Origin of the sequence: Enterobacter sp. JBIWA008 (genome assembly GCF_019968765.1) — a bacterium.
In the GTDB taxonomy this organism is placed as follows: Bacteria; Pseudomonadota; Gammaproteobacteria; order Enterobacterales; family Enterobacteriaceae; genus Enterobacter.
Window position 1 is genome coordinate 1 of sequence record NZ_CP074151.1, and the last position, 54,510, is coordinate 54,510.

Annotated in this window: 68 protein-coding genes and 2 tRNA genes (1 of these 70 only partly in view); 25 read left to right on the plus strand and 45 right to left on the minus strand. The window is 49.0% G+C overall.

From position 1 onward, the window contains the following. From KGP24_RS23855 to KGP24_RS23865, 3 genes are all read left to right on the plus strand, one after another. On the plus strand, window positions 1-861 hold the full coding sequence (locus KGP24_RS23855) for a RepB family plasmid replication initiator protein (RefSeq protein WP_223563646.1): 861 nt from the start codon (window positions 1-3) through the stop codon (window positions 859-861). Window positions 862-1,354: 493 nt separating this feature from the next. Continuing rightward, window positions 1,355-2,560 carry an AAA family ATPase gene (locus tag KGP24_RS23860; protein ID WP_223563647.1) on the plus strand — a complete coding sequence of 402 codons (1,206 nt, stop codon included), beginning with the start codon at window positions 1,355-1,357 and terminating at the stop codon, window positions 2,558-2,560. Continuing rightward, entirely contained in the window at window positions 2,557-3,531 is a 975-nt protein-coding gene (locus KGP24_RS23865) for a ParB family protein (RefSeq protein WP_223563648.1), read from the plus strand. The genes KGP24_RS23860 and KGP24_RS23865 overlap by 4 nt, the downstream gene beginning before the upstream one ends. A gap of 131 nt (window positions 3,532-3,662) precedes the next feature. On the opposite strand, the gene KGP24_RS23870 is transcribed toward KGP24_RS23865, so the two are convergent. The 8 genes from KGP24_RS23870 to KGP24_RS23905 all read right to left on the minus strand — a co-directional run bounded on the left by KGP24_RS23870 (window position 3,663) and on the right by KGP24_RS23905 (window position 10,712). After that, window positions 3,663-4,370 carry a phage tail protein gene (locus KGP24_RS23870; protein WP_223563649.1) on the minus strand — a complete coding sequence of 236 codons (708 nt, stop codon included), beginning with the start codon at window positions 4,368-4,370 and terminating at the stop codon, window positions 3,663-3,665. Between the two features lie 13 nt (window positions 4,371-4,383). Next, window positions 4,384-4,941, minus strand: a complete 558-nt coding sequence (locus tag KGP24_RS23875; RefSeq protein ID WP_223563650.1) for a hypothetical protein — start codon at window positions 4,939-4,941, stop codon at window positions 4,384-4,386. Between the two features lie 65 nt (window positions 4,942-5,006). Beyond that, window positions 5,007-5,498: a baseplate protein gene (locus KGP24_RS23880; protein ID WP_223563651.1), complete on the minus strand. Its 492-nt coding sequence runs from the start codon at window positions 5,496-5,498 to the stop codon at window positions 5,007-5,009. Between the two features lie 9 nt (window positions 5,499-5,507). Next, window positions 5,508-6,083, minus strand: coding sequence for a hypothetical protein (locus KGP24_RS23885; RefSeq protein WP_223563652.1), 576 nt, complete (start codon window positions 6,081-6,083; stop codon window positions 5,508-5,510). 64 nt (window positions 6,084-6,147) lie between these two features. After that, window positions 6,148-6,858 (minus strand): hypothetical protein, encoded by a 711-nt coding sequence (locus KGP24_RS23890; protein ID WP_223563653.1) that lies wholly within the window; start codon window positions 6,856-6,858, stop codon window positions 6,148-6,150. A 40-nt stretch (window positions 6,859-6,898) separates the two neighbouring features. After that, window positions 6,899-8,509: a phage tail protein gene (locus KGP24_RS23895; protein WP_223563654.1), complete on the minus strand. Its 1,611-nt coding sequence runs from the start codon at window positions 8,507-8,509 to the stop codon at window positions 6,899-6,901. 64 nt (window positions 8,510-8,573) lie between these two features. After that, on the minus strand, window positions 8,574-8,852 hold the full coding sequence (locus KGP24_RS23900) for an Ig-like domain-containing protein (protein ID WP_223563655.1): 279 nt from the start codon (window positions 8,850-8,852) through the stop codon (window positions 8,574-8,576). Window positions 8,853-8,969: 117 nt separating this feature from the next. Further along, the gene (locus tag KGP24_RS23905) at window positions 8,970-10,712 is read right to left on the minus strand and encodes a capsid protein (protein WP_223563656.1); all 1,743 of its coding nucleotides are present in this window, start codon (window positions 10,710-10,712) and stop codon (window positions 8,970-8,972) included. Window positions 10,713-10,938: 226 nt separating this feature from the next. Between KGP24_RS23905 and KGP24_RS23910 the strand changes: the two genes are divergently transcribed. Then, window positions 10,939-11,283: a hypothetical protein gene (locus tag KGP24_RS23910; RefSeq protein ID WP_223563657.1), complete on the plus strand. Its 345-nt coding sequence runs from the start codon at window positions 10,939-10,941 to the stop codon at window positions 11,281-11,283. 617 nt (window positions 11,284-11,900) lie between these two features. Here KGP24_RS23910 and KGP24_RS23915 read toward each other — a convergent pair. From KGP24_RS23915 to KGP24_RS23955, 8 genes are all read right to left on the minus strand, one after another. Further along, the gene (locus KGP24_RS23915) at window positions 11,901-12,377 is read right to left on the minus strand and encodes a hypothetical protein (RefSeq protein WP_223563658.1); all 477 of its coding nucleotides are present in this window, start codon (window positions 12,375-12,377) and stop codon (window positions 11,901-11,903) included. Between the two features lies 1 nt (window position 12,378). Further along, window positions 12,379-13,161 (minus strand): hypothetical protein, encoded by a 783-nt coding sequence (locus tag KGP24_RS23920; RefSeq protein ID WP_223563659.1) that lies wholly within the window; start codon window positions 13,159-13,161, stop codon window positions 12,379-12,381. A gap of 738 nt (window positions 13,162-13,899) precedes the next feature. Next, window positions 13,900-15,948: a Dam family site-specific DNA-(adenine-N6)-methyltransferase gene (locus tag KGP24_RS23930; RefSeq protein ID WP_223563660.1), complete on the minus strand. Its 2,049-nt coding sequence runs from the start codon at window positions 15,946-15,948 to the stop codon at window positions 13,900-13,902. Continuing rightward, entirely contained in the window at window positions 15,929-16,834 is a 906-nt protein-coding gene (gene rdgC, locus KGP24_RS23935; protein WP_223563661.1) for a recombination-associated protein RdgC, read from the minus strand. The genes KGP24_RS23930 and rdgC overlap by 20 nt, the downstream gene beginning before the upstream one ends. A 59-nt stretch (window positions 16,835-16,893) precedes the next feature. Then, window positions 16,894-17,526 (minus strand): baseplate protein, encoded by a 633-nt coding sequence (locus KGP24_RS23940; protein ID WP_223563662.1) that lies wholly within the window; start codon window positions 17,524-17,526, stop codon window positions 16,894-16,896. Continuing rightward, window positions 17,523-18,503: a tail length tape measure protein gene (locus KGP24_RS23945; RefSeq protein ID WP_126336306.1), complete on the minus strand. Its 981-nt coding sequence runs from the start codon at window positions 18,501-18,503 to the stop codon at window positions 17,523-17,525. The genes KGP24_RS23940 and KGP24_RS23945 overlap by 4 nt, the downstream gene beginning before the upstream one ends. A 3-nt stretch (window positions 18,504-18,506) precedes the next feature. Beyond that, entirely contained in the window at window positions 18,507-19,274 is a 768-nt protein-coding gene (locus tag KGP24_RS23950; protein ID WP_182403680.1) for a baseplate, read from the minus strand. Beyond that, complete coding sequence (locus KGP24_RS23955; RefSeq protein WP_223563663.1) at window positions 19,271-20,065, minus strand: phage tail protein; 795 nt, start codon at window positions 20,063-20,065, stop codon at window positions 19,271-19,273. Before KGP24_RS23955 ends, KGP24_RS23950 begins: the two co-directional genes overlap by 4 nt. Before the next feature lie 142 nt (window positions 20,066-20,207). Between KGP24_RS23955 and KGP24_RS23960 the strand changes: the two genes are divergently transcribed. The 3 genes from KGP24_RS23960 (at window position 20,208) to KGP24_RS23970 (ending at window position 21,743) form a co-directional block, all read left to right on the plus strand. After that, window positions 20,208-20,519 carry a type II toxin-antitoxin system HigB family toxin gene (locus KGP24_RS23960; RefSeq protein WP_079899846.1) on the plus strand — a complete coding sequence of 104 codons (312 nt, stop codon included), beginning with the start codon at window positions 20,208-20,210 and terminating at the stop codon, window positions 20,517-20,519. Beyond that, window positions 20,516-20,935 (plus strand): helix-turn-helix domain-containing protein, encoded by a 420-nt coding sequence (locus tag KGP24_RS23965; protein ID WP_079899847.1) that lies wholly within the window; start codon window positions 20,516-20,518, stop codon window positions 20,933-20,935. The genes KGP24_RS23960 and KGP24_RS23965 overlap by 4 nt, the downstream gene beginning before the upstream one ends. Window positions 20,936-21,005: 70 nt before the next feature. Next, on the plus strand, window positions 21,006-21,743 hold the full coding sequence (locus tag KGP24_RS23970) for a hypothetical protein (RefSeq protein WP_182403676.1): 738 nt from the start codon (window positions 21,006-21,008) through the stop codon (window positions 21,741-21,743). Window positions 21,744-21,757: 14 nt separating this feature from the next. Here KGP24_RS23970 and KGP24_RS23975 read toward each other — a convergent pair whose 3' ends face one another. The 3 genes from KGP24_RS23975 to KGP24_RS23985 are packed head-to-tail and all read right to left on the minus strand — an operon-like array spanning window position 21,758 to window position 23,992. Next, on the minus strand, window positions 21,758-22,957 hold the full coding sequence (locus KGP24_RS23975; RefSeq protein ID WP_182403674.1) for a phage tail protein: 1,200 nt from the start codon (window positions 22,955-22,957) through the stop codon (window positions 21,758-21,760). Beyond that, window positions 22,950-23,279 (minus strand): baseplate protein, encoded by a 330-nt coding sequence (locus KGP24_RS23980; RefSeq protein WP_126336314.1) that lies wholly within the window; start codon window positions 23,277-23,279, stop codon window positions 22,950-22,952. Before KGP24_RS23980 ends, KGP24_RS23975 begins: the two co-directional genes overlap by 8 nt. A 59-nt stretch (window positions 23,280-23,338) precedes the next feature. Beyond that, on the minus strand, window positions 23,339-23,992 hold the full coding sequence (locus KGP24_RS23985; protein ID WP_182403672.1) for a maturation control protein: 654 nt from the start codon (window positions 23,990-23,992) through the stop codon (window positions 23,339-23,341). A 318-nt stretch (window positions 23,993-24,310) separates the two neighbouring features. Here KGP24_RS23985 and KGP24_RS23990 point away from each other — a divergent pair, with 318 nt between their 5' ends. Continuing rightward, window positions 24,311-25,144 carry a hypothetical protein gene (locus KGP24_RS23990; protein ID WP_223563664.1) on the plus strand — a complete coding sequence of 278 codons (834 nt, stop codon included), beginning with the start codon at window positions 24,311-24,313 and terminating at the stop codon, window positions 25,142-25,144. Window positions 25,145-25,199: 55 nt separating this feature from the next. Here the strand turns inward: KGP24_RS23990 and KGP24_RS23995 are convergent, their stop codons facing one another. The 3 genes from KGP24_RS23995 to KGP24_RS24005 all read right to left on the minus strand — a co-directional run bounded on the left by KGP24_RS23995 (window position 25,200) and on the right by KGP24_RS24005 (window position 26,419). Continuing rightward, window positions 25,200-25,376, minus strand: a complete 177-nt coding sequence (locus KGP24_RS23995) for a hypothetical protein (protein WP_182403670.1) — start codon at window positions 25,374-25,376, stop codon at window positions 25,200-25,202. A gap of 45 nt (window positions 25,377-25,421) precedes the next feature. After that, the gene (locus KGP24_RS24795) at window positions 25,422-25,607 is read right to left on the minus strand and encodes a host cell division inhibitor Icd-like protein (protein ID WP_126336318.1); all 186 of its coding nucleotides are present in this window, start codon (window positions 25,605-25,607) and stop codon (window positions 25,422-25,424) included. 239 nt (window positions 25,608-25,846) lie between these two features. Next, window positions 25,847-26,419, minus strand: a complete 573-nt coding sequence (locus KGP24_RS24005) for a Ref family recombination enhancement nuclease (protein ID WP_223563680.1) — start codon at window positions 26,417-26,419, stop codon at window positions 25,847-25,849. Between the two features lie 325 nt (window positions 26,420-26,744). Here KGP24_RS24005 and KGP24_RS24010 point away from each other — a divergent pair, with 325 nt between their 5' ends. From KGP24_RS24010 to KGP24_RS24055, 10 genes are all read left to right on the plus strand, one after another. Further along, window positions 26,745-26,987, plus strand: a complete 243-nt coding sequence (locus tag KGP24_RS24010) for a hypothetical protein (protein WP_126336322.1) — start codon at window positions 26,745-26,747, stop codon at window positions 26,985-26,987. Between the two features lie 14 nt (window positions 26,988-27,001). Further along, window positions 27,002-27,178 (plus strand): hypothetical protein, encoded by a 177-nt coding sequence (locus KGP24_RS24015; protein WP_182403667.1) that lies wholly within the window; start codon window positions 27,002-27,004, stop codon window positions 27,176-27,178. Further along, complete coding sequence (locus KGP24_RS24020) at window positions 27,178-27,471, plus strand: ASCH domain-containing protein (protein ID WP_182403665.1); 294 nt, start codon at window positions 27,178-27,180, stop codon at window positions 27,469-27,471. Before KGP24_RS24015 ends, KGP24_RS24020 begins: the two co-directional genes overlap by 1 nt. A 139-nt stretch (window positions 27,472-27,610) precedes the next feature. Next, window positions 27,611-28,606 carry a DUF968 domain-containing protein gene (locus KGP24_RS24025; RefSeq protein WP_182403663.1) on the plus strand — a complete coding sequence of 332 codons (996 nt, stop codon included), beginning with the start codon at window positions 27,611-27,613 and terminating at the stop codon, window positions 28,604-28,606. A gap of 9 nt (window positions 28,607-28,615) precedes the next feature. Next, window positions 28,616-29,251, plus strand: a complete 636-nt coding sequence (locus KGP24_RS24030; RefSeq protein ID WP_182403661.1) for a hypothetical protein — start codon at window positions 28,616-28,618, stop codon at window positions 29,249-29,251. After that, the gene (locus KGP24_RS24035; protein WP_182403659.1) at window positions 29,251-29,562 is read left to right on the plus strand and encodes a winged helix-turn-helix transcriptional regulator; all 312 of its coding nucleotides are present in this window, start codon (window positions 29,251-29,253) and stop codon (window positions 29,560-29,562) included. Before KGP24_RS24030 ends, KGP24_RS24035 begins: the two co-directional genes overlap by 1 nt. Next, window positions 29,559-29,975, plus strand: coding sequence for a hypothetical protein (locus KGP24_RS24040; RefSeq protein WP_182403657.1), 417 nt, complete (start codon window positions 29,559-29,561; stop codon window positions 29,973-29,975). Before KGP24_RS24035 ends, KGP24_RS24040 begins: the two co-directional genes overlap by 4 nt. Before the next feature lie 2 nt (window positions 29,976-29,977). Beyond that, window positions 29,978-30,241 carry a hypothetical protein gene (locus KGP24_RS24045; RefSeq protein ID WP_182403655.1) on the plus strand — a complete coding sequence of 88 codons (264 nt, stop codon included), beginning with the start codon at window positions 29,978-29,980 and terminating at the stop codon, window positions 30,239-30,241. Between the two features lie 10 nt (window positions 30,242-30,251). Further along, window positions 30,252-31,226: a hypothetical protein gene (locus KGP24_RS24050; protein ID WP_223563665.1), complete on the plus strand. Its 975-nt coding sequence runs from the start codon at window positions 30,252-30,254 to the stop codon at window positions 31,224-31,226. Then, window positions 31,216-31,407: a hypothetical protein gene (locus tag KGP24_RS24055; protein WP_182403651.1), complete on the plus strand. Its 192-nt coding sequence runs from the start codon at window positions 31,216-31,218 to the stop codon at window positions 31,405-31,407. Before KGP24_RS24050 ends, KGP24_RS24055 begins: the two co-directional genes overlap by 11 nt. A 127-nt stretch (window positions 31,408-31,534) precedes the next feature. Here the strand turns inward: KGP24_RS24055 and KGP24_RS24060 are convergent, their stop codons facing one another. Both KGP24_RS24060 and KGP24_RS24065 read right to left on the minus strand, forming a co-directional pair. Beyond that, complete coding sequence (locus tag KGP24_RS24060; RefSeq protein WP_182403649.1) at window positions 31,535-31,888, minus strand: hypothetical protein; 354 nt, start codon at window positions 31,886-31,888, stop codon at window positions 31,535-31,537. A gap of 351 nt (window positions 31,889-32,239) precedes the next feature. After that, window positions 32,240-32,377, minus strand: a complete 138-nt coding sequence (locus tag KGP24_RS24065; protein WP_182403647.1) for a hypothetical protein — start codon at window positions 32,375-32,377, stop codon at window positions 32,240-32,242. Window positions 32,378-32,785: 408 nt separating this feature from the next. Here KGP24_RS24065 and KGP24_RS24070 point away from each other — a divergent pair, with 408 nt between their 5' ends. Further along, entirely contained in the window at window positions 32,786-33,040 is a 255-nt protein-coding gene (locus tag KGP24_RS24070) for a lF-82 (RefSeq protein ID WP_182403645.1), read from the plus strand. Between the two features lie 702 nt (window positions 33,041-33,742). Further along, a complete protein-coding gene (locus KGP24_RS24080; RefSeq protein ID WP_223563667.1) occupies window positions 33,743-34,675 on the plus strand; it encodes a hypothetical protein in 933 nt (310 codons plus the stop codon). Between the two features lie 106 nt (window positions 34,676-34,781). Here KGP24_RS24080 and KGP24_RS24085 read toward each other — a convergent pair whose 3' ends face one another. After that, on the minus strand, window positions 34,782-35,204 hold the full coding sequence (locus KGP24_RS24085; RefSeq protein WP_223563668.1) for a hypothetical protein: 423 nt from the start codon (window positions 35,202-35,204) through the stop codon (window positions 34,782-34,784). Between the two features lie 145 nt (window positions 35,205-35,349). Here KGP24_RS24085 and KGP24_RS24090 point away from each other — a divergent pair, with 145 nt between their 5' ends. The 3 genes from KGP24_RS24090 to KGP24_RS24100 are packed head-to-tail and all read left to right on the plus strand — an operon-like array spanning window position 35,350 to window position 36,856. Further along, complete coding sequence (locus KGP24_RS24090; RefSeq protein ID WP_223563669.1) at window positions 35,350-35,697, plus strand: hypothetical protein; 348 nt, start codon at window positions 35,350-35,352, stop codon at window positions 35,695-35,697. A gap of 41 nt (window positions 35,698-35,738) precedes the next feature. Further along, the gene (locus KGP24_RS24095; RefSeq protein ID WP_348984486.1) at window positions 35,739-36,392 is read left to right on the plus strand and encodes a DUF6884 domain-containing protein; all 654 of its coding nucleotides are present in this window, start codon (window positions 35,739-35,741) and stop codon (window positions 36,390-36,392) included. Then, window positions 36,392-36,856 carry a hypothetical protein gene (locus KGP24_RS24100; protein ID WP_223563671.1) on the plus strand — a complete coding sequence of 155 codons (465 nt, stop codon included), beginning with the start codon at window positions 36,392-36,394 and terminating at the stop codon, window positions 36,854-36,856. The genes KGP24_RS24095 and KGP24_RS24100 overlap by 1 nt, the downstream gene beginning before the upstream one ends. 29 nt (window positions 36,857-36,885) lie before the next feature. Here the strand turns inward: KGP24_RS24100 and KGP24_RS24105 are convergent, their stop codons facing one another. From KGP24_RS24105 to KGP24_RS24130, 6 genes are all read right to left on the minus strand, one after another. Continuing rightward, window positions 36,886-37,629, minus strand: a complete 744-nt coding sequence (locus KGP24_RS24105) for a hypothetical protein (protein WP_223563672.1) — start codon at window positions 37,627-37,629, stop codon at window positions 36,886-36,888. Between the two features lie 11 nt (window positions 37,630-37,640). Continuing rightward, a complete protein-coding gene (locus tag KGP24_RS24110) occupies window positions 37,641-38,306 on the minus strand; it encodes an adenylosuccinate synthase (protein ID WP_223563673.1) in 666 nt (221 codons plus the stop codon). Then, window positions 38,303-38,944, minus strand: coding sequence for a DUF2829 domain-containing protein (locus tag KGP24_RS24115; protein ID WP_223563674.1), 642 nt, complete (start codon window positions 38,942-38,944; stop codon window positions 38,303-38,305). The genes KGP24_RS24110 and KGP24_RS24115 overlap by 4 nt, the downstream gene beginning before the upstream one ends. Continuing rightward, on the minus strand, window positions 38,937-39,419 hold the full coding sequence (locus tag KGP24_RS24120; protein ID WP_182403633.1) for a hypothetical protein: 483 nt from the start codon (window positions 39,417-39,419) through the stop codon (window positions 38,937-38,939). Before KGP24_RS24120 ends, KGP24_RS24115 begins: the two co-directional genes overlap by 8 nt. Then, complete coding sequence (locus tag KGP24_RS24125; RefSeq protein WP_223563675.1) at window positions 39,416-39,760, minus strand: hypothetical protein; 345 nt, start codon at window positions 39,758-39,760, stop codon at window positions 39,416-39,418. The genes KGP24_RS24120 and KGP24_RS24125 overlap by 4 nt, the downstream gene beginning before the upstream one ends. Window positions 39,761-39,833: 73 nt before the next feature. Then, on the minus strand, window positions 39,834-40,862 hold the full coding sequence (locus KGP24_RS24130; protein WP_223563676.1) for a tyrosine-type recombinase/integrase: 1,029 nt from the start codon (window positions 40,860-40,862) through the stop codon (window positions 39,834-39,836). A gap of 405 nt (window positions 40,863-41,267) precedes the next feature. Between KGP24_RS24130 and KGP24_RS24135 the strand changes: the two genes are divergently transcribed. Together KGP24_RS24135 and KGP24_RS24140 are read left to right on the plus strand one after the other, a co-directional pair. Continuing rightward, window positions 41,268-42,332, plus strand: coding sequence for a phage repressor protein (locus KGP24_RS24135; RefSeq protein WP_126336358.1), 1,065 nt, complete (start codon window positions 41,268-41,270; stop codon window positions 42,330-42,332). Window positions 42,333-42,403: 71 nt separating this feature from the next. Further along, complete coding sequence (locus KGP24_RS24140; RefSeq protein WP_223563677.1) at window positions 42,404-42,811, plus strand: hypothetical protein; 408 nt, start codon at window positions 42,404-42,406, stop codon at window positions 42,809-42,811. Between the two features lie 23 nt (window positions 42,812-42,834). Here the strand turns inward: KGP24_RS24140 and KGP24_RS24145 are convergent, their stop codons facing one another. From KGP24_RS24145 to KGP24_RS24210, 14 genes are all read right to left on the minus strand, one after another. After that, window positions 42,835-44,343, minus strand: a complete 1,509-nt coding sequence (locus KGP24_RS24145) for a terminase (RefSeq protein ID WP_223563678.1) — start codon at window positions 44,341-44,343, stop codon at window positions 42,835-42,837. After that, window positions 44,343-45,719: a DNA pacase A subunit gene (locus KGP24_RS24150; RefSeq protein ID WP_182403628.1), complete on the minus strand. Its 1,377-nt coding sequence runs from the start codon at window positions 45,717-45,719 to the stop codon at window positions 44,343-44,345. The genes KGP24_RS24145 and KGP24_RS24150 overlap by 1 nt, the downstream gene beginning before the upstream one ends. Beyond that, window positions 45,716-46,108, minus strand: coding sequence for a late promoter activating protein (locus KGP24_RS24155; RefSeq protein ID WP_126336366.1), 393 nt, complete (start codon window positions 46,106-46,108; stop codon window positions 45,716-45,718). The genes KGP24_RS24150 and KGP24_RS24155 overlap by 4 nt, the downstream gene beginning before the upstream one ends. 160 nt (window positions 46,109-46,268) lie before the next feature. Further along, a complete protein-coding gene (locus KGP24_RS24160) occupies window positions 46,269-46,844 on the minus strand; it encodes an MW1434 family type I TA system toxin (protein WP_223563617.1) in 576 nt (191 codons plus the stop codon). Window positions 46,845-47,234: 390 nt separating this feature from the next. Beyond that, window positions 47,235-47,310: transfer RNA gene (locus tag KGP24_RS24165), tRNA-Ile, on the minus strand. Window positions 47,311-47,443: 133 nt separating this feature from the next. Then, window positions 47,444-47,638 (minus strand): hypothetical protein, encoded by a 195-nt coding sequence (locus KGP24_RS24170; RefSeq protein WP_223563618.1) that lies wholly within the window; start codon window positions 47,636-47,638, stop codon window positions 47,444-47,446. Window positions 47,639-47,663: 25 nt separating this feature from the next. Beyond that, window positions 47,664-47,793 (minus strand) — tRNA-Met (locus KGP24_RS24175). 1,132 nt (window positions 47,794-48,925) lie between these two features. Then, window positions 48,926-50,182 carry a hypothetical protein gene (locus KGP24_RS24180; RefSeq protein ID WP_223563619.1) on the minus strand — a complete coding sequence of 419 codons (1,257 nt, stop codon included), beginning with the start codon at window positions 50,180-50,182 and terminating at the stop codon, window positions 48,926-48,928. Window positions 50,183-50,285: 103 nt separating this feature from the next. Next, window positions 50,286-50,588 (minus strand): hypothetical protein, encoded by a 303-nt coding sequence (locus KGP24_RS24185; RefSeq protein WP_126336372.1) that lies wholly within the window; start codon window positions 50,586-50,588, stop codon window positions 50,286-50,288. Next, entirely contained in the window at window positions 50,585-50,776 is a 192-nt protein-coding gene (locus tag KGP24_RS24190) for a hypothetical protein (RefSeq protein WP_182403626.1), read from the minus strand. The genes KGP24_RS24185 and KGP24_RS24190 overlap by 4 nt, the downstream gene beginning before the upstream one ends. Before the next feature lie 13 nt (window positions 50,777-50,789). Continuing rightward, window positions 50,790-51,269, minus strand: coding sequence for a VRR-NUC domain-containing protein (locus KGP24_RS24195; protein WP_223563620.1), 480 nt, complete (start codon window positions 51,267-51,269; stop codon window positions 50,790-50,792). A gap of 126 nt (window positions 51,270-51,395) precedes the next feature. Beyond that, window positions 51,396-51,653 (minus strand): hypothetical protein, encoded by a 258-nt coding sequence (locus KGP24_RS24200; protein ID WP_126336378.1) that lies wholly within the window; start codon window positions 51,651-51,653, stop codon window positions 51,396-51,398. Next, window positions 51,653-52,090, minus strand: coding sequence for an olxA (locus KGP24_RS24205; protein ID WP_126336380.1), 438 nt, complete (start codon window positions 52,088-52,090; stop codon window positions 51,653-51,655). The genes KGP24_RS24200 and KGP24_RS24205 overlap by 1 nt, the downstream gene beginning before the upstream one ends. Before the next feature lie 34 nt (window positions 52,091-52,124). Next, window positions 52,125-54,510: the end of an SNF2-related protein gene (locus KGP24_RS24210; RefSeq protein ID WP_223563621.1), read on the minus strand. 4,493 nt of this gene lie beyond the right edge of the window; 2,386 of the gene's 6,879 nt are visible here — the last part of the coding sequence; its start codon lies off the right edge, out of view; it ends in the stop codon at window positions 52,125-52,127.

Consider the following 54,510-nt stretch of genomic DNA (forward strand, 5'->3'; position numbering starts at 1 on the left):
ATGAATCAACCATTTATCTCTGATGTGCTGTACGCAGACATTGAAAGCAAAGCCAAAGAGTTAACAGTTAATTCAAACAACACAGTACAGCCGGTAGCATTGATGCGCTTAGGGGTATTTGTGCCGAAGCCAACCAAAAACCAAGTTGAAAACAAAGAGATAGATGCGTCCAAGGTATTCTCTCAATTGGAGATTGCACAGGCCGAAGGTTATGACAATATCAAAATTACCGGCCCGCGACTCGATATGGATACTGATTTTAAGGTATGGATTGGCGTAATCTACTCTTTCAGTAAGTACGGCCTTTCCTCCAACACGATACAACTTTCTTTTCAGGAGTTCGCCAAGGCGTGCGGCTTCCCTTCAAAGCGTCTGGACGGAAAGCTTCGTAACACCATACACGAATCACTCGGACGTTTGCGTAACAAAGGTATCTCCTTTAAACGTGGCAAAAGTGCGCGAGGCAGTTACAACACGGGCCTTCTCAAGACCGGGTATTTTGATGCTGAGCGTGACATTGTTGAGCTGGAAGCAGATTCAAAGCTGTGGGAAATTTTTCAGCTTGATTACCGTGTGCTGTTGCAACAACATGCGCTGCGAGCTCTGCCTAAAAAAGAAGCTGCCCAGGCAATTTACACCTTCATTGAGAGCCTCCCGGCCCGCCCTATTCCTATCTCGTTCGAACGAATTCGCGAGCGCTTGGCTTTGATGTCAACTGTTAGCGAGCAGAATAGAACCATTAAGAAAGCGATCGAGCAGCTGAAGACGATCGGCTACCTTGACTGTTCTATCGAGAAAAAAGGGCGTGAAAACTACATCATCGTGCATTCTCGCAATCCCAAGCTCAAGCCTTCTGAATAGTGTGTGCTGGAGGGCATTGACCTCCATGGTGCGTTTGAAAATGTGCGCTGATGGGACTGCGCGCACTGAGTCAGCGTTAGTTACCCTACAGCACACATTATTTCCCCTACAGCACACATATTACATTTCATTTTCCCAGCAACACACATGCAATTTTGCCTTTATCCCTTCAGGGCACACGCATAGCCAAGCCTCCCCCTCCAGCACACATGCTCCACCGGCTATTACGCCTAACTTTTCCCCTCCAGCACACACTTTTTGAATCCACATCCCTCCAGCGCACATCCAATTATCGTAAAGTGTGCGCTGAAGGGAGGATTGTAGTCCAAACGTTCTACGCCATACTGCGGTTATCAAAAAATCCCTCCAGCACACATATTACGTGCAATAAAATCACGTTTAGCGATAATTTGTTGCACGTAGTCGTAATTGTTGTACACTCCAACCTTGCAAAAGCAATGTCCCCAACATTGAAAACTTCATGGAGATCAGAATGAAACGAGATTACGGTGGTGTAGGCTCCATAGCGCGCAGGGCTAGCCATTTGCTTGAGTCAATGAGCAGGGACATTGAAGAACAGCGCAAAGAGTTTAATTTAACTGAATATTTCCAGACATTTACCCGGAATGCTGTCGCTAAATTACCTAAACTCAGCCGCAGGATTGTCGAACAGGCCATTAAAGAAATGGAAGATGATGGCTACGAGTTCAACAAAAAACAGGTTGGGAATGTCGAGCAGTACGCACTGACAATCCAGAACGTCATTGATATCTATGCTCACCGCAAGATTCCAAAGTATCGGGATACCCATACATCGCCATACGTTATCTTTGTAGTGAACCTGAAAGGCGGGGTTTCGAAGACTGTCAGCACCGTCACTCTCGCTCATGCGCTTCGAGTTCACCAGGATCTTCTTCGCCACGATTTGCGCGTTCTTGTTATCGACCTCGACCCTCAGGCATCGAGCACTATGTTCTTGGATCACACACATAGTATCGGTTCTATATTAGAGACGGCTGCTCAGGCGATGCTAAACGACGTTGATACTGAAACGTTGCGTAAGGACGTGATCCGCCCAACTATCATCCCTGGCGTTGATGTTATTCCTGCTTCTATCGATGATGGATTTGTAGCTAGTGCATGGAAGGAGCTGGTTGACGAGAACCTTCCAGGTATTAACCAATATGAAGTGCTTCGCAAGGTTATTATTGATCGAGTTGCTGATGATTATGATTTCATCCTGATTGATACAGGGCCACACCTCGACCCATTCTTGCTAAACGGCCTGGCTGCGAGTGACCTGATTCTCACCCCTACTCCACCGGCGCAAGTCGATTTCCATTCGACGTTAAAATACCTTACCCGCTTGCCTGAAATGCTGGAAACATTGGAACAAGAAGGTATTGAGCCGCGATTGTCTGCCAGTATTGGCTTTATGTCGAAGATGACCGGAAAGCCAGATCACCAAGTTTCACACAGCCTTGCTCGTGAGGTATACACCAGCAATATTCTCGACTCGGCTCTGCCGCGACTGGATGGTTTTGAACGATGTGGTGAGACGTTTGACACAATTATTAGTGCGAACCCTGCATCCTATCCTGGTAGCAACGACGCCCTGAAAAAGGCCCGAACAGAAGCGGAGCATTTCACTAAGGCTGTGTTTGATCGCATCGAGTTCTTGAGGAGCAAAGCGGCATGAAGAAGAAAATAGTAGCCCGTGGGCGAAGCATTTTAGGCAGTGATAGCTCCGATTTTATCCGTAGCCTTGACAACCAAGGTGGTGAGAAGGTTTTCACTCTTAAGTCAGGAAAGCAGGCTAAATTCACTCTAAAGACCATTGTGAGTGATGAAATAGAGCAGAAAACTTTTGTTGATCCTGCTGTTAATGGTCGTGATCAGAGAAATGTAACTCCTGAGTCAGTGAGCGATATAACGCGAACGATCACTCTTCAGCAATTTTTCCCGGCAATTGGTAGGGCTGTAGGTGAGCGCATTGAGGTATTGGATGGTTCCCGCCGCCGAGCTGCCTGTATTTTTAGCGGCTCGAATTTTGAAATCTTGGTTACAGAAGATGAAATAAGTTTTGAAGATGCCCGCCAATTGGCAAAAGACATCCAGACCGCCCGCGAACATACACTTCGTGAAATTGGGCAGAGATACCAACTCATGCACGAGAACGGCATGACAAAGGATGAGATCGCGCGCACTGAGGGTGTATCTCCTGCAAGTGTTACCCGAGCATTCCAAGCCGCTTCGGTACCAGCTGAAATGGTCGCGCTATTCCCGGTCATCAACGAACTTTCGCTTGCTGATTACCAACTGCTGCTTAAGCTTTCAGAAGAGCTAAACAACAAAGGTGTTCCCCTGCCCGAGTTAATTGCAAAAGTGCAAGAAGACATCACTGCAGCGGAAGTGGAGAGCATAACTAAATCGTTAATCCTGGACTCGTTCAAACGTCACACAAAACAGTTGAACCCGCGACCAGTGAAAACAGTCCAAACTGAAAAACTGCGTGAGTTCGAAGATAAAAAACAGTTTGCGCGTAAGAAAACTGACACGTCTAAACGCTTAGTGACTTATGAATTTGCTCGCCTTCCAGTGTCAGTTCAAGCTGAGTTGGATAAAGCCATTAAGCAGGTAATGGATAACATGCAGGTACCAGCGAAGTAAAAAAAGTGGGAACTTCAGGCTGTTTTCTACCAAAAAGTTCCCACTAAATTTTCAATTCTAACTAGCTAAAAAATAGGGATTTTATTAGTTTCTTTCAATCTGAAATTCCCAAGACCCACGCCCCTGAAACCTCAGAATTCGATAACACTTCCTGCCGCAGACTTCGCAGCTGAGCCCACTGCACCGGCCGCTCCAGATAAGATCCCCTCCACACCAGAACCAGCAGACGTGTATTTCTGAAAGGTGATCGGATAACTTAAAAACTCTGTTACCTGGTCACGTGAGCGGGTGATTTCTCCAAGCTGGGTAGGAAATACTCGCATCTCTTCTTCCAATGTTTTTCCGCCTTCTTGGGACACGCGATACAAACGGATATTCATCAGGTATGAAGGCGGCAAGTTGATAGTGCCATCCCGGTTTGTCACCTTCCCTTTTCGCTCTTTAAACCATTCCATTATTTTGCCGTCCTCTGTATCACGAACAGTCATCGTGACGAGCCCAGCGGTAACATGGGTTGGTTTATTGAACTCCACGCTACCTATCACCTTACTTTCTGTTTCAATAGTCCCATGCCCATAAGTTATGTCTTTAACAAACATGTCAAAGCCATTTAGCCCATCTACATCGACTGTCCACTGCCATCCTTGTGCGTAGCGTATACGCATAGCGGCCGCGATGATATTTTTCCCGTAGGCAACATCATTGGCATAATTCCCACGCACACCTGAACCGGAAAGAGCTTTATCAAGGATGTCGCTAATAAGGTTGCTGGTGAAAGATTTAGTATTGAAGGAAAGAGAACTTGAAAGAGTGCTCTCAAGGCCGCTAAATATCCCCACTGTTCTGCCCTCTTTATGATGCCGTGGTTGCGCCTGGAATGATGGCTCTGTTCGATGCCATTTTTTCTTCCATGTCTAAAACTCGCTGGTGGAGCGTTACTTCGTCTGGAAGGTCAGAATAATCGAACTTTCCATCTATAGAAGCGCGTCTTAAACGTGCAACATTAAGGACTTTTATTAGCGCTTCCAGATAGTCCTCAATCATACCGATAATAGCTGGGGGCAAATGCCATCCTTCAAAACCACGATCTCGCAGATTCATAAGGTACTGCATTTTGAATGGCCATCGTTCTGAACCTGTAAGATCCAGTTCGATGGTATCCCCTACTTCATCAGAGTAAACAAGTAAGCCGTATGCGTCGGTAACATGGATAAGTGCTAAATAGTCATTAGGGCGGGATATAACCGTCCCTCCACCCTTTTCCAACTTAACAGTGCCAATGACCCCCGCCCTATCCTGGTATGCTCCCAGCGCCTTCCTGAGAAGGGAATTAAGTGTTTCCTCTTCTCGTACAAGTAAAGGGTTAAAGCGTTGCTTTACGTTATCAAGGAGCTCGGCGGGCGTTGTCATGGTATTCCCTGCAAATTAAGATTAAATGCCTAATAGGCGCTGCGATTAAGCCAGCGCCGATTCTGTTACTCAACCCAGTTGTATACGACGCGCAGTGTCGGACGGACAACGGTCGTGACGTCTTCAGATGAGAAGTCCACTGCATCAGAATAGATTTTGCAGTGGGAGAAGGTACGGATTAAGCCTTTGTGATCGCCGCTGTTTGACTCTGCTGCTGCCTGGACCGTTACTTCGATATACTTCTTACCGTAAACAAGCTCTTTTACGGCGGCTAGCACAGCTCCATCAATGGTTTCTGCACAAGTAACCTGATATTCACCTGAGTTGCGCAGCGTACCGTGCTGGTTGAACTTCATCCCGCCAGGACCAAAATCTTCTACGTCTTCACGTGTCATTTCCGGAATCTGAGTAGAACGCACTAGGATGCTCAGATTGTCATAACCTTTAAACGTCATCCAAAATTCTGAGCCAATCAGCTTCTCGCCAGCTGCAATATTTTTGTTAAAGCGAGATTTGAGAAAAGCGGTATCTGCTTTAGTATTCGCAAAACCAGACATAGAGACTCCTTAAGTAATAAACACAGTGGAAATATTGCTGCGATTAAGTGATGTAATGCCGCTGCATTGGAGAGTGACAGTGTTGTGAGAAAAATAGCCTTCTGAGGTTCGTGGAGCATCCAACTGATAAGTCACATCTTTAATAACCACTCCTGAGAGAGCTATTGTGCGACCTATATTTAATGTCACTTGCTCTGGACGTCGCCCGAGAGCGGTGTACTCATTGAGTTCTGGAGAGCACATTTTTAGTAGCGTTGTGATAGCAGCATTAACTTCTATTTGCGCGTTTTGGGTAGCCATGAGATCAACCGTTAAACTAAACTCTGGCGGCTGCTGACCTTCCCAGACGAGCATAGAGTTAAAGATCGTCTTTGCGGTAACGCCCGAAGCGGATTGAATAACATTGGCTGTAGCGTCCAGTTTCTGACTTACAGCCCCCATAATTCCGCTCAATGACTGATTCTCGAACGGCGATTGCCACATAGCTGAAAGAGTGGCAGAGGAGCCATCGCCGATATAGCCCACAACCATATCCTCATCAGTACGGATGTAGATTTTCATTAGAGGGCTAATGCCATCCGGCATGATCGCGCCACAAATCATCTCCAGACCTCCGAATCAGGCCACCATTACTGATGGCCGGATATAGTTACATGCCGCGTTTCTTGCGCAGCTTCATGGACTTCTTGCGGTGCAAATTCGCAACAGATGTATGAGCCTTACGACGAGCCTTCTTTAGTGCTTGTTTCTGCAAAGAGTTGAGGCGACGAGGGCGCGGGCGCTTACGAATAATTTTCACCTTGCCGTCACGAACAACTTTTTTACGAACGGCTTCGAGCATAGCTGTATCGCCCCCGGCAACTGTATACATTGCGATAGCCTCCTCAAGCATGTCTGAATCGTTGCCTGACAGAGCATCGAAAACTCGCTCCGCTGCTGAATCATCCATGTCATCGATCATGTCGGTAACATCATCTTGGTCTGCGCCCATGGACACTGCCGCATCAGCCAGCGCGGCCAAGGCAGCGTTATAGGCATCAACTTGTTCATCTGTGAAATCAGCGTCTTCATCTACGCCATCTAGCCCAGCCATAATAATGGCCAAAGCATCAAAGGCGTCGGCTTCGGGATCATCATCCTCCAACCATTGCGCGATCATCGACGCAGCGAGGCCACGCTCATCACCTTTGGCGCGCGCGCTAACAGCTTCAAGCATTAATGCTTCACCATCTTTATGCAGTTCCTGCTCTCCCGGTTTACGCTCTCCTGCGCTTTCAAGCATTGCCTTATCGTCAGAACCCTGCACGGTGGCACCAAAAAGAACACGGGCCAGGGGATTAGCGATTGTGAAATTTTTCATGTTTTATCTCTTAACGGCCGCCCGGAGGGCGGCTCATGGTTTATCGCATAAGGATTGGTTTACCGATGATGCGGCGCGCTGAACCGGTAGGGCACACTGCCCATTCGACTTGCCAGTAATCGCTCTCCAGTTGAGCCACGGTTATTACAAACGGCTCTTCGCCCTGTGACTTATCCCGGGGCTTTACTAGCGCGCCTGCTGAATAGAAGCGCTCCAGTAATTCGGTCATGCCTTTCGTGAGCGACTCTTGGGTAACACCGTCCGGCTCGTGCTTGATAGCTTCAGCGAGCTCATAGAAACTACGGGCGATGGCATTCATCAAGGAGGAGACGTGTTGGAAGCGGAGGTAGTTCTTTTTGCTAAACGTGGTCAGCGCGTCATCAATATAAACATCACCGCTAGCCGACACTTTTACAGGATTTATTCGTGCCGTAACGAACGCTTCCAGGTCGATAGCATCGAGGTTTGGAATCTTGGTGATGTTTTGACGATCGATAATGCCTCGCGAGGTGCCTGCAGGTGAGTAATGCCAGCCACCGACATCTGGTACCATCGCAACACCTTTCGCTTTAGCTACAAAAGCGTCACAGCTAATACCGAAGACAACCTGCATGCCAGTTGCACTGTCTTTACAGGAATAAGGGAAGTAGTAGCGTGCGGGCTGGTGTGAACCACCAAAGCCATGACCTTTGGCTTCAGTGATCGCAGCTGCAGCTGTCTGATTGCCTGAAAGATCATAGAAGAAGTCGACGCGAACGGCTTCTGCCAGGTCCTTCAGTGCAGACAGTACAGTTGAGTCGTAACAACCCAGCGAGAGAATGGCAGTTACATTGATCGGGGCTTGTTCCAGAATAGCCAGTGCTTTCAGGTATTCTTCAGCAGTAACTTTCGAGAACGTGCCATCAGAACCACCAACGAACGCCACATCTGCGAACGTAATACCTGAGAACAAATCATCTTTATCATCACTGGTGATCACGCAACCTAGGCGGGTAGACATGCTTTCCAACATGGTTTGCAACCATGCTGGTTGGCCCATATCGTTGACGGCCTCTGGGTTGAAAGAAACCTGATGAGTTTCGAGTTGTTCCACAGAACCATCCGATTGGGTTTCTTTTAGCGTCAGGTTGAGAAGGTCGCTATCCTCATCACTATCAAGCGAAATTGTACGATTGGCTGAAGCCTCGCCGTCTTTGATGTAAATGATGGCCAGTTCGCCATCCTTAAGTGCTGGTGTTTCGTGAGGACCAAACTGAGCCCCTTTTAACACGTACTCACCCAGAACGGTGAAGGATTCGCCTTCTTCAACCTGGTTCTCTTCCCCAGAAGCCTTAGAAATGATGATGCCCGGGACCTTCATATCTGAAGGGCAAACGCGCACTACATAACCATCGCCACCTTTAACCGCCTGCTGGACGTGACGGAATGGCTCGAATGCCGAACCCAGTCGAGGATGGATTGGGGTTCCAAGCACATCCTTATAGTTCGATGCTGTGACCTGTAACACCTTACCCGGCGCGCCACGGCGAGAAATCACCAGACCAGCGAAAACGGAGCTACCGCCGCTGCCGGTGGATAGGGTCGCATCAGCGTTAACAGGCATAATGCCGACGCCAGCTGCTTGCCCTACTGAATATCCGATCTTATTCATTGCACTTACCCCTTCGGCGTGCGATTTGAACTAAAACATTTCCCCCCCATACGAAGGAGGAAAATTATTCGCCTACGGTGAAGGTGTCACCCACGGTAGCGTCTTGTTTTTCGCTATCCACGCTGACGCCCTCTACGGTAACTACTGCCGCTTTAACCACAACCTTATGAGTAACGGTGTGGCCACCATCAGCAGTTGTAATAGTCAGTTCGGCTTCGCCAGGACCTTCTGCTTTACATTTATTGTTTTTACCCACAGATACGACCTCAGGGTTACTTGATACGACAGTAATGGCCTTATTGGTGGCGTTTTCAGGGAAAACGGAAACTTTGATATCTGGCATTTTGTTCTCCTAACGCCCCATAAGGGGGCGTTGTAAATAGACGTTTTATGGCTTATTCAATTGCGAACGAGTCACCCTCGGATAACTCCTGGCCGTCAGATGAAACTGAAACGCCAGTTACTCCGACTTTTTTTCTTCTTCATCCGTGGTTTCCCCTGGATTTGATGCTGAGGAGTTAATCTGGCCTGTCAGCATGTTGATCGCGCCTTCTTTGGAGTGCGTCAGACGTAAACGTGCGAAATAGTTTTCACCGTTACGAGGGTGAACATCATTGATCGCTGAACCCCACAGTGTTGTACGGTTAACCAGGCTCGGGTTGGTTTCGTGGACGTAAGGAATTGCTGCTACTGCATCACCGGCGATCAGACCTGCTTTGCCGATATCGTTGCCGCGACCATAGAAATAGATGTCATCCAGGCCAAGGTCATAACCCTGTTTTTGGAACTGCTCGCAAACTGGAGTAGGGACTTCGTAAATGCGGATAGATCCAAAAAGGGTACCGATGTACTGAATATACGGAGACTGGACATAACCCGGAGCCAACTGGAAATGCTGAGGTGGTAGTGAGCGCAGGAAGTTAGCTGCATCTCCACCAGCGAAGCCACCGCGAATACCTGACGCCAGGGTGCGGTTAGCCATATCTTGGGACAAAGCATTCACAACATGGCGCATCAGACTTACCCATGATTCATAGCTTTGTGCTTCTGGAAGAGCAGCATCGAATTCACGGCCATACACGGTATGGAAAACCAGCGTGCGAAGGCGCATTACATCTTGTTCATGGCTGAGCCACTGGCGCATTGCTGAGAACTGAGTCGCAGCCATGTTAATACCAAATTCACGGCTGGCATCAGACGCGGACATGATGGTGTGTTCAGATGCAACAACATACTGAGACGGCTTAACTTTGTAGTTACGCATCGCCTGGTTGATGACGGGGATCAGGTTAGGAGCACGTTCGATGTTGATCTCAACCTGTACTGCAAGCTCGGTACCTTCAGCTGGTGCATCGGTAAAGGTGATATCAATTACACCGGTGTCGTATGCAACCTTCGCAGTAGCAGCAAACAGATTGCCTTTGCTATCAGAACCGTTGAAATACAGATTGCCGTCACCATCGTCAACTTTCGATGGTTTACGATTGATTAACAGCTTGTTATAGCCTGCACGGATAGGGCAGTTTTGTCCTTCAAAGTTCTTTATATCGAACTTGAAAACTTTGGTTACACCATCGCCTTTTGCCGCCAGCTGGTACAGTCGTTTCATCTGACTGTAGACGCCAGCGCTTTGCATATTCAATTCATCGCCTGGCTTGAAAGTGCCAAAATTGGTGCCTGCGATGTTGATGAGTTCGTAGATGTCTGATTCATCACGTTCGCATGGGATGAAAGTACAGGCATCGCTTGTGGCTGCGCCTAGGGCAGCTGGCAGAATCAGCGCTGCAAATTGAGCGATGCGCATAACACCATCAGAACTGCGCATGGATTCAGCAGCGGACTCGAACATCGCCTTACCGGTGCCGCTATGCTTATCTTTAGCGCATTCTGTCATAAGGTTTTCGAGCGCGACGTGACAGTTTGCCAGCACGTCTACAGCCGGGTAACGGCCGTGCTCTTGTTTATACTGGTGCATAGCCATAGCCCAGCCACCTGCAATTTGCAGGGCTGCATCAGGATCGACACCTTCGAACATTGGCACCTTTTGCACTGCTGAGGTAAGGCTCGCCGTCATGGCGGCTTCATCGGCAATCAAATTGCCTGCGCCGTCGGTGATTGGTTCGATAGTCATCGCCATGACGGAAGCCGCCCGACTCATCATTTCTTTCTCGCGTTTGCGAGCTGGCTGAATATCTTTATTCACTGTTTAGCCCTAAATTCGGGCGCGGCGTGAAAGTTCTTTTGACAGGCTTAATCTAATGACATTGTTATATAGTCAAGACTGTCAAAAATTTTAAATTGCTTGAAAAACCTCTCATTTTAGATCTAAGATTGAAAATCAGTTAGTAATTTTCTAACATAAAAAGTGAGAGCAATTGATGGGATACAATATTTTTCTAACTTATCCTGGAGGGTCACAGAGTCACAAAATGAAGACTCTGTGCCGTACCAGAGCGCAAGCTCACCTGCAAAAAATCCTTGATGATGCCGAGCTCCTGGCTATGGCGGAAAAGCTCACTATTCGCCATTCTGGCCGCAAGATTTTGGATATAGCGACAAGTAAGCCTGTTGATGAAATCCAAAATGCGATCGAGTGGCCAGCTGTTGGTGCACAACGAAAAGTTAAACAGCCTGTAGCAGCCACTCTATATATGCCTGAGGCAGTCCGAGACTGGCTAAAGGGGGAGGGTAATGGGAATGTTAGCGCGGGATTTCGTAAAGTGATGCAGAAGCAAAACCCGGCATTAAGTGACGAATGGGTTAAATCTAAGTGAGTCACGTCAATCCATCCCGAACACAATACCGCCTTATGCTGGCAATAGCCTCCGCTATACCCACCAGCCTGAATCCTCCTTTGGGCTGGCCTGCTGTAGTGGATGACTGTGGCCAGTATTACGGTTCCGATATTTTTGGGGAAACGAAGGCTCTCGCGCAGCTCTGCAAGGCTGGGGTATTGCATTGCATCGGTGAGCCGGATGATTTCGTTGTTCAACTGGCAGATCGGGATTCCTTCTTATTGTCGTGGAAGTCCGGTGCACGTGAGGCGGGTTTAGGTAATGGCATAGGGTACATTGATTATAGTGATTGTCCTTTGGCCTTTGCTGCTGGTTACATGCACTGGCATAACCGATGTAAGGGAAGGGTGCGTGAATATAGGATCAGCGAGTTTTATGTTTGCCACGGCTTCGAAGAGGTCGACAACCAAGACATATGGCTACAAGAGCCATAGTTGAAGCTACATACATAAAAGGCCGCTATGCGGCCTTTTTGTTATTGGATTGCTTCTTTGTTGCGTTTGTTTATCAGAAAATTGCGTTCGTTACACTCTTCAACTTTGGTGAAGAGTATTTCCGTGTACGCCGGATACTGGTTAAACAAGATGGGAGAGTTTTCAGGAACTATGCACGGCTGGTAATCGATCACCGTTGCCATGGGCTTGCTGTTCGTTGTTATCGTAACCTTCATGGGCTCTACGGTTGACTTCTTTTGCCCGATCCCGCTGCATCCGGATAACGTCATCAGGAACAGGCTCATCACTAACCCCGGCATTGCGAATTGCCTTTTCCAGACGTTTGATTTCATCCCGACTTTTCTCCTGTTGTTTGGAAAGTTTGATTTCTAAATCTGCAACTTTTTGTTGGTAGTTTTGTTCAACACCATTCAGCCGCTTTCGCTCTTCGAGCTCTGTTTTCCTTTGAGCCTCGCTGAGGTTCAAAGCGCTTTCCAGAGTGCTTACATTTGTTTTTAAGGTCGAATTTGCGCCCTCAAGTCTCTCTATGTAGTTAAAGTGGTCTGATACTGCATTCACGGCCTTATAGCCTGCAAATAATAGAAGCATGGCCACAACTGCGATGATGGTTTTTTTCAAGTTATTCCTCCTTCAGAGATTCGATTACACCAGCGGGCATCAGCAGGCTTAATGCAGGTAAGATGGCCTGATTAGTCATCATGGAGCCGGTCAGGGTTATAGCTACTGCGTTCTGCAGGCTGGCTGCCGCGAGCACCGTCGATTCACTGATTTTTGATGTCGCTATTTGTGTCGCAGCGGTCGCTGTTAAGATCTGGTCGGATATAACCGCTGCGCTTTCTACGGCAGTTTTCAGCGCCAATAGCTCTTCATCGCTTAAAGACAGTGGCACCGGAGCGCCACCAGCTCCAGCACCGCCCTCTGTGCCGGTAGTTGTGCCGTTTGAAAGCTTGTTGTTTACGGCTGTCATGGCCTCCCGCAACTCGTCAATGTTGAATTCATATACACTTCTTTTAAGCGACCGGGGTGTGCCTTCGTCTCCCATACCGGCAACGAGAGGGAATGGTTCACTCACAGATAACGATGCCGCTTTAACATGGCATTCCCAACCCAGCTTGATCTGTAAGAGGTCAGACGGCGTGCAATATGGAGAAATGGCTCCTGCAAGTGCGCTTGCAGCATTAGCGGCTTGGGTAATGATCTCTGTGAACGCTGGAAGTTGAGACGTATACGCACTGACTGAAGATGGGTAAGAAATTCCAGGCTGAATAAGCGAGCCGATAGTTGTCGCCAGGTTAGTAGCGGCATCTTCAGCTTCTCTGCTTAATATGACTGCTGCAGGCTTAATAAGGCCTGCATGATTTAGGATATTGAAGGCATCAATCTGGCCTTGGGTATCGAGCATTATTCAACCTCAAATGAGCCATCACCGGTCGCAACTACCGATCCGCACGAAACTGGGTCGCCAACACAAACTCCCGCTTTACCTCCAATGACGAACCATGGGCGAGTAGAAACAGCCGCGCCCGGGTGTGAGCTATTCCCGTCGCTATGATCAGGAAACGCATTCCCATCCACTACTACCGGTTTCCCATTAACTGTGAACCAGGGCACTGTCTCTGCTACCTGGCGGGATGGAAACCCGCCATGTCCGGAGCAAACAGTATCGCTGATCGCTATAGCACTCATAACGCCTCCTTTGATCTAGTGGAATTCTGGTCGGTTTGTGATTTGACGTGATAGCCCACCGGAGGTCTTGTGATGTTGAGTAAAGGTAAATTCTCTTTTCGTTCACGAGTGTTTTGTTGATGAGCGATTAGAATCACATCCTAATCGTGTTCGCGGCGATGTTGCTCGGACTGCGTTGCTGGCCGGTTTTGCATTAGCTGAGATCGGTAGCCGGTTGCCTGGCATTATCGTCGCCACATTCAGCGACGAGACAAAGGGTGAAACCGCGCGCTATATTGGCGTCATTCTTAGAACTTCAGTCACCATCAGCTGAGCCAGCCGTAAAGCAAACCGAAGAAACGCGGTTGCGCGGGGAAACAAGCAAGGGAAATCCTGACGAGACTGATAATTCAGCGATCGAGCGGTTTTCCAGCCTATTCCCTGAATAAAAAAAAGCCCCTTAGCAGGGGCTTTTTTAGCATCCAAGTTTAGCCAGGATATCGCTGGCCATCTCCCGGCTACCGGATTTACACGACACCGAACGCCGTGCCTGCAGCTGGTGGAGGTCAAAACCGTTATTGCGGTACAACTCCCGTATCTTAGGCGTGCCACTGTTCGTGATAAGCACCTTTGCTCCTCGCTTATGAGCGGCCACCAGCTGTGAAACCAATCTTTCCTGTTCGTCAAAACCGAAGCTGTGGCCAGAATAGCTCGTGAAACCATTCTTGCCCGGCATGGGCTCGTATGGAGGATCACAAAAAATAACATCTCCTTCACCTGCCTGCATGATCACGCCAGCGAAGTCGCCAGTGACAAACTCGCTTATGTTTGCTGCCCCAAGGAACTGCTCCATCTCTTCAAGTGGGAAGCGAGGCGCTTTATATTTGCCGTAACCAACATTGAATTCTCCGGACAGGTTATAACGCACAAGGCCGTTGAAGGCGTGACGGTTAAGGTACAAGAATGCAGCGGCTAAATGACACTCGTCTAAAGCTTTCTCATTGAACAACCTACGTATTCGAAGAAATGAATCGGCGGTATTGTAGTTCTCGAAGTAATGATGGGCGAGGGTTATAAGAGCATGCCCCTCACGCTGTAATACCTTATAGAAATTGATCAGGTGGCCGTTAACATCGTTCAGGAGATTCTGTTTATAGCCCGCATTGGTAAAGACCGAACCGCCGCCGACAAACGGCTCGATCAAACGTTTCCCGTGCGGCAAGTGCTCATTCAACACTTCCATTACGGAAAACTTGCCCCCAGCCCATTTGAAGATCGGGCGCTCAAACTCTTCCGGCGCGCGAATGACGCGAAGGTGTGTAACGGTGCTCTTGAGGTAGCTAGCGTTGCAAATAGCATCGTCGATACGCTTGCCAATCCAGCTCATTACTGGCACCGCCATAGAGTTGCCCAGTGCTTTGTAACGCGGCCCATCAGCTGCAAGTTTTTTTGCTTCTTCGTCTGTAATATCAGGGAAGTAATGATGCAGGTAGGTAATATCACACTTTAGGATTTGCTTACGCTTTGCTGTAGGAATCAGGGTGTACTGGTCAGGGAAGCCCTGAAGTCTTTCACATTCAACTGGAGTCAAGCGCCGGATAGTAATCGGGTCCACTGTAACAACAATTGGAGCCTCATGATTACAGGTAAGCGTTGGCGTTGCGCCATCAGTTTTGATCTCTGCTCCGCCTTGGCCATGTGCCATAACTATCAGATGGTTTTTTTCGACTTCGTAACTGAGTCCAGTGCCATGCGTAGCATTGTCGGAAGAGTTCTGCCGCGCACTTCGGTGCGGCGGAGTATCCCTGCGCTCGCCTTCGCGCTCAAATAGTATTTCGGATGGATCGATGTCTGTTCGAGCACTTGAGACAACGAAGACACGATTGCGTTGTTGGGCCACGCCGAAGTATTGGGCATCGAGAGTTCGCCAGGCCACTTTGCGCTTTCGTCCAATAACACAACCAGACTTTGGCCACTTTGGAAAATGTTGACCGGCTTTTTTGCTCCATGTCCAGAAAGTACTGGATTTTCCGTCTGCAGGTCGTTGACCTGGTTCAAATGGATCATCTTCACCAGCCAATCCGGCAATGAAACAGCCGAATGCGTTATCTGTGGAGCTGAGGACTCCGCTAACATTTTCCCACACCGAGATTGCTGGCTGGTGGCCAGATTTAGTACGTGTCTCATCGATAACATCCAGTAACTCAACATATTTTAGAGTCAGCCGCCCACGCTCGTCTTCAAGACCACCTCGTAACCCGGCAATTGAAAATGCTTGGCAGGGCGTGCCACCCACTAACAAATCAGGGGCATTAATCTCACCCGAAGCAATGCGACTGGCTATTTGCGTCATATCCCCTAAGTTCACAGTGTCGGGATAACGATAAGCAAGTACAGCTGAAGGGAAGGGGGCTACCTCGCTCAGCCAGTCGGCGCTCCACCCAAGCGGCCCCCAGGCGCAGCTGGCCGCCTCAATACCAGAGCAAACTGAGCCGAAGCTTACCTTAGCGTTGTGCTTCGCCACCAACGACCTCCACCAGTGCGGTAAACAGCGCAGATAACTCGGCAGTAAAAAGAATGAAGTCAGCGTCAAATCTTTGAAGCACATCTTCACGGTCGATTTCATCGTTCTGATCGTACAGTTCGTCGGTGAAGCTAAGTCCTTTGATTGTCATGTCATCGCACAGGCGGAATGAGGCACGATCGGACCAGTTTAGACCGACGGCAGTAGCTACCTTTCCTGCGTCGATATGGGTCAGGACTTCCTCAGAATGCAGATCCTGTTTCTTACAGCGCACAGCGCCGCCATCTTCCAAAATGGCTTTGAGCAGTACGTCTGTACCGGCAGTAAAACCGCGCGGGAAACCGCTTCGAATCCATTCGGTGATGGTCAACTCTACTGGTTCAGCGGGGGTGAATGGAACGACCGGCAGACTTCCTAGGGACTTACGCAGCAACGCCAGCATATCTTCAGCCTTACGAGCGCTATTGCCTTCAACAAAGACGAGTCCTTCTTTACGGTCCACTATCAGGCGATTGCGCGATTTTCGGGTGAAGGCTCGGGGGAGAAGTGAGTGTAATACCTCATCCTTCAATGAGTCCTTCTCAGTCTTCTTAAGCTTGCGTCCCTGCTCGGTTTCAAGCTTCGAAATTTTTTTATTCAATTCGTCCTTAATGACATGCGTAGGAATGATTTTTTCCTCCCGTTGCATCGTCAGAAGAAGATATTGCCCGCTTTCATACGTTAGATTATCTCCGGTCGTTTCTATCCACCCAGCAGTGGCCAAATCCTGTGAGCCACAAGGTTTAAAAAGGAAGCTTTTAAGCGATTCATTAACGGCTGCTGTCTGTAGCTCAACGTCACGCGAGAGGCGGTAAATCAGAATGCCTTTGAATGCTATAGATTTCATTTATCAACCTTAACTGTTAGAAAATTACTCTTTATTATCGTCCACAACATCGGCATTTGCTACGCCTTCTTGAAGCTAAAGCTTTTGGCCAAGGCTGAAAAAACACCCTTAACCTTGAAATTCAGGTCTCCACCAGCTTCGATGTCTACATTCCCTCCAGCAACTACTTTCGCGTCGCCGCCCACGTGAATAAATAATCCAGCGGGGCCGATGATGTATGGCACACCGTCTTCACTCATGCCGATACGGCTACCAGCTGCAGTGTTAGCGATCTCGTAACCTCCACCAGCGGATCGCAGTTCCAGAATGTTGTTGCGGTGGATAACAAAATCCTCAGTGGAAGAGAGGGCAGGGCGGCTGGGGGAGCCTTCGATCTCTTCAGGCGTCCAGGGAGTCCCCTGGCCTGAAGCTTCTGCAGCCACATTAGGGACGCCGCCCGGGGCGTCCTGCGCAGCGCCTACAATGAGCGGGCGACGAGTGTCCATCTGGCCATTCGCATCGGTGTATGGAAACTCAACCCAAACAGCATCGCCCGCCAGGGTAGGAACAAAGGCATTTCCGATTGGCAACTGGTATTCGGCCCAGGGGAGATCAATTTCGTCCACCCCGTTCCAGTCAGGCAACACGCGAACTTGCGCGCGCATCAGACCGCCAGGGTGCTTCGTGCCAACGATAACGGCGCGGCGTTTCATTGATTTGGTACTCCTAAAATCATGCGCGTGGTGTACCCCACCCGGTCCTCAAAGTGCGCTACGTTTTTGACGATCATTTTCTGGGGTAGTGATTCATTCAGCTGGTTTTCTTCGTCATAGCGATGAATAAGGATTTCAATGAGCATGCCAGGCCGAACAGCAGGATTCCCCTGTACCTCTATATCCAACTTTGGTACGAGCGTGAGCTGCATGTTTCTTAGCGTTTCCATATCAGCGTCAGAGATGTAGCGTACCGGCAGCGACGGATCTCCCGACTCGATATACCCATCTGTCATTGAATACCCGACGAACCGGTATTCCTTGTTGGCGGTTGCTGCATGATCCTGGTTGATAAAGCTTATCTTCGATATCGTACGTTCTGCTTTTGGGTTATTAGCCTCATAAGTGAACGCTGGTTTCTGCTTCATCAGGTCCGCGAGGGATGAGAAGAAGAATTCCCCCCGGCACGTCCAACATAATGAACCTTTATCACGGGCCATCTCTGCCAGCATCTTAGATGGCTTTTGACCGGCATTAAGATGGTACGTAACAGAGCGCTTTTGCGTGCCGGTCGCCAGTTTCAACGCACCTATGTAGCTTTTAAAGATTTCGTTCGGTGTTTTGTTCGTATGCAGATTAGTGCGAGGGGAAGGAATCTTAAATCGCCGGACGTCTTCGCTCACCGCTATTATCGTCACAATGTCCGATGATTGGGTCGCAGAAGTAATGAAAAACGCGGTCTTAAAAGCTGTTTCCTCACCCTGTGGATCACCCATTTCAGCGATTAATGCTGCACCGTATTTCGCTTTCCAGTCATCAACAACGGTACCAGTAGCATCACGCACTTCGATTTTCAGCAGAGGGGCTTTGAGGCTTGCTTTCTCGACATATACGGTTGCAACAATCCACTCTCGCGGTACCTTGTTGTCGTTGATCATGACGGATTGCAGAAACAGCTGGTGGAGTTCTTGCGCCATGATTTACCCCACTGCCAGCGTCGTTTCTGTCACTACGCGGGTGGCATCTAATTCAAAGGCGGTAATGACATCAGCCAGCACTGAGATTGGTGCTTGAGCGGCGTAAATACGCTCTTCGGCCAGCGGAGCAGAGACATCAGAGAATCCTATTTCTTTTGCGTCTTGCAAAGAACAGATCAGCGGTACTGGCACGCGGACAAGCTTTGTATTGGCTTCGAACTGAGTAGACATTAATAGTCGAATGCTTGCGCCCAGGGAGTTGCACATCAGCCCTAGAGTGTCTTTATCGGTGGCCATGATAGTGACGTCATAGGTGATGATCGCCTGCATGAATTCCAGGCTGGCCAGTGGCCTGCCATCATCGGGATCGCTAAATGATGAACCGATACGGCGATCTACCTGCTGATCGGTGTTGTCATAGTTGATATCCATCGAGCGAGAGATATTGATGAGCGGTAACGCGTCCCGGTTTAACTGCAGATCATCAGGCTTTCTCCCTTGCCCTGCATTAGCCCGGCGGATAGCTTTAAGGCATTCTATTACGCTATCGAAGCGGCCCACGTAAATCCGTTCCGCAGCTGGACGTGATAGGAATGACTGAAAACGTTTTTCAACCGGGCGTGGTTCCACCAGCAGCACATTATCGAATGCTTTGCTGATCAGAGTGGCCAGGGCATCGTCTACCGCGTCAAATCCCGTGGTCTGCTGCTTACCTGTTTTGCTGACCTTCCACTCACCGGTTCTGGATAGGAGCTTGCTTTTATCACTCATTGGACGTGACCCCCATTTGTGCTGTCGAAATTGCGGGCCGGGATACAGTAATACAGCGATCCTACGTGCTGAGTGCCATAGCTGAAGATACGATGCACATACCACCAGCGCCGGGCGGTACCGTTGGCCATTTCCTCATTCCATTCCAGAATGGAGCCTACGGGCACGTTATTGGCTGCTATACGCAATACCAGAACGTCATCCGTTAATCCGTCCTGTTCACCATCACCATCAACTGCGCGGAAAGACTCGCGTCCATCCGGGTTATCCAGCACGTACACGATGTCAGGTTCTTGGTATGTCAGCGGCCGTTGGTTATTGTCGATTTCGGTGAAGGACTCAGTGCCGCTTTCGTCGTCTATGACGCCATACGTCCCAACATCAGGGCGATAAATAAGTGCCTGGAATGAGTCCGGACAGCTTTCAATAACCAGCATCCAGTCTGCACGGATCTGATCATTAAACTGCTTGTGACCATTGAATCGGGTCTTGAGTTTGGTATTTTGCTCACGAGCTGCCAGAGAAGCGGGAAGAGATGCTACATCAGGCTCATTGTCATCTGTTTCGCCATAACCACCAGCGAGATCACCATTATCATCAGGAGCAACACCCAAGGAGGAGGTGGACGCTTCCAGGTTGCTGAACGAGATGGAGTGCTCAGGATTTTCTTCTGAGACACTTCCCGTATTTTCTTCTGTCGGCGTTGTCGTTTCTGCCTGGGTGCTGTCATTTGCTGGTTCCTCCTGCTTCTGGCTTAACTCGTCGGTTAGCCACGCATCAAAACGGCCCATATGCCCTCAAGGTCCACTCTATTCAGGTTGAGTAGGGATTTTGGCGAGGTTGTGAAATGCAAAGATAGCGTTCACATATTGTAAACGGTAAAGGTCGATGCTATGATGTTCACATAATGTAAACGGATGGAACGACCGCAAGATGCACGTAATTTCAAAAGAGCCTTTTGAGGAAGCGGCAAAGCGATATCCCAACGATTCGTTAGCCATTCGGGCGCTGTACCGCTTAGTGCGCGAGACGGACTTCTCTTCTCCAGCTGAGATGCGAACTCTGATACCGAGCCTGGATAATTTTAAGTACAGGAATAAGTGGTGGGTTTTGGATGTAGGGGGCAACAACTTGAGGGTTATCGCCTATATCAATTTCGTGAATAAGCGCTTCTACGTGAAGCACATCGCAACCCACGCTGATTACGACAAGTTGACCCGCTATTACAGGGAGAACAAAGAATGATTACCGACACTGCAAAAGCCATTGAAGCAACCAAACAACTCGTAGCGGCTGTCCCCTTCCTGGGGGGCAGTTCTTCCGAGAGCGATTACCGCGAAGCGATGGAGCTGGTGGATTATCTGATCGAGAACGACGACGAGAACCCACTTATTGACTTCCTGGCGAGTAAGATTGCCGATTATGAAGATAACAGCCCTCGTTTCGCTGAGTTCAACAAAGCTATCGCTGAAATGCCAGTCGGCGTTGCACTTCTGCGTACCCTGATTGACCAGCACAAGCTGTCTTATTCAGACCTTAAGGATGAGATCGGATCTAAATCATTGGTCAGCCAAATCCTGTCAGGGCAGCGCTCTTTGACCATCACTCACATAAAAGCGCTTTCCGCGCGCTTCGGTGTAAAACCTGAGTGGTTCCTATAACCGAAAGATATAACTAAATCACCATCTGGTGATTTAGTTATTGCTAGATTTCATTTGTAAGGAAGCTTCCATGTCAGACGAAGTAGCAAAGCCAGGGAATGAAGAGGCTCTTAGTCCAAACCAGTCTCTGTCAGAGGCAATAAAAGATAAAATTTTCAATAAAATATATTTTTATATTTTAATTTCTTTCCTGTTAGTAAATTGGCAGGAGATATTAATTCTATTCAAATCAAGTGAAGATATTTTTTATACATTGTCTATTATCTTCACAAGCCAAATGTGGTTCGGTTACATGCTTCCGCCTTGGTTTGCACATTTCGGCTTGCCAATCCTATTTGGCACCCTTGCTTCAGCTTTAACTCCTTTTGTAACATATTGGATTTCAAGGGTTACGGCTAAAAGGTTTGCTAAAATTAGGCGTGCAGATAGAAAAGCTGATCTTGAGGTTGAAGATGAATTTCAAGACTTGCGAATCAGGCTTGTTACAAAAACAAATAAGGCGGATAGTCTTTTAAATAGAATCAAGCTTTTAGAAATGCAAAACGCTACCTTATCGGAGAAAAACACTCAACTTCAGGAACATAGAAAGCAGTTGTTTTTTGGCATTAAAGCATTTGTTGATTATTATGAAACAAAGGGGGCGTTGAAAACGCCAGAAGATTTTGCGGAATTTTTTATGTTGGTTGAAAAAACTGATTTTTACAAAGATGTAACAATAGTAGGTAAGGTAAATAAACTTCTCGAAAACATTAAGGATATTTACTTTGAAGAGCCAGAAGGTGAAATAACTACGACTGCAAATGAATAAGAATATGTGGCGTATCATGCGCCACCTTTTTTAATATATTCCATAAACATCTTTTCCGCTTGCGCCGGTGCTGTTCCAGCCATTACCAGAGCGTCAATAAACGACTGTTTCTTTAACGCGAACTGATCTGCTAATTGCTGCTTGAGCATCTTGTTCTTTTCTTTCTCTTTCTGCAATGCTGCCTCCTTCTCGGCGGCACGCTTTTTCTGAGTATCAGAGAGTTTTCTGGCTTTGGTGAGCTGCGTCCGGAGCTTTTCTATCTTCCCAGAGCCCTTAGCAAGCTTCGAGCTCAGCGCGGCCTGGCGCTTTTGGTAGATATCCCACTCGCGCTTAGCCGCGGCAACGTTCGTTTTGGCGTTACGGTTACGGCTAAATTCTTTCTCATCTGTTTTGCTGAAGTGCTGTGTGGTGCGGCGCTTATCATCGCCAAAGGCAATCTGTGTCGCCGCTTTCTGCATGGCACGGGCAATACTCAGTTGCCAGCTGGACGACTGCAACCGCGTGAGTGAGTGGATAACATGCTTACACGCTACACCCTGTAACTTGGGGTTTTTAATTTTGGGGTAGGCGTACTCTTTCGGCGGTGCCAGCGCGAAATTACCCGCCGTAGCAATATAGCGATACCAATATTGGTGGCGGCCGCAATCGCAGTCGAACGACACTCGACCAGCGCAAAGAGCCTTCGTAACCTTGATCCCGGCCTTCTCGTCTTCTGCGATGTCCTCCACCAGCTGATCCCATTCCTCAAAACGGAACTTGACCAAGTGGTGCTGGTGGGCCGATTTATCAGAAGCCTCAACGCGGATATTGATCACGTTGTGCTTGAGAGACAGCGGAACCGCACGCTTAATGCCTGATCCGTCGTCTACAGCGTTATTGGCACGCTTAATATCTATGGCCTGGCTGGAAGCCACCAGCTGCGCATAAGTGATACCAGCGGTTTTATTATCGAACTTCTCCCGAGTCTTGCCACGCTGCTTTTCAAATCCCTTCAGGTCATCGAGTGTGAAAAACGTGCCTTCTTTCTTTTTCCCCAGCTTCAGGATGTCGTCAATAGACCGGTTCTTGAGCCTGCCAGGGGTTAATGTCCGATGGGCAGAGCGACGCTTGCGCGTCTGCTCCTTGCGTATCAGGTCGAATACCTTATTGAATGCCTTTGGTGATAGCCCATCAGTGATATAGCGGCCATTGTCATTTTTGAGGAATTCAGCCATTGCTCAACTCCGGCGCGTTGCCTGCGAAGTCACGGATGCGGTTACGTATCCATGCCTGATCGGGAAGAATGAGCGTTTTACCCGCAGGCATTTCTTCCATTTCAGATTCATGACCCACTAGCACGCGGAATACCCAGCGTAGGTCTGCATTTCCATAGGCACGGTAGGCTGCCAAATCAGATCGGTAGATTTCATCAATCTTTATCGTGTACTCAAAATTGTCAGATCGACGTTGGCTGACGCGGGCAATCAGCTCCTGGTGGAGTAGGGCGCGGAGAACGTCATCTTCAACATATCGGTCATCGAGTCGGCTATAGCTCACTTATCCCCCTGAATGCAAAAAGACCGCAGAATGCGGCCTAATTGTCAGTGGTCTGTGATTTATAGGATGTACGTATCGTCATCTATGCGTCGGCCGGCAAGTGATTTTGGCTGCGATGTGGCGGCCTTTTTCTGTTCATGGCCAATGAGGGATAAGAAGGAAGCGACCAGCCCAGGCTCTTCTTGTTCAATGGTTACACCTGTCATCTGACTTACGTAATCCGCGCTGGCCACGTTGTGATACACGGTCGCGAAGCAACAAAGGATCATCAGGATGTGTTCTGGACGGATATCTTGCCAGTTGACGCGATAGACCTCTTCCCCATTGCCATTAAATTCGATATCGACGATGGAATCAGGTATTTCAAATGAGCCTTTGAGTCCTTTTGGTAGCGAGAGCATGCGCTGAAGCTTCAACTCCCTGTAACGCTCCATGCCAACGATGATTGCCGCTCTTCCGTCTAAATGCCGTGTTTTAAGCGTTACCTGGCTGGCACCGGTGCCCGCAGAAACTGTGGGAGTGATTTCATCCACCAGCACCTTGAATCTTTTTTCTCTTAACTTACGTATCGCCGCAGGAATTTTTTCTTTCTGCTCGCGCGCTGAGATAGCCAACGGCTTTACTTCGTTAATCAGCAGCGCACCTTCTTTAAATACTGCCGTCATCAGCTGTGGTTTGCTGGTGGTAAGGCTGAATATCGCGATCTGTTCCATAAACCCCCCGGTATCAGACACAAAAAAAGCCGCTCTAAGGCGGCTTGTTTCGGCGCTAGGGCTCCCAACCGCGCTTCGGCAGAAAGTTAGTCGTCAAAAGAACCCTCAACGGGAACCTTAGCGCGGGTGAAGTATTGTTAGTTTGTGAAATAGATATCAAATACTTTCGTTAGAAAAATTGTTTTATGTGCTTTTCCTGTTTCAGTTACATATGCGCCAAGGTACTGATATAACAAGAAATATTAGGGTGGGTTTATCTCTTTTTCTGCAATTGAATTGATACTATGCAGCCTTACATACAACGATAAGGCTCTAATAATGAGAATAAAACTTCTTGTTGCGCTTTCTGCATCGGTGCTTTTTGGTGCATTTTCAGCTACCTCTTTTGCTCAAGCGTTACCGGCAAACCCGCACGCCGGGAGGCTGGTTCTCAACAAAATCCCCGGCGACTATACACAGCCCCAGATTCTGGAATTCTGTTCATCAAATAACGTTCCATTAAAGCCGGTAGGGCCGCTGCAGGGCGCTAAGGAATTCTGCGTGATGGCGTTCTCCGCTCACTTAACGGATCAGGCGATCACAGCGATCGGCTATTCCACTCAGGACACCATTTCAAAGATTGCTAAGGACTACGGTATCGCATACCAGCGCGCTGGCCTGGGTGATGTTCTTCTGCCATTCAGTGGACTGGCGTCGTTCCCGGAGGGGCAGGATTTTCTTGTTAGCCAGAGCATGATGCGTACTGGCGACAGGTCATTATTTAATAAAGCGGCAGGTAAGGAGGATCACGCCGCCGTTGGGAGGAGTGTTCAGACAGCTGCAAACTTGGCCGTTGAATGCGGTAAATTCAACATCAAAATATACCCTGGCGCCATCTTCCTAAACGGCAACAAAATGGACTATCCCAAGAAGCAAACTGAATCCGATGTAAGTAATTACTTCTTCCAAGAGTTCGCTGAAATGGGGGGAACCTATACGCTTTATTCCCTCGATATTCCTGCTCAGGGTGGAATGACACTATCTCACCAATGGCAAGATGCTGACGGCAACGCGTTGCGAGATGTTAAAACAGAGAAGTGCGGCACCTTTAAATCATTCTCCGGGCAGCAACCCAACAAGCAATCTTCCCTAGAGCGTCAACAAGCCGAGTAAATGGATGTAAAAAAGCCGCCAGAGATGGCGGCTTATTTCGATAGTAGGGCCAGCGTCAGGCGGTCTTTCTCTCCCGGGTAGGGCGCTGCGCTAATTTGCAGGCATAGGCCATAACTTTCTGCTTCACTTCATTCAGTGCGCCGGACACATGATCTTTGCCCAACGTAGCCGTCCAGTCGTAGCAGCCACCAGTGCTGTTCTTAATGTCGAACGTGAGATATCTAACAACCATCAGCTTAACTCCATATGAGCTGGTGGAGCGCCACCAGCAACAAAATCAGTGACGAATACAGCCAGCGAAAAAACAGATGTGAGTAGGGGCCAGCAAGCGGCGCGCTTCACGCTCAGTTTCAGCTTCGATATGAAAGGTCTGGGGCTTGATCTCTTTCTGCATGCGCGGCTGCGCGGCGAAGATCCATGTCGGTGGACGCTTGTCCGATTGGGTATTTGCGAAGATATTCATTGTGGCTCCTGTTGTTCCAGAAGTCACACCTAACGTTCCAGGGCTAAGTGTGACATGGTTAAGGCTGGAACACCGGGAAGCCTACAACCGGGGGCTTTCGCCTCCTTAACCACGTCACGGTGCACATGATACGCAAGTGAATGGTTATTGTCTTCCCGATGTTCCTAATTTATTGGCAAAAACTTTATTGCATCGCCAATGTGCACATTGTACACACATAAAATATATATGTCAATATTTTATGTTAGAAAATTGCATTGTTTATAAACAATAGCCAGCAATGCAGCTTCAGAAGCATTAAGGCGGGCAAACTCACTCTTGCCGCCGGTAATCCCATCTGCATGAACCGGGACAAGCCAAGGGTGTTTGTGCCTCATCTCTATTGGCGCGGCGTACTGGTGATGCCAATTACATAGAGGGAGCACCTTCTTATGTGCGTCTGGCGCGGTACGACCATCAATATGGTGTAGGACAATAACTGGGCTATATACTCCGTGCAGCGCACATGCAGCACATGGAAGCTTTGCGATCGCTTCCTGGTAGCGCTTCTCCTCTGCTGTGGGCGATCGACCTTTCAGACCTCGCGAAGAAGAGCGACGCGGGGGCGATATAGCTTGCGTCTGAATGGACGCCTTTTCCCTAGCTTTCTCGCGTGCCTTGTCTTGCTGTAGCTGCAACTTCTCCCGACACTTATCCCTGTATTCCGGGCTGGCAATTTTCTCCCTGTGTCTCTTCAAAGCTCTATCTGCAGCGGCTCGCTTTTTTTCTTGTTGCTGTGCCTGCCAGGCAGGATCTGAAAGCTTGAGTTTCATTTTCGCGCGCTGCTTTTCTCTCTGTTTTCCCCACTGCGTTTGCTCTGCCATTCCTTATCCCGGTTATCAATATTCAGACCGATATGATGGATCAGAATCCAAATATTAAAAATAGATTTTCTAACATAAAAGATAATTTGATATGATTTCGATCCGATTCGAAAAGAGGGTTAGCCATGCTCATAGCAATCCATGCCTTTCTAAACAGTCTCGCAGGAGCCTCGCTGTATCAGCTGGAGTTGATCTATAGCCTGTCTGCGGTAGAGGCGTGTTTTGAGCTGTATGTATTGGTTATGGCCGCTCTCGCAATTAAAGGAAAACTACGATGAACACCCAGCAAACAGTTTTAACCACGAACTTAGTTAGTCGCGTTGAAGGTGAGGTGGCTTGTATCTGCCCTCATTGCAAGCGACCGGCCTTCTTATCTGCCTCCCGACTCAATGATGTTCGCGGCGAGCAGTTCAAACATAAAGATGTGGTTAATCTCAGGACACGGGCACGTTGCAATGGGGTGTTTGAGGTTAGTAGCACGGCAAAATACGACGGTTCTCTCTTCAACGTTGCTTAATAGGAGACTCATATATGGCAGATTTCGCGTCGACTAAATACACAGCCACCTTTGATGAATGGCACGAACAACTGATGAATTACGCTGATTTACGTGGTGGAAGCGCGGCTGATGCAGATGCCTGGCGAGAAGACTATGAGGCAGGAAAAACACCGGTAGTGGCTTACTGTGATGAGTGGGGTGAAGATTAATGTCCGACCTCCAGTTAGCCGTTAAGGGGGTTTATTTTGACGCAATGCAAACTGGGGAGAAGGTGGAAGAATACCGCCTTGTTAGTCCTTACTGGATTAATCGGTTGATGTCGGGATTTAAACAACGCAACTATGACCGCCTGATCATTACCCGGGGCTACCCAAAGCGTGATGACCTCAGCAAGCGGATTGTTGTTCCGTATAACGGTTATGAAATTAAGTTCATCACACATGAGCATTTCGGCCCCGACCCGGTGAAAGTTTTTGCGATTAAGATAAACCTACAACCTTAACTATCCGCCTAACAACCATCCGGGAGCTCCGGATGGCTCCTCCTGCGCACGTCGTGCATATTTATTTTACCCCAACTATTGAAAGTGATTTTCTAACACATTATATTTTTAACCGGAGCAAATTGAAGCCGAGTTAAATATGAGTGCAATCATCACCCCCTTCGTACAAAAAGAAACCGGCGTTGCTGTGTTCTCGGTGGACTCAGCCACCAGCAACATGATCAAGAGCGCTGAACGGTTTCTGTTAACCCCATTGCCAAAAGAGCAGGTAAAAGACACTCCTGACGGTTTTGTCGATCTGAACTACTCGCTGGTGGCCAATGAAACGCTAAAGCCATTTTTTGAAAGTGAACGCGTATTCGACTCCCTTGGCGGTCAACCCTCTGTTATGGACTGGGTGCAACGCAGTGTGCATACCTGCCAGGCAGAAAGCCCGGAGGATTGTGATAACAAACTAACTACGCATTTTCACAACGGCTCTGCTGTGCGTTTGTGCTGGTATCACGACAATGAATATTTGATGCGGGGTTATAACCGCCTCAATGAAGTTTTGCAGCGAAATAGAGCCAACTGGATCATGTCATGGGCGAACAGCGAAATGAGGCTGGAGCCCGGCCGTGACATTAGTCTTATCGAACTAACGTTTTGGGCACTGCGTCGCGGATTCAAAGACCAGCTACCCCAAGAAGCTGGACGCATCGCCCTATGCAAGCCAGTAGAAGAGTTCCCGACAGGCACCATGCGTGAATCCGATATCGTTTGGACCTATGGAGTCAATGAGCTGGTGGAGCAGCTGGCGGACAAGATTACAGAAATCGAAGTTGATGAAGATTCCGGCTTGCTCTACATGGCCAGACCAAAAATCCAGTTGGGAAAAAGCGCAGCCTATCGCCGGTTTATCGTCTCTCGCCCCTGTGTAGGTTGCTCTGGTGAGGTTAATCGCCCCTTCATGTACCGCGCACGCGGTTTAAACGAACACGATCGTTGGTGTGTTCCCCTTTGCGATAAATGCGCCCACGACGCCGCTAAGGACGTCAGGGGATGGGAAGCCGCACACGGCAAGCGTCTGTATGTTCTCGCTAACCAGATATTCGACTTTGCCATCGAGCATGGCGTGATCAACTTCAATAACTGAGGGATCAGTATGCAGCAGCGTTTTTACATGATGTGCTTGCGTGAAACTGTGGGCACGAATGCTTCATTCCATCGCAAAGATGGCCATGGCTACAGTAGCGATATCGATGCCGCCCATGTCTACACACTGAGCGAAGCGCAAAACAACTGGGAGAAAGGAAGGAGTATCGATCAGCCTATCTCAGCTGAGTGCGTAGATGCTCTGGCCGTTTGGCACGTAGACCACCAGCTAATTCCGCATGAGACGGTGGAAGAAGAAGGCTGTAGTCAATACGTGGCCTTCCTGAAAGGGGAATGGGACGGAAATGATGTGTATTGGCTCGCCGGTACCGAGCGCCCTACTACCGACTTCAGTAAAGCCTACATTCATCCGTTCCCGGTGAAGTCTAGCGAGGGCGTTGTATGGCTCCCATATCACCTCGTAGCTGCAGTCAAACGCCGTACCTTCAACATCCACCTCCTCGACCGTCGGAAGATGATCCAAGCGCCTGGGCTTCGTATGCCTAAGTGGCTGAAGCTTCAAAACCGCCGCCGTAGCGCTTCAGGTAAGGTTCGTTGGAATTGCCCCAGCTGCGGCCGTATCTCATGGCAACTAAATCCCTATGACTTTGACGGTTGCTCAAACCTCAGCTGCAGGGGGACGTGATGGCCAGCGCCAATCTTTGGGCGATCGTCCGGGCTATTCAACGCGACGGGGAGATCACCCCACGTAAGGTGTGCCGTTTGCTGGGTTGCTCAAGCAAAAAGGCAAGCCGCATGCTTGAGCACTTGGAGTCAGCTGGTGCTGTTAAGAACGTTGGCCAACGCGGTCACCCAGTATTCAGGATGCGGCCAGGCGGGGAAACAAGAATTAAGCCAATGCTGGTGGCGCGCGAGCTACCCAGCATCACCGAGATTTGCCGCAAGAACTGGCGCGGCTACCAAATTCACAAAATCATCGGGAGTACGAGAACATGACACCCAATATACAGGCGTACCGCGCTGACGGTGGCGATATTGGCACTGACCGCATTAAAGAAATAGCCAATAACCCATACGGTGACGAAGAGAAATGCTGGCTAGCTAAACGCGTGCTGGCACTGCTGGATGAACTGGAAGCCAAAGACAAAGCATGGTCAGCACAGGACAACCACATCAACCAGCAGGCTGATCGAATTGAATCGCTGGAGAAGAAGAATGGTGAGCTGGGCAGGGCGCTTGGAGCAGCAGAGAAGCTGATTGCTGAGCTGCAGGCGCGGGATATCACCATCAAACAGCATGCACAGGCTTTATTTGAGGCAATAGCAAACCCGTCTGACCATTACGTACCTGCATACGCTCGGTGTTTAAGAGAAGCGTTGAATGGCACTAGCACCGGTAAAGGAGAGTGAGCATGGTTAAGTTGACCAAAAAAGAACAGGCGTGGGTCGATGAATTGCAAGAGGTCCTCGACCGTTGCCCATCACCGAAAAAAATCGGTTTTTACACCATCGGCGATCCGAATATTCACCTTTATGACCTGCGCAAATACAAAGAAGTTGAAGAGGCGCTGGACACGGGAAAAGCGTCTGACTGGTCTCCGGCTTGCCGTGTGGCAGGGGCGCATATTGAAGGGACGATCGATTTCCCATCGCCAGTTGAAAGCACAGCAGGATGAGGGCTAACCCATGAGCACTATTACCAGCGAATTCACCAAAGAGCAGTTACAGCAAATCGAAGCCGCAGCGAAAGAAGTCTTGTGGCCTGTCGTGTGGTCGGAAAAGAAAGCGCGTGAGCACTTCAACGGAAAGATAACTCCTGAGGTGGTTCTGGGGCTGGCGCGTATTGCAATGGCAGCAACAGTTGAGCCCCTGTATCAATACCGAATTCGAAATGGCTACAACGGACAGGTAACAGAGTGGCAAACCATTAGACGTGACCAGGTTGATTTTGTTTTGAAAGCTCAGCCGCATAATATTGAGTTTCAAATTATCGCCCCGCCAGCTCCGATTCCTGATGTTTCCGCCGTCGCCCGCGCGGCGTTGGATTACATCGATGCACTTCCGGACGAAGTGGTAGCCAAGCTTCCTGCAATGCCTGGTTTCGATCGAGATTGGGCTGAAGAGATTCTGTCCACGGTCGCCGCACCGGCGCAGAGAACGCTAGCCCTTGCGAACGAGACGATCGACTTTGAACGCCTGTGTGAAATCGCAGAAGAGGACAAAGGAAGCGACGTGGCGTTTGAATCTTCAATAATGGCGCGCATGCTAATTGGCGTGGCCATGAACAGCGAGCCGGTGGCGTATACTGATGCAGAGGAATTGCGTTTCCCGCATGCCACCAGCGACATGTGGCCCGCACCTCTTGGGCACGGTAGGGATGTTCCTCTATACACTGTACAGCAGCTTAACGATAGGGATAGGGCTGAACTCACGTCATATCGTTGGCTGGTGGAGCGCCTTGAGGCAGCGCTCCGGCCTGATTGTCCCGCTTTTGATGCTGCATGCCGCGCATTATGGGAACGTGAACCACACAGGATTTTGGAAAAGGCCGGTTATCCGATTGATTACGACTCTCAGCCACCAGCGATTAAAGCTGGCTTAAAGCGGCAGGTGTTAACGGTTTTAAGGACCGTGGAAAAGGAGGTGAGGGGTGAAGGCTGAAATATCCATCGTTCGTCCGGGCGCATGCGATGACCATGAGATCAGGTTGATTATCCGGCTGGCACGCGGGAAAACGATCACTGCCATCATGACGCCGGAAAACCTGGCATTAGCGCTGACAGGGAAATCAGATCTACCGGCAGAAATTTCCCTACGTAATGTGGATATAGTGGTGAAGTGACCCATGTGACACGAGGAAAGGCCCAATATCTGGGCCTTTTTTTATTTGACGTAATCACCGCTTGTTAATGTAGTCGATGATCGTCGTGATGATGGCCACCAGCGGTGGCAGTATCTTCAGCAACAAACTAACCATTTTCAGCCTCCTTGGGCTTCGGGGTTATCGGTCTTTCCAGTAACCCAGCAGCGTCATAATGATGACCGCTACCGGATGCGCGAGTTTTAAAAACAACAGCAGCATTTGCATGTTGAATCCTTACTTGATTTTCTCGCGCCTGGCTGCAAACACCCTTGGGCTTGCCTTTGCAGTTGCTGTATCGATAGTCGCCAGATACATTCAGCACGATTTCATGTTTGGGTGAGGCCTTCGAATCACCAAAAAACCTGCGCAGAAATTTCGCTTTTAAATCATGTCCTAAACCCTTCTTAACCGTTAGGGAACCTTCAGAACGGTTCCAGCTGGCTTGAAGAATGCAGATCATTTGTTTAAGCTAACTTCAGTCGCCAGATACATTTGGCACGGTAAGCGGAGTTCGCACCTCCAGTTACCGATTGGAAGACCCGGTCTAATCAGCCGGGTTTTTTCATTTCCGGCAGACATAAAAAATAAATGGAATAAATACTACATATAGGGATTTCAAAAATTATTTCCGCTATATGGTGAGTATTCTAGTATCGAATCTTTTCAGCACAAGGGTTGATTTTGACGTTAAATTGAGGTTGTGAAAGGGTAAAAAAGGCTAAGTCCTCGTACCGTAAGGCCTGGAAGACATGTCAATAATTAAGAAAAAAAATTCAAAATTTGATCGAGTGTTGATTTATCTTTTGGTAGGTCATAATTGCGCAACATGACGTCGCGCAATCCCCTCAGTTTCATACCGAATTTTCGCTTTTTTACCTTGTTGTTTGTTCCATACATTTCCGCCAGGCACTCCCCTCAACACCATTATCCACATACGTTGATATTGCATACGGAATACTCCTTATTTCGGTTGAAACGACTGCTCCATCACGAGCTGAGGTCGCGCGAGGTACTGAGGTCAACTTGTATTGACCGCTGATTCCTTTCGCTGCTTGAGCCTTCGATTCCGCCAGGATGGTCTTTGCGCATTGCTCCGCTGCTGCGAACTGCGGATCTTTCTCCGATTTATCCCCGCTGCAGGCTGAGAGGGTGATAACCAAAGCAGAGATGAATAATTTTCTATTTATCATTTTTTCGACCTAACGCTAATAAAAACAATAGACTACATCAAAATGCAGTGACGTAGAAGCGACCGCTGCGCTTTGTCGTTTGCTTACATCGCTCACTACACGATTTGGCTCAGTGCCTAGTATTGAATATACTGTACATATATACAGTTAATTCGCGTGAGGCCGTTATGGGTAAGGATCTGAAATATGAAGTTATTCCGCGAGGGACTCATATCCCTTACATCACACCGGGCAAATGGACCTTCATACAACGTAAGCGTGAATATGGGGGAGGCTGGTGGTTCGGGAGGGCTTATGACGATCACTTTCTGCTTGAGTTTGAGCGCCCAGCATCGCTGAGCGAAGGAATCGACTACATCAATGCTTACGAAAAGGTCAGCAAGTTGCCTGACTGGGACGATGATTTTAATTTGGAGGGGTAGATGGGGTTTCCTTCACCAGCGACTGACTATATAGAGTCCAGGTTAACCATAGACAGGATCTGTCAGATAGACGGTAATTGCGTTGTCATTGAGACTACGACCGGTTACGCAGTTGTTAACCGGTCAATGAAAGCAAAGCAGGGTGATATGGTACTGATCTCGATGTTCGGGCGAAACCTATTTGCCAGGGTCCATGGAGCGACCTTGCGAGAAAAGGACGGGAAAATAATCGCGGGTGAGGAGCTCAATGAAGTTCATGTTGCGGGCGTAGTAACCTTCACAATTCACAGAACTCCAGGTACCCGCACTTAATCCTTTTTGGGGTAGTGACCGGGTAGCTGCGATAACTGCCAACTATTATCCTTCCACCTTCACGCGCTGCGCTCGATGTTGCAGCCCGTCTCCGAGTTACCAGATTCACGATTATTATTGCTGGTCAATGAAATAAATACGAATACCCAAAATCTGGCCATGCTATGACATGGCTAGCTGAAAGCATCATTTATTCGTCTTGCTAAAATCGGCCATTCTGGTAACTTAGGTATCGGAGCTGATTGCCAAGGCTGTAAGTGACCTAAAAGACAGCAAATCGAACTACCTGCCAATGACAGTTGATCTTTATTAACCATGCTGGCAAGCGTAGTGACTTAAACACTTACCACTACTTTTAAAGTCCAGCATTGTTAAGACAGGATCACTACTATGAGTACCGATCTCTCAAAACTTTGCGCAGATTTCCTACGTCAAAATCATGTTTCCCAATCCACTGAAAAGCTAAAAGCTTCACATGCAAGAGAGCTGGTTGCAGCATTTTTCGGTTACAAGAGCCATGCGGCACTCATGGCCGAGAAGACCTACCCGCTGGTTCAGCTCGAAGAGGCATATATCTTCATTCCTGATATACCGTTGATGAATGACAGACGCTCGAAACTCAACGGTTTGCCAAATGACCTTACCCACTCAATTGACCTCGCCAGGCTTCTATCAGACATGCTTACCAGTAAAGGGCTATGTGGTGGAAATGTCTGGATCCATGACACACTGGAAAACTATATTGTCGAAGTTTTACTACCCGATTGCCAATCTCTTATAGATGATCAGCTTTCCGGTTCGATGGCTGAAACCAATGCGGAATTTTTCGATGCGCCTTATTATGACGATGTGCAAATCGAGGATCGTGGTGACAAACTGGTGGCTATTGCCAAAACCCAATATAAGGGCGAGACACTGGACGATAGGCCGTTCTGTGGTGACACCCTTGATATAGTTGTGCAGGTGATATTGCCCCGCATGGCTGGCAAGCGCGGTTTTTACGATTTAGAGCTTGAAGCTGGAGGCTGCGTCAATGACGACTGGGTTGACCCGGAGCTAAAGTATGGCAAACCTCCTCAGAGCAGACTGGCAGCGGAGCTTGGCATAACAGACGAAGATCTTGAATCGCTGGAATGGGACACACAGGAAAACAGTAGTGATGACGGTTTGATCTATGACTTTGTGTTGACCTTTGACAAAAGTTGTCCGCCTGAGATTTTGGAGATGATCGAAGGATTATCGGATAATTTGACGATCCGTGTTTCTGCAAATGCGTTTGACAACCCTTATCCGGATGAAAACATGCATTACGAATATCCGTAGCAAAGAACAAGACGGTGAAGGCGTCTGAAGCCCAATGGAATGAAAACGTACGCTAATTAGCGTACGTTTTTCCCAATAGTTGGCAGTTATCGCAGCTACCCGGTCACTACCCCTTTTTATGGGCGTAGCCTTGTTCTTGAAGGTTTTCAAACGATTCGGTTATTGACCAAGGGACCGATTTAAACCGCTCGATCGCCTTCAACACCTCTACAGCGGTCGCCGTTGGCTCGATGGCCCCCTGAAGCCACGGGAGAAGGGCATCAATAATGCGATCTTTCATGTTCTCACCGTCCGCAAGCAGCTGGGCTTGGTACGCTTGAATGTCGGCCACCAGCGCCGACTCAGCCAGGCGTTGAAAAGGTTCTCCCTCTCCCGGTTCGTCAAGCAACTCCAGGCGCTCTTTAATGCGTTGCGTATCCCGCGTTATCGCGTCGGAGGGAGTTGTGGCCAACCAGAGCTGGCAAAGATGATCGGGAATAACGATCGTCGTTCGCGTGCCGGTGCTCTTCCTCACATAGTTCACTTTCATGGATTGAACCTCTTTTTTCAGAAAGCCACATAATACCGATCATTCATTTATGAGTAAATATTTACTCAATCCCATTGACGTAACTCCATGAATGAGTAAATATTTACTCGTCAGAAGAGTTAGATAAAAGATAAGGATGAACGCGATGAAACCGATACTCAACAAAGAGATCACCACACTTGCGGAGCTGGTGGCCGCAACTGAAAATCTTGAGCCAACAGACCCGAAATTAGTCGCGGCGATTAACGAAGTGCCTGCAGCGGCAAACACAGACATAACCTCTCCACTGCGGATTATTTCCGATTACATGCAGCGCTTCATCAGCAACAACAAGGATGCAAAATTGTATGAGGCAAAAGATCGGCTCGAACGTAAGATCATGCAGTTTACCTCGGATGGATATGATGAGCGGTGCCTGCGCCAGGCACTCTCTACCGCCACCAGCTGCCACACGCGGGAAGCGTTTATCGATGCCTTACAGAGTGAAGCATGAAAATGACTAGCCCACAGCAGCCCGTAAAGCACCTGATTATAATGGCGTGCTCGGCGACAAAGAGCAGGGCGGCGGCCCCGGCAATGGACCTTTACAAAGGGGTTATGTATTCAACATTCCGCGCGAACGTACCCGCAATACGTCCTGCAATTGTTATCTTGTCGGCAAAGCACGGCTTTATTGAAGCTGACCGTGTTATCGAACCTTATGAGCAGCGCATGACTGAAGCGCGTGCAGATGAAATGATTGCGGAGTTGCCTGATCTTGACTCAATAAGCTGGCCAGCTGGCGTTCACTCAATACTGCTGGCTGGTGGTAAAACCTATCAGCGAGTGATGCGAGCAGCGATTAAACGCCGTATTGAACTTGGCTTGCTGGATAACGGCATCATTATCGAACAAACGAGTGGTGGCATTGGCTATCAACGGGCGCAGCTAGGCGCTTATCTGCGTAGCCTGCCTAACTCCAACGTGAACCATGATAAAGTAACCGCGAATACTACAATGCACATAAAGGGGAGGACCATGAGTAACCAATTAGATGCTCAGGCTGAGCAGGACACAGCAGCTGAAGGCTGCAATCCCAAAGAGGTATTGATCATCAACGGCTTGGGCCAGAAACCAGGTAACGGTAAATCAGTACCGTTTCAGATGCAGGAAAAGAGCGACCGGGCGACGGCTGAAGGACAAGAGTAATGTTAGATCTACGAAGTTATGAAAGCCAGCTGGATGATCCAGCCTGGCGCAAACTTCACATATCCGGGCCGGTCGATGAATTGAAAGCTGTGGCCAATGTTGCCCGATTAATTTTTATCGCCATACTGGAAGACTGCCAACCAGGAGTAAGCACAGAGGGGACTTGTGCTTACTCAACTGTCCTCGTGAAGATGATGCTGGAAAGCCGCACAGGATACAAAGTCACCCAGAAAGGCGGCGATGGGCAAGGTGACGGCGGTTATTTCGATGCTGCTGGTGGTCACGGCCATTACTGGGTTGAGGTTGATACGGCTGCAGGTGCATATGTTGTGGACATTACTGCAGATCAGTTTGGTGCCGATCCCGTGGTCGTAGTGCCCGCCAGCAACCCTCAATATGTACCAGGTGATCAGCAGCTGGTGGATGAGCAATTTATTGGATTCATCCAAGGTATTGTCAGTTGAACGGGCGGGCGAAATGCCCACCGCTCTTATCACTCAGTGTGAGCGATCGCCGCGAGACACTGTAAACGCGCTTTTTCAACGGCGGCCGCCTTAACATCCGGGGGGATTTTTTCCGCCGTGCCCAATGTGGCGTACATATCGAGCGAAGGGGCATAGAACAGGCTATGGCCAATGTATTCGGCAATCTCCCCCACCATCTCAAAGTCACACGCCAGTAACTCTGCTTCTCCCTCAGGGCCATTCGGGAACTGGATAAAAATCTGCTTACCTAACCCCATTACCCGGCAAGCTGTTGCATACACCGCATGCAGGAGGTTTGGTGATTCCGTTGCCACTGGCTGACTCACGCCGCTGAGTATGCCGTTACGCTCTTTATTGAATGGATCATAGGAAGATAAACGTTCTACACGCCAGCACCCAGCCAGTGAGCCCTTTTGGAAAATTATGGGACTAATGTGAAGGTTCAGGGCATTGATTAGATCTTGAGCGATGCCATAGTCGGTCATTATACTCAACGATCTGCAGCCGAAAGATTGCGCGTGCGCGTTCAGTTCTGCGTTCGTCATATCGTCTCTGCGCGCAGTAATGTAGTTGCGCCCGCCCCCCACTTCTGACCAGACGGCGACGCCATTCTCTTGATCTTCCTCTTCCCTGTAACCGAAAAAGCTCATTACGGCGCGCTCAATAGTGATGAAAGGGAAGGACTTGTCTGCGCCTATTTCAACCAGTAACCCGTTGCGCAAAAGGTAATGATTGGAGGTGTTTTCTTTCATGATTATCTCTCTTAAAAACCCAGCATGTTGGCTGGCCGTGTTTCAGGCATATCTATACCGGCGGCCTCCAGTTTCCGACGCAATCGGTAAATTGTGTGGGAATCCTCGCGGCGCTGCTTTTCCAGTTCGTTGATCTTGGTGGCCTGCTGGTGGCTCTCACGTAGATATGAGCGCTGCTCTTGCAAAAGAGCGTCCGGATCACCTACCCGATGAAGTAAATAAGACAGCAGCCCGCGCTCAGCATCCTTATCGGAATCATGTGCCCAGAAGCATGCGAGATCACGATTACCGCCCCAGCTATTACCAACCAGACAACAGATATGTCCTGCCATTAGTTTTACGTGCCCGCGCTTATTCACCCACAACAGCCCCCAGCGGTCAGGAAGGTCTGCGATGTTAATGATCCCCTCCGGGCACATGTAGTAGCGGTAATCACCAAGTCCGCCCGCCTGCCGATGGGGTTTATGCTTGTCCCTGAGGAAATCAGAACGTGACACCTTCACTTCCACCAGCACGCTACCGCCATGATATCCCCAGCGATAGCCCCATGCGTCAGCTCGCTCTGAATCCCCGACGGCACCCACCTCATTGAGAGCGATCTTACAGCCCGGGCCACGCCCTGATTCGGCTCGAAGAAGCCAGCGGCGCGCTATATCATTAAGCTCGCTATGTGTCATACAACAACCACCCAATCGCAAGCCAATACATCCCCTACGGATGGTTGCCACGGGACGACCACGTTTTGGGCATTCAAAAGAGCAAAATGATCTCCATAGGGAGAATCATCAGCTGCACGCACCATCCAGCAGTATTGGCCACCAGCATTCCAGCCCTTACGAGAGACTTTTTTCCCTTCTTTAAGCCACATAAGGGCGTCTGAGAAATCGGCCGCTTCGAGATCAATTTCAGCAGCTACAGTTTCACCTACGCTGCGACCACCAAATATTGAGTTGCATATCGAGTCCATCTTTTCAGCACTGGTTAAAGTGTGGTTGATAGCGTATTGCGCCAGTTCACCCCAGCATGGCTCCTGTTTAACCAGTGAATGACCGTCATGGAATCGCTTCGAGGGGCAATATGAAAGCGAGCCAGCCCGATCGGAAATTAGCCATCCTCCAGATTTTACGGATAGCAGCTCTATGAACTCTTTTTCTACGTCAATATACATCCCGGCAGGCTCTAGGAGCATGATTCGTGCAAGGCCCGAGCTGGGACACGACAGAACGTCAATGATTTGCGAAGCGTGAACCACCTTAAGGCCAAGGAATTTGGGCATCTGAAAGAGCTTTTTCTTGCTTACAGTGACATTAACCATTCCGCTTCGCCTTCTCAGTGAAGGTGTATATCCGGCGCTTAATGTGCCCCACACGCGGAGCTGGCACCAAATCACTCTGTATGACTCCCTGAGCCACCAGCGCGCGTGCAGCGCGTAGAAACTGGGTAGCATCGGCCTTTCCTGCCAGTTGGAACTGACGAGCGTAAACAAAGCCTTTATGGAGTATTTCGGCCATCATCAACCGCTGAGTAGCCGTTTCTTTGTAAGCAAAAATCGCCCGGGCTTCTTCAACGGGCATGGCCAGCTGATAGCCGCGCGCGTCCTTGCGCAAGATTCCTTGCTGGCAGAGGTTGCGTAACTCATTGCGGGCGCGAAACTCACCATCAGCCAAAAAGAAAGGGTAGATATTGCACGGAGGCACCCATTCACCAGAGGCATCAATGAAGAACGCCACCAACTGCTTAGATAGCTCTGGGTAAGAGGATGGGTAACAGTTGAGTGTTGGATAAATCACTTACACCCCCGGGAAGGGAATCGTCCCTTGTTGGTGTCCGGGGCAATAAAGCCGGTATGCTCGCGCGCAAAAACGCGGTTAACCTGTTCAGTCATAGCCTGGTAATGTTCCTGATAGTGGGCCAGGAATTTTTCGGCAGTTACGACAGACACATGCTGGACGTAATGGATCGCGCCTTCAATGGTCTGCCATTCTTTATCGAGAGAAAATACAGGGACCGCTTTAAGACCGGTATAAATGCCGAAAACGACTACGGGCTTTTGGCGTTTAATTCCGGCGGCGAATGTTACAACAACGCCGTCAACTTCGAAGCGGCTGGTGCTCTGAATTGAGTCCTGCAATTCACCCTCCTGTGGTTCGAGGGTAATTTACAGGAAAATACACTGCTTACAAGTTATTATTAGAAAATGCCACTTAGGAATCCATTAACTTGCTGTTTGCACTAACAGTCTTTGAAGATTTTCTTAAATAACGCATTAGAGTTTCCGGTTTACTCCAGGTGCCTTCGCGCATTATTTCGACGATAGAAACTTGTTTATCTGCCATATCCATTGCAGCACCGACACGTGCACTATGTCCGGTCCAGGTCCTATAACGACCTTTATTTGCCGCTACGTCACGCTTGCCCGCAAGTTGCCATGCGTCACTAAATATTTTTTCAAGCGCCGGTGCCGTCAAAGGCTTTTCTGTTACTTTTGCCTTATTAGAACGATGCACCGGCGGGAATAGAACGGCATCGGGATGTTCGGTCAAACCAGAAGCTTTGAGCCAGTCCTCAAGAACGGATGTGGTGCAGCGGGCCAGCCGTTTCTCTAAGCCTGCAGCCGTAACGCTCGTTTTTGTGTGGCCTACATGAACCGTTACAGTGTCACCTATCATTTCTAAATCACGCACCCGAATGCGGGCCATTTCACTCATTCGCAGCAGTGAATTATATGCCACATAAAGGAAAGCGCGGTTGCGCAGGTCCACCAGCCGACCGGAACGGGAAAGTAAAACATCCAACAGCCTGAGGTCATCCCAATGCAACGGTATCGCCTGGCCGGTTTGTTCATTGTTTTCCGTTACTGCTTCACGTCTGATCCTCCTCATCAGAAGTGATACGCTTTTGCTGGTGGCCAGAGACGGCTGGCCGCACTGCGCTAGGAACATATTAAGCATGGCGTAGTGTTTGTCCGTTGTGGTCGAGGCTCGGCCGGAATTATAGAGCTGCAGTAGATACTCCCTCACAGCCTCCGGATCTATCGGGTACCAAGTCAGCCCGCGCGCAGAGCACCAGCGCACCCATGCTTCAAAGACCAGGCGCAGATCGCGAAGCGTGTTCTTCGAGTAAGCTCCTTGGTCGCGTAGAAAATGAAGAAGATTTTGCGCTGCCTCTTTGTGCTGACTACCGACATTCCGGAGGAAGCCAGCGTTGTCACTTCTTAGGATTAGATCACCCATGTAACTATTACCTTTCTATATAATGGTGACGCTACGTGAAAAATAGAAAAATGACAGGGTAGTTATAAGTAATTATAAAAATTGTAACGCCTCGTCTTTGAAGCGATTTCCGTCACGCGCATCAGGTTTGCTCATTTCCTCTACATTATAACCTAACTTTAAATAATGCTAATTATTTAAAGTTAGGAATTCCTCTAAGCGCCGGATATTTATACGGGTTTCAAAACACCCCGCATTTATTGGCTGATAGGCCATAACGATCAATAGCAATGTGATTGATCAGTGAGGGCGGTTGATATTTTCTAACGAATATACAGCTACATCCTATTTACGAACCTGAGCGAAGCGGATACATTTGCCGTTAATGATTTATATTAGAAAACCCCTACAACATTTTGAGGGCTTATGAAGAAAACTGCACTTGAAAAGGAATACCGAAATTTCATCGCCGTTGCTGAGCGCTGGCGGGCTATTTTGGCGGAGCATGAAGTGTTCCATGACACCAATGGTAATGGTGATGCCTTCCGTTTCATTGCTGTGACCTCAGACGGTGCGGTTCTGGACGAAGCGAAAGAGTGTTTACGGAAATGGCAGGAGTTTGCTGACTTATGCCAGGCAGAAGAGGGCGCAGCAACGCTCGCCATCCCTGAACCAACTTTCCTACCAGTACCATTTATTGTCGAGGATACAGCACAGGCCACCCAGATTTATCATCGCCGTGCGACGCCTTCTACTACACTTACGCGCGAGCAGATCCTGAAAAAGTACGATTCCATTATCAAAAAAGGACGTGCTTCTCCGGTGCTGGCACCAGTGATTCGCCCTATGCTTGCCGAGAGAAAAATCTTTGAAAATGAACCTGCTGGTTCAAAGTTTCGCGTTAGAAAAACTTCCTTTACCGAGGCGGTAATCGGCACTGCGAAATCTAAAGGTGGGGCTCTTACTCGTTACCGTGTCGGCTCCCACGGGGCGCTGATTTTTGCACAAATACCGGGCTTACACGTACCAGTAGTTGATCAATCGGAACGCCGTAGTGCAACAATGTACGATGACGTGTTGCCTGTACCATGCGCCCCACTTGGTGAATACAAGCTATACCGAGTCAGTGATCTCGATATGGCACAACGCACCAGCATGACCAGATCGTACATTCAGAAGTGCATTGAGGCCCGCACAGCTAAATTTTCTAAGCTGGAAGCCGAGCGTCTGCGCGATGCACCACCAGCGCTTAGACCTGTCATGGTGGCAAAGTTCAAGAATGCCCGCGTGATGCTTGAAAAGGTGAACACTATGGACGCTGAATTGATTGATGCCATTGCGGCCGCCGGTGATGATATTGGAAAAATCAAACTTCGCAGCGCCCGTGCCCTGTATGGAAAAGAGATAGAGGCGCGTCATGGCATCTCTTTCGAGAAGGCACAAGGCGAAGCGAAGGTTTACACCCCTCGCGCGGCCAAACTTAAAAAATAAACACTAATAAATTCCTGCGCTTGCAGGTAGAGGTTTCTAAGCCATAACTATTCACAGCAAAAGGAATAAAAATGACGATTCAGCGTCGTGAAGTCTATCTGCTTGTAAAAGAAACGTACTCTGGCAAGGTCACATACGTTGAAGGATTGCAGAGTGTCAGCAATTACTTTTTCGATGGGCATGCACGAGTAAATGACGATCCTAATGGTAAAGCAACGCATGAAGAGTTCATGGACGGCATGCGGCCAGCTCAGGTTTTTTACGTGCCTAGCAATACCTCTGGAAAATGGCAGGCTGCTTTCCATAGTTTTGGCTGCTACCCGGAAATGGGCGCGCCTCAATTGGAATTCATCATTTTTGTAGGTGCATATTCTAACGACCACGATCGAACGTTGGATCTTATGCGTGAAGGGATGGACCGTGCCTATGAAGTGATTGAAGGCACTCGCCAATTACGTGATGGTGAATTCACAGACTAATGCTAAGGCCCCAAGGAAGGGGCTTACAAATCCAGGTCTACCACATCCATACTGGATAGCGCTTCCTCCCTGAATGCTTCCATCTCTCCCCCAACATCTTCATCTGCAGGCACGTAATCCACGATAAAGGTGAAGCAGTAAGTATCCCAGCGATCGGGGGATTTGATATTTAGCTTTTGGCGCATGTGCTCCTTACGCATCATCACAAGACGCCCTTCCTCGTTCATCATGTATGGGATTTTAGATGCTTGCTCAGCTGTTTTCGGACTCGCGTCAATGCGCATTCTGCCTGACTTAATAGCGTCACGGGCCATAATATTCGCGTAGGCACGCTGGTTTACGAAGCGATCCTTATCTTTCTGCGCAAACATAGGCTTACCCCAGCGTATGCGCACAGGATTAGCGCCGCGGCGAACCAACTGGGCACACGTATCCGAACCGAAGCCGTCAGCATCTACGGCAATAGTTATGTTCGGGTATTTATCCGGTGTGCACTCATTGAAAATGAAGTCCCCAAATGCCAGCGGGTCCATAGTACCTGGCATCTCCAGTATCTTGAAGCTAACGACACGTCGTTTCTCCCGATGCCCGGATACCTTCTGTATGTTGAGGACAGATTTATCGCGTCCATTGCCGACGTCGGCGGTCGCCACCCATCCCCAACCTTTTTCCAGCAGAACGCGTCGGCGAGCAGCTCGATCGCACTCATCACGTCCCAGCAGATAACCAGCAATCTCGCGCGGGAACTGACCCAATACCTTAACCATGTATTCGAGAGAGTCACGCCCGCCGTACTCCAACAGCTTTTGCTTGATGAACTGTGTGGTAACGAAGGGAGATTCTTCGGAATTGAGGACAATGGATGTCCATATACCGTTTGGGTTATCCGGGTTTTTTGCGAGGGTATGGTGTGAATCGTAAAAATATCCGCTTGGACGTGTCGGCTGGGACAGCATCAGCATGCGGTTATCGAGCTCTGTCAGTGCACCGGTCATTACCCCGATCGCTTTGTCGGAGATACCAGAGGCTTCATCGAGAATTAGTAACAAGTGCGCTGCGTGCTCACCTGCCAGCGCTTCTTCGTTACCGAGGCGGTAGCCCTTGCAGAGGACTTCCCAGATACCTTTGCGCGAGCGTTCATAGAACATGGTATCCGACAAAACAAAGTAGTTTTGTAGCCATCCGTGACGTTTAATGGCATTGGCCCAATACGTTTTCACGTACTTGAAAACGCCAGTTTTAACCTGTGCGATTTTGTTGGCCACGATAACCACACGGGCATCGGGGTACAGAATCATATAGATCAGTAGTAGCATAGCCGTAAGCGACGACTTACCCGTACCATGCCCGGATGTTACTGTTGTGCGGCTGCCGACGGCCTGAACGGATTGAATGATTTCCTGCTGCTGGGGTGATGGCATCATCCCGAAGAGCTCTACAACGGCGCGGGCATAGTCATAGCGGTACTTAACCGCCATATCGCGCCAGCGAGGGTCGGTAGTGACACACTTAAGCTTCCTTGCGCCGGACATTAAACCTCCTCCGGCGGGTCAATCGCTATCTCTTCATCATCGTCATACGCATCATTTGGAACATCATAAATGTCGCTGGTGGCCGACGGGTCCAGATCCAAATCTTCATCACCAGCGTCAAACTCACCGGCCTTGCGGTCGCCGGTGGCATCGATATCACCACAACCTAACTCTTCAACCACTTTCGCCACTTCAGCACGGCGGTTGGCTAGCCATTCCGGGTGCTCTCTCTGCTGCTGATGATATGCCTGTGCGTCTTTTTCAAGCTGCTCTTCATCTACAGTGTTATCGGCAACTGGTGGTTCAATAGCGGCAATAGCTCGTAAAGCCTGGGCGGCCAACATTGCCGGAACGGATACGCCTTGACGCTCAATATATTCAGCGACACCAATATCATCCAGTTCCTCGCGCTCACGCATACGTAGAGCTGTGGCGATGACCCGAGCCGCGCGTGCGTCTGCCCCTATGCGGTGCTCTAATTCCCTGCGCTTCATCTCCATCTGCTCACGAGCTAGCCCCAGCTTCTCTTGAGCTTCTGCCTCTTTGAATTGCTGTTGCCGCGCAGCCTGCCTGAGCTTCTCTGCACCCTGCTGTAGCTTACTTTCGCCCTGATAGATGGCGGCCAGGCGACTGGTGAAGTCATTCATGAAGTAAGCGGAATCTTCTAACAACCCACGCAACTTAATAGAGGGATGCACGCCCTCTATCTCATCACCAGGTTGAATATCATCTATTTCCTCCTGAAGCCTCGCTGCCTCCTGATCAACCGCTGCCCGGTATCGAAGCGCTGACTCGTTAGCCATCTCAATGACAAGGCGCAGATGGTGCTCTGGCCCCTGTTCGAGCATCTTTTTGGTAGCTTCGCTAGAAGGTAATGCAACGACGTTAGAACCAAGCAAGGGGATCATTTTCCCCTTTGTTGCTTTCGCCGTTTTCTTGATCCCTTTTTTAGCTGCCTTTTCGGGGATCATTTGCGGATCATTGGCATCGAGTGATCCGGCCCTTCTATCTCCTATCCTATTGTTTTTATTTGATTGTAACTTGGAATCAGATGTGCGCTTTTTTGGGGGGGCACGGAATGATTTATCACCCACCAATTTGTCAGCTTTTGTAAGTTTTGAGTTATTATTAGTCGTATTTTGTTTGTTATTTGCTCTTGTGTGGCGTGTTTTTTTTACCGCTTTCCCGGAATGATCCCCTAAATGATCCCCTGCCTGATCAGCATTCATTGCCGAGTTCTTTTTCAGGTTCAGGTGTTTTCTGGCCGTGTTGAAACTCAGGCCGTTTTGCTCGCTGTACTCTTTGATAGTAATGCCGGTGTCCGCACGTTGCGCCGCGAACCTTTCACGGTGCTCATCCCAGCTAATGCCGCTCATGCAGTGGCCTTACGTGAGCGAACGGCGCTGTTCCAGATACGGTTAGCCATATTGACCACTTCCCGGCGATTTCGCTCCGAGCTCTCCACCAGCGCTTTTGACGTGTTTTCGACCATTAGGCTGCCGTAATCAGGAATCCGGCCACGGACCTTGAACTGATAGCCATAAAGGCCGTGCAAACGGTAGCGATGCGGGTAGACCCCCTCCTCTCGCTCACATTGAGCGCGTTTGGAGCGAGCGAAGTGACGAATGATGTTAGTAACGCGATCGCGAGTGACTAATAGTGTGGGGTATTCAGATGCGGCAAGACGTGTAACTTCCGTCACCGTGAGAAAATCACCATGCCTTAACATGATGTCTGCTATTTCAGCGCTACTAATCTGGCCCATTCATCCCTCCGGGGAAAACTTCACGGGAGGGATGTTACGGGGTTAATGAATCGCAGGTAGACTAGCTAAATGTTGAAATTCGTTAGAAAATTAATGCGCGGATAATCACATTCGTGCATATCAGAAATTAGTTTTCGTTTTGTTTTTTGAAAACTGGTCATCAGAATGCCTCCCAATCAGTAGCCATGATGTCAACACCAATCGCGCACCAATCATATCGCGCCTGCTGTTCGCCATCAGTCATCACCAGTCGTGGCATCATTGGTAAGGACGTACCTGATACCACTTGGAATAATTCGTCCGGCATAAAGCTCGCTACGCTGCTTTGATCCCCCACCAGCCCCATGATCAGCGAGACATATTTCCCTTTCGGCCAGTTGGCCCGTCTTATATCCAATCCCCGGAGAAGCCAATGGTAAGCTGTGGCAAACGTAACGCTCTCTTTGGCCAGCTGAATATCCCCATTCGTGGTGGCTTCATGGAATCGTATCGTTCTCACTGCAGCTTCTGCCAATGCCTTAAATGGCTCTTCGTCTACAGCGGATAGAGTGAACCCAAATGCCGTAACTGACACCCTTGTGCGCGCTCCCTCAAACTGAGTGTCTACGCTGAACTTTTTACGCACCAGGGCTGTGTAAAAATCATGTTTTTGATTGCTCCAGTCCCAACGGCGACCAAGGAAATCACTGAGCACCTGATCCTGTTCCGATAGCACCATTTCTACAGCTTTTGCCACGTCATTCCCCTTACTGCAGATATGCCGAAAGCCGGTCATACCGGCTCGGCTTCATCACGTCTTACTTGAGTGGCCTATTGGCCGTGAAAGTCTTCGAATGGTTCAAAATGGGGAGGATGTTATTTGCTCGTCCAGGCAATGTTTCACCAACGCTATTCCGAGAGCAAGGACGCTGAATGAATAACACCCTCTCGATTTTGCGCCAGTCTCTACCTGGCCGTCACACCGAACCGTCGCGATGGTGAATCGCCGCACCCAGGACAGTGGGAGACATTGCACATTCCAGCTACCCGAAAAGCAGTAAGACAGCGGTTAAAGGTCCCGCTACTGATCCGGACTGCTTAATGGGTGCATGTGCCATACACCCAGCCTGCATCGTTACAACCAAAGTGGTGGCCCCTGCCGGGTTTGAACCGGCGACCTATCGGTTATGAGCCGACAGCTCTGACCGCTGAGCTAAAGGGCCTTTTTCAATTACGTTTGGGTTTAGTCTTAGGTTTGCGCAGCGCCTTAGCTGTTTGCTCAACGCAATATGCACCCACCAGTAGCGCCAGAATCGTCCAACCTGGATTCTTATCGAAGAACTCCCAGAAATTCATCTAAACACCCAATGCGTTAAAATTTTTCCGTGACAAGGCTGCTATGACAAACCAGATCGCAGTATTGAGCAGGTTGTAGTAGAGCAATGTCTTACCTGTGGCCATGTCAGGCTCGGCGAACAGAGCGACCATCAGGGTAATACCTATGAGAGTTATCGAACCTAGCCCGAACACCCTCAAAATAGCTCTTTGCATAACCGTTCCTACATGTTTGATAGCGCTGTGGCGCTGGGACTCGAACCCAGATAACGTCCGGCCGGACCGCATGAGATACCCTGGGTTATGATCCTTAGGTAGCGCTCAACTCCCCCCTTCAGGAGGCGCTCTGTTCCAATTGAGCTACATCCACAACAGGGTGAACCATCCCCCCGGGGCTTCACTCCCCCGATAAGGTTCTCCTCGCTTAACTCCACTCGGGCCGTAGCTCGATACGGCTTGCGTGGCTACCCGCCCCCACCAGTCGCGATGCCGGACCAGAGGCAAGAATGATTCACTCTGTTGTGTGCTGTGGCGCCAGGCGCTTATCTTCTGGTTGCTTCATAGAGCTGCAATTCACCACAACGGAAAGGACACTTACTGCGAGGCAATGCACTCCTTCAAATTGAATGCAAAGTAGACAATCCATAGCACTAAATGACCTTACCTGTTGTGTTCTAAAAAAATGCCCACCGTGGGAGATGGGCAAAGACTACACACAGCAATAATTTGTTGCGGCGGGGGTGCCTCCCCCTGCTGGTTCGGTCAGTGAACAACCACCAGCGGCCTCATAAGGAAATGGTGATATCTAATGGCAAAATGACTTCACTAATTACCGCGTGCGCTGAGCCGCATTACCACAACATGAAAACACACTGCCCTGCAAAAACCCTGTCCCCACAGAGGTAGAAAGCAGTGCGCTTTCATGTTGAGAATGTTTACCGGCGCTTATCCCGGCACGGCCACTCAGGCGTCTGGTCAACCTGGCCGCTGGCGTCTTTTCGAGGCTAAAGATAAAAAACCTCGCCAGTCTTGCGTCACGTTTGCACCGTGTTTTAGCCCCTTACGAGGGCCAGGCGGACGGGGTTTGAGCCTCACGGGGCATTCTATGCGCGGGATTACGTCGTCAACCGCGTTCACTGCCGTGACAGGGAGGGCTACATGCCGTTCACCTTCTCCAATTCACTCCACCAGCGTAAAGGTAATAAAACGCATCAGGAGCGGCCCGAATCGAACTGTTTGTGGAGCTTTGCAGTTCACACAAAGAGGATGACCCGTAACAGCCCGAACCTGGCCCACAGATTTATGACTACTGCCAGACCATCCTCTTTGCGTGCTGCGGCGCTTATGGAACGGCGCATCAGTACAATTTTCTAACATTTTAATTTGTCGGTGCTGTTTGTTAGCGAAAGTAGCAAGCAAATAAGTTTAACCACCAGCACCGACAACAGAATGGATTGTATGTAAGCTAAGCTACCTAATCAACCCTTGTGCGTAAATAAATTATCATTTTCTAACAGTGTTGAACTTAGGAGCCTTCTTCGTTTTGGCTTCAACGTATAATTGCTCCACCCCACCGTTAGCGCTATCCCACTGATCCGCCCAAACGCGGCAAGCATTAATAACTTCGTTACGCTGCTCCCCCTGCATAAACGGGATGTGTTCGTGGAAAGCAGACGGGATACAAGCGACGCTATGTACTGTGTCAAATTTTGAATTTCTGATAGCAGCCAAAGTCTCAGGACGCATCTTAAGCTCGTCCACTGAAGCTGATTTAGAGGCAACGATACGTGAATGCAGCTTTGGAAACGCATCTTTGAGATAGGTCATTATCTTATCGGCCAAGCATTCGTCTATCTCGTTGTTCCACTCTTCAGCAAAACCATCCATTCGAACATAAATCGGCACTCCCCAGATGGAAGGCAGGACATCCATTGAAAGAAGAACGGTAGTGCGAATCTGATAATGGATATTGGCCATTGTCAGGATTTCGGTTTTAAGTGCGCTGGTGGCCGTCAATCCGTATGGATGGGTATGAATGTAACCAACTGCATCATGGCCATTAAAAATCATTGAGAACGATTCAGGAGTCGTACCAAATCCAGCGGCCACATTTAACTCTTCCCCGAACTGATGGCATTGTGCGCGCAGCTCTTCGACTTTGGTTTCGGCTAGGGTTAACCGCTTATTCGCCTGTGTTAAGTTCGCTGTTTGTTTTATGAATTTCTGGTTTAGCTGAGTATTCGCTTCTCTTAGCTCGCGGCGCTCTCTTTTGAGGCTCCGATTGTCCTTTTCGAGAGAATCGATCCGCTCAGTGAGAGTTGTCGGATAAGCTTTCTTGTACTGCTTAAGCTCTGTTTCAGTTGCTACGGATCGAGCCTTCAGCTGGTCGAGCTTAAGTGCTACCTGCTCAAGGGTGTCAGTATTTATCTTGCGGAGGTCAAGAATAGATTGTTCGAGAGTGTCGATGTCTACCGGCGCGTTAAGGACCAAGGAAAGCGTATTCATCGCCTGGCGGGTTTTTTCATGGAAAGCTTCAAAACGATCCGCAAGGGCGTTGTAATCCTCAGCCTCTGCGTTCAGCCTTTCATCGAAACGCTCTAACAGGCTATCAATGGTCATTAAAGCTGTATCAAACAGTCGGGAAGTCAGATCATCACCAGTAGTCCTTTTCTGGATAAGGACGATCTGGCTACGCATTGATTCAATTTCAGCAATGAGTAAGTCTTCTTTAGTGGTTTGCGCTGCACTTGGTTGTAACATTTCACCGTTCCTAAGTTTTATTTTCTAACGAATTATATTAGAAATTAACCATTAGTAAATAGCGAATTTTAACCAAAAAGAAACCGCCATTTGGCGGTTATGTTCAGAAGAAGCGCGCTAGGACAGCGGCGAGTGCCACTATCAGAAATGGCGTGAGCGCATACGTCGCGTATTTTGCAATCCGAACCTTCGAAATGGGCTTAACCCCTTCGGCATACTCTTTATCAGTCATCTTGCCCAGCCAACAGGCCGCAAGTAGCGCTGCGTTCTCACTCATACCGAGTGCCATTTGTCCTTCTCGCAGCATTTTGTCCGTAATAACCTTAGTTGGCGTTTTCATTGTAGTGCTTTGCACACGGCCGCCGTCATCAGCGAACGACAATGAGCAATAATATAATCGCGTCATGATATAGCCTCCCAATCCCCAGCGGCGTATTCAGCTGGATGGATAAACTCATGCTCACCGGTGATCGGGCATCGAACATCCGGCGTGCCATTTTTCAACTTAAAGATCTCAATAAAACGAGCACCTACCCAATTCTCACGACGAGCGAGAATGACAGCACCAACAGGTAAAACATCCATGATATTCATCAAATACAAAGCCCTAACCCCACTCATCAAGACTGACATATTCTTTAATCGCCTCTATAGCCTCTTCAGGACTACGGGCTTCAAAACAGTAATATCCGGCATCAGAAAGACGCGACATCCAATCAATCTGCTCTGTCGTCAACCGATTAAAACAATGTTTCATTTCAATTCGCATACCGTGATAGCCCCCGCGAGCAAGATCTATGCTAAGGTCCGGATAGCCCTTCTTCTGGCCCTCGGCAACCATCTTAATCGCGGTAATTTTGCTTCTTAACCCACCATTGGGGGTTGCATGGGTATAGCGGTAAACATCTTTCATGTTGCGTTCCAGCCAATCCAAAACGCGTACTTGATCGTAATGTTCACCGTTGCCCTTAATCAGGTCTGGATTCTTTTCCAGTAAACGCAGAGCGATGGCATGAGGGGAAAGAAATTCACGCTCTTCCAGGCGCTTTAGTGCTTTGGACCTCGCTGGTCGCCGCTTCCCTACCATCGCTCACCTGAAGCCTTTGAAAATTTCATTTAAGATGCTACTTCACATTAAACGTATTATCTTTGCGCTGTAACAATTGGCGATATTTAGAACTACTCTCGGCAATAAATTCAATATATTAGACCACTAAACTTCCGTAATAGTCTTTTCAATACGTTCGATGGTTAAATCAACAGCCACTCGCCAGCCAGCCTGATCCAGGTCATTAACCTTTGCGACCAACTTCTCCTCAGTGTGAGGAAAGAAGACCCATCCCCATTTTTTTGGCTGCATTTTATTAGTAAGGGTGAATACCTTGTGATAGCGCTTAAATTCCAGGTTGTAGCCCTTGCTCTCAGCGTAAGCTTTTACATCTTCAATCGTAAATGCACGATTTTTATACATCACGCCCCCATTAACTTGAACTTTTCTAATGACTCATCGTATGAAGTGTAAATATATGGCTCAGTGTCGTTAGCATAACTGGCAGTTTCTAACATGTGAACTGGATTGTTCACCGAGTTAGATGCAAAACGTTCATCTGCATAGAGTTGTGCCGCCAAAATGGTTAGCGCCGGTCGGCTCATTTGGTAAATCTGAGCTACATCACTATCAACGATTTGCCCTAAATCAGTGAGCCCGCGAGTTAATAGCATTGTTTTGAGAGCTGGCCACCACGGGCCATATAGGTGGTAAAGCCCCGCATTGGTAGATATACGCTTAAACATGTTTTCTAAGTACAGCGTAACGAACTCCTCTTCTTTACGATCCACCAGCGCCTGCGGCAGGATTTCTTCAAGGTAGGCTTCAGTTGGTTTAACAGTGTCAATCAGTGTGGTCATTCTTTTATCGGCCCCTCGCGGGGCCGCTCCATAATTAAGCTGCTTCAGCTATGATTTTGCGCACTTCGTCAATTGAATAGCGAGTCGAAACCATCCATGCCGGACGATCTAAATCGATGTCAGCTACTGGGTTAACCTCAAAGTTCCAAAACTTCCCACCAATTCCTTTGATGGCATCCTTCGCTTTGCGGATTGTTGAGGAACCAGGAACGTCAGCAATAAGGTAAACCGCTCCAGCGTCCTCGCTTACACTCCACCAGCGGCCACGAACTCGGGCCCGCCCACGGATAGGGTTTTCATTTACGGTGATTGTAAAGTCCGCTTCTGCAGCTGCATCAGCTGTGTCTGACGCATCGATAGCTTGCTGTTCGCGAGCCGATTCCTGAGCCTCTAAAACTGCCCTTATCTCGCCCTCGTTGGCACCGCCATTTTTTAGGGATACGTAATCCTCCCAACTGGCCCCCTGCAGTGTTGCAGGAAGATCATTTACGTACTCACCAGCTTTAAGGCGTTTGGCGTGACCTATCGCCATGCCAACAAGTCGGTTGACAGCAACTGAATCAGCAAAATCATCAGCAGTTATGTATTTCTCCTCAAACGCATGGACCAGCGCGCCGATCTTAATCCATACGGTAGCCGGTGATTCCAGTGGGTTATCAGCATTGGTGACAGTGCTTTGGGCACCATGAACCTCTTGCTTAGCCGCACTATCGAGTTGAGCCCAGGCCTCCGAATCACTAAGGGCTAGGTATTGCTGATATAGTGCGTTTCGCCACTCCACCAGCCCTAATTTCGTTTGCTGAATTTTGCGGGTTATGCGGGAATCCCTTACCTGCTCAAACATCCGATCAATGTCGAACGAGTTACTGAAGTCCTTCATTTGTGCGCGGAACTGCCGATTTGTGATAATCCCTTTCCAGAATGCTTCCAGGCCTTCTCCGGAAGGTTTGCGGAACAGGCTGCGCAGGTCTTCAATTGTGACACTGTTCAGGCTTCGGCCATCGAGCTCGCGCGAAGCCATCCAAGAATCAAAGATCGACGTAACATCATCCATGCTGGCCTGATTGCCATAAGGCTCCATCGCGCGGTCGTATTGCATGCCGAACAATGCTCGAAGGAAACCTTCAATTTCATTTGCCTGAAACGCGTCATCTCCACTCTGGTGCTGAGTAATTTCACGTTTGAGAGCTTCGTCATTGACGTTAGGGTAGATCCACTGTTCGGCCTCAATAGCATCCTCATCCTTGCGACGGCGGCCAGAGTTGCTGAATTTACCATCAGGGATATACGCGATTGCTAACGCCCCGCTCTTCTCCCGGAATGGCCAGTAGTGAATTTTCTCTGGACCACTCCAGCCCCCTCGGCTCGGCCCTGTTACCGTCATGACATCGTTGCGGATCGCATCATAGAACTGGTCGACATTGAGAGTGGCAGATAGGTGCTGGCTCTCTACACCGCTTGCAGCTCTTTCGCGTGATTCTGCTACTCCTTCTTCGAAGGTCACTGGCTCTAGAACTGAGCTAAACAGCAGTTTCACAGTAGAGCCCGGGGAGCGCGACGAGTAGGTGTCCTTATCCAACCACGCAATACGGCACTGGTACTCTTCTGACTCAGCCTCTATAGCAGTGATACGCACAATAGCCGTCAGGTCGCGGGATTCATCAATAACTGCGCGGTAATAACTACCCTTATGCAAAAGCACGTTTTTAGCCGTTCGTACATAATCATGCGGGTTTTGAACCACATCGATATCGATATCCAACACACCGAATTTTATCGCTCGCTCAATATCACCACGGGACCGCTTCATCGTGGTATCCGCATCTTTTGCCCGAGATATAGCAAAACGCAACTCACGAACCCTTTTTTTCTGGTCGCGGAGAACATCGACAGTAGACTTTTGCCCGTTGCGATTAGTCCCAGAAGCAATCAAACGATCAAGTGATAGCTGAGTCTTTTCTACCCTTTCTTGTAGACTGACCAGCTCCGCTTCCATCTGTGAGACATCTTTACCGGCGGCGTTGGCCGCTTTTAGATAGGAGTCGAGCGCGTTATTAGCCTCTCGGACGGCTTTAGCTTTAATGCGGTCATCGCGCTCGCGGGCCTGGCGCTCCATAATGGCTCGGCGCTCATCCGGGTTTGCGGCCAGCATTACCGCTCGCTCATCGGCATCATCTGCATCTCCGTTCGTCACTTCGGACAGATCAGACGTCATTACCATCTTGATCCAGTCTTTCTTGCGCTTGAGCGTATCAAGGCGGAAATCATCGAAGGTACCTTTCCCGCAATAGTAGTGGACGTTAACCTTCTCCTGAGGCGAACCAACACGAGCACCTCGACCATTACGCTGATCAATACTGGCTGGCGTCCATGGAAGCGTCAGATGATGAATGTCCGTTGTGCCTATATGCAGATTTATT

Bases quoted from the DNA above. Each gene is read 5' to 3' on its own strand.
- KGP24_RS23855 (WP_223563646.1), top strand. From the start codon at position 1: ATGAATCAACCATTTATCTCTGATGTGCTGTACGCAGACATTGAAAGC.
- KGP24_RS23860 (WP_223563647.1), top strand. From the start codon at position 1,355: ATGAAACGAGATTACGGTGGTGTAGGCTCCATAGCGCGCAGGGCTAGC.
- KGP24_RS23865 (WP_223563648.1), top strand. From the start codon at position 2,557: ATGAAGAAGAAAATAGTAGCCCGTGGGCGAAGCATTTTAGGCAGTGAT.
- KGP24_RS23875 (WP_223563650.1), bottom strand. From the start codon at position 4,941: ATGACAACGCCCGCCGAGCTCCTTGATAACGTAAAGCAACGCTTTAAC.
- KGP24_RS23880 (WP_223563651.1), bottom strand. From the start codon at position 5,498: ATGTCTGGTTTTGCGAATACTAAAGCAGATACCGCTTTTCTCAAATCT.
- KGP24_RS23885 (WP_223563652.1), bottom strand. From the start codon at position 6,083: ATGCCGGATGGCATTAGCCCTCTAATGAAAATCTACATCCGTACTGAT.
- KGP24_RS23890 (WP_223563653.1), bottom strand. From the start codon at position 6,858: ATGAAAAATTTCACAATCGCTAATCCCCTGGCCCGTGTTCTTTTTGGT.
- KGP24_RS23895 (WP_223563654.1), bottom strand. From the start codon at position 8,509: ATGAATAAGATCGGATATTCAGTAGGGCAAGCAGCTGGCGTCGGCATT.
- KGP24_RS23900 (WP_223563655.1), bottom strand. From the start codon at position 8,852: ATGCCAGATATCAAAGTTTCCGTTTTCCCTGAAAACGCCACCAATAAG.
- KGP24_RS23910 (WP_223563657.1), top strand. From the start codon at position 10,939: ATGAAGACTCTGTGCCGTACCAGAGCGCAAGCTCACCTGCAAAAAATC.
- KGP24_RS23920 (WP_223563659.1), bottom strand. From the start codon at position 13,161: ATGCTCGATACCCAAGGCCAGATTGATGCCTTCAATATCCTAAATCAT.
- rdgC (WP_223563661.1), bottom strand. From the start codon at position 16,834: ATGAAATCTATAGCATTCAAAGGCATTCTGATTTACCGCCTCTCGCGT.
- KGP24_RS23940 (WP_223563662.1), bottom strand. From the start codon at position 17,526: ATGAAACGCCGCGCCGTTATCGTTGGCACGAAGCACCCTGGCGGTCTG.
- KGP24_RS23945 (WP_126336306.1), bottom strand. From the start codon at position 18,503: ATGGCGCAAGAACTCCACCAGCTGTTTCTGCAATCCGTCATGATCAAC.
- KGP24_RS23950 (WP_182403680.1), bottom strand. From the start codon at position 19,274: ATGAGTGATAAAAGCAAGCTCCTATCCAGAACCGGTGAGTGGAAGGTC.
- KGP24_RS23955 (WP_223563663.1), bottom strand. From the start codon at position 20,065: ATGGGCCGTTTTGATGCGTGGCTAACCGACGAGTTAAGCCAGAAGCAG.
- KGP24_RS23960 (WP_079899846.1), top strand. From the start codon at position 20,208: ATGCACGTAATTTCAAAAGAGCCTTTTGAGGAAGCGGCAAAGCGATAT.
- KGP24_RS23965 (WP_079899847.1), top strand. From the start codon at position 20,516: ATGATTACCGACACTGCAAAAGCCATTGAAGCAACCAAACAACTCGTA.
- KGP24_RS23970 (WP_182403676.1), top strand. From the start codon at position 21,006: ATGTCAGACGAAGTAGCAAAGCCAGGGAATGAAGAGGCTCTTAGTCCA.
- KGP24_RS23975 (WP_182403674.1), bottom strand. From the start codon at position 22,957: ATGGCTGAATTCCTCAAAAATGACAATGGCCGCTATATCACTGATGGG.
- KGP24_RS23985 (WP_182403672.1), bottom strand. From the start codon at position 23,992: ATGGAACAGATCGCGATATTCAGCCTTACCACCAGCAAACCACAGCTG.
- KGP24_RS23990 (WP_223563664.1), top strand. From the start codon at position 24,311: ATGAGAATAAAACTTCTTGTTGCGCTTTCTGCATCGGTGCTTTTTGGT.
- KGP24_RS23995 (WP_182403670.1), bottom strand. From the start codon at position 25,376: ATGGTTGTTAGATATCTCACGTTCGACATTAAGAACAGCACTGGTGGC.
- KGP24_RS24795 (WP_126336318.1), bottom strand. From the start codon at position 25,607: ATGAATATCTTCGCAAATACCCAATCGGACAAGCGTCCACCGACATGG.
- KGP24_RS24005 (WP_223563680.1), bottom strand. From the start codon at position 26,419: ATGAAACTCAAGCTTTCAGATCCTGCCTGGCAGGCACAGCAACAAGAA.
- KGP24_RS24010 (WP_126336322.1), top strand. From the start codon at position 26,745: ATGAACACCCAGCAAACAGTTTTAACCACGAACTTAGTTAGTCGCGTT.
- KGP24_RS24015 (WP_182403667.1), top strand. From the start codon at position 27,002: ATGGCAGATTTCGCGTCGACTAAATACACAGCCACCTTTGATGAATGG.
- KGP24_RS24020 (WP_182403665.1), top strand. From the start codon at position 27,178: ATGTCCGACCTCCAGTTAGCCGTTAAGGGGGTTTATTTTGACGCAATG.
- KGP24_RS24025 (WP_182403663.1), top strand. From the start codon at position 27,611: ATGAGTGCAATCATCACCCCCTTCGTACAAAAAGAAACCGGCGTTGCT.
- KGP24_RS24030 (WP_182403661.1), top strand. From the start codon at position 28,616: ATGCAGCAGCGTTTTTACATGATGTGCTTGCGTGAAACTGTGGGCACG.
- KGP24_RS24035 (WP_182403659.1), top strand. From the start codon at position 29,251: ATGGCCAGCGCCAATCTTTGGGCGATCGTCCGGGCTATTCAACGCGAC.
- KGP24_RS24040 (WP_182403657.1), top strand. From the start codon at position 29,559: ATGACACCCAATATACAGGCGTACCGCGCTGACGGTGGCGATATTGGC.
- KGP24_RS24045 (WP_182403655.1), top strand. From the start codon at position 29,978: ATGGTTAAGTTGACCAAAAAAGAACAGGCGTGGGTCGATGAATTGCAA.
- KGP24_RS24050 (WP_223563665.1), top strand. From the start codon at position 30,252: ATGAGCACTATTACCAGCGAATTCACCAAAGAGCAGTTACAGCAAATC.
- KGP24_RS24060 (WP_182403649.1), bottom strand. From the start codon at position 31,888: ATGATCTGCATTCTTCAAGCCAGCTGGAACCGTTCTGAAGGTTCCCTA.
- KGP24_RS24065 (WP_182403647.1), bottom strand. From the start codon at position 32,377: ATGCAATATCAACGTATGTGGATAATGGTGTTGAGGGGAGTGCCTGGC.
- KGP24_RS24070 (WP_182403645.1), top strand. From the start codon at position 32,786: ATGGGTAAGGATCTGAAATATGAAGTTATTCCGCGAGGGACTCATATC.
- KGP24_RS24080 (WP_223563667.1), top strand. From the start codon at position 33,743: ATGAGTACCGATCTCTCAAAACTTTGCGCAGATTTCCTACGTCAAAAT.
- KGP24_RS24085 (WP_223563668.1), bottom strand. From the start codon at position 35,204: ATGAAAGTGAACTATGTGAGGAAGAGCACCGGCACGCGAACGACGATC.
- KGP24_RS24090 (WP_223563669.1), top strand. From the start codon at position 35,350: ATGAAACCGATACTCAACAAAGAGATCACCACACTTGCGGAGCTGGTG.
- KGP24_RS24095 (WP_348984486.1), top strand. From the start codon at position 35,739: ATGGCGTGCTCGGCGACAAAGAGCAGGGCGGCGGCCCCGGCAATGGAC.
- KGP24_RS24100 (WP_223563671.1), top strand. From the start codon at position 36,392: ATGTTAGATCTACGAAGTTATGAAAGCCAGCTGGATGATCCAGCCTGG.
- KGP24_RS24105 (WP_223563672.1), bottom strand. From the start codon at position 37,629: ATGAAAGAAAACACCTCCAATCATTACCTTTTGCGCAACGGGTTACTG.
- KGP24_RS24110 (WP_223563673.1), bottom strand. From the start codon at position 38,306: ATGACACATAGCGAGCTTAATGATATAGCGCGCCGCTGGCTTCTTCGA.
- KGP24_RS24115 (WP_223563674.1), bottom strand. From the start codon at position 38,944: ATGGTTAATGTCACTGTAAGCAAGAAAAAGCTCTTTCAGATGCCCAAA.
- KGP24_RS24130 (WP_223563676.1), bottom strand. From the start codon at position 40,862: ATGGGTGATCTAATCCTAAGAAGTGACAACGCTGGCTTCCTCCGGAAT.
- KGP24_RS24135 (WP_126336358.1), top strand. From the start codon at position 41,268: ATGAAGAAAACTGCACTTGAAAAGGAATACCGAAATTTCATCGCCGTT.
- KGP24_RS24140 (WP_223563677.1), top strand. From the start codon at position 42,404: ATGACGATTCAGCGTCGTGAAGTCTATCTGCTTGTAAAAGAAACGTAC.
- KGP24_RS24145 (WP_223563678.1), bottom strand. From the start codon at position 44,343: ATGTCCGGCGCAAGGAAGCTTAAGTGTGTCACTACCGACCCTCGCTGG.
- KGP24_RS24150 (WP_182403628.1), bottom strand. From the start codon at position 45,719: ATGAGCGGCATTAGCTGGGATGAGCACCGTGAAAGGTTCGCGGCGCAA.
- KGP24_RS24155 (WP_126336366.1), bottom strand. From the start codon at position 46,108: ATGGGCCAGATTAGTAGCGCTGAAATAGCAGACATCATGTTAAGGCAT.
- KGP24_RS24170 (WP_223563618.1), bottom strand. From the start codon at position 47,638: ATGCAAAGAGCTATTTTGAGGGTGTTCGGGCTAGGTTCGATAACTCTC.
- KGP24_RS24180 (WP_223563619.1), bottom strand. From the start codon at position 50,182: ATGTTACAACCAAGTGCAGCGCAAACCACTAAAGAAGACTTACTCATT.
- KGP24_RS24185 (WP_126336372.1), bottom strand. From the start codon at position 50,588: ATGACGCGATTATATTATTGCTCATTGTCGTTCGCTGATGACGGCGGC.
- KGP24_RS24190 (WP_182403626.1), bottom strand. From the start codon at position 50,776: ATGAATATCATGGATGTTTTACCTGTTGGTGCTGTCATTCTCGCTCGT.
- KGP24_RS24195 (WP_223563620.1), bottom strand. From the start codon at position 51,269: ATGGTAGGGAAGCGGCGACCAGCGAGGTCCAAAGCACTAAAGCGCCTG.
- KGP24_RS24200 (WP_126336378.1), bottom strand. From the start codon at position 51,653: ATGTATAAAAATCGTGCATTTACGATTGAAGATGTAAAAGCTTACGCT.
- KGP24_RS24205 (WP_126336380.1), bottom strand. From the start codon at position 52,090: ATGACCACACTGATTGACACTGTTAAACCAACTGAAGCCTACCTTGAA.